The following is a 56598-nucleotide window of genomic DNA, read 5'->3' on the forward strand; positions in this document are numbered from 1 at the left end:
GCCGTCTTCCATCCAGCGCGCCAGGTCCCCTGTACGGTACAGCCGCTCTCCCGGGACGAACGGGCTGTCGACAAATTTCTCTTCGTTCAGCTCCGGTCGGTTCAGGTACCCCCGGGCTACGCCGACGCCGCCAATGCACAGCTCGCCCAGCACACCTACCGGCACCGGGTTCAGGTGAGCATCCACAATGTAGAACCGGGCGTTCAGCCACGCCTTGCCGATCGGCACATTCCCCGCCTCCGGCAGCTTGCTCAACGGCTCGTCGTAGAAGCTCGAATCGATCGCCGCTTCCGTTACCCCGTACGCGTTGATGATTCTAAACTGCGAGCCGTAGCGCTCCTGCAGCAGCCGGTAGTCCGTCACGCTGCAACTGTCCGAGCTTGTGATCAGCAGCTCCATCGAGCTCGTATCCAGACCCTGCTCCGCTACATATTCCATGAACGGCACGATCAGCGCAGGCGTCGATTCGAAGATCGTAATCTGCCGGTCGCGAATCCAGCCATACAGACGAGTCGGATCGATCCGGTCGTCCTTCGGGCAAATGACCATCGTTCCGCCGTTGTACAGCGTCCGCGCGATATCCCCGACGAATACGTCGAAGGAGAAGCTCGCCAATTGCAGCAGCCGTACCGGGAACTGATCCAGCCGGTACTCCCGGCGATAGGCCGCGGCCGTATTCACCAGGCTGCGGTGCTCGATCATAACGCCTTTCGGCCGTCCCGTCGTGCCTGACGTGTAAATCACGTACGCCAGATCGTGCGGCTCGCTCACGTCAGGCCCGTTTGCTCCGTCACCACCGTACGACTGCTCGTCGTCAAGGCAGAGGCAGCGCACGCTTTGCAGCGCCGCATCTTCCGCCAGCCACGCTTGGGCTTGGTCCTGCAGATGAGTTTGCGTCAGCAGCACCGTAGCCCCACTGTCCTCCAGCATGAACCGGATGCGCTCCGACGGATACTCCGGATCGAGCGGCACATACGCGCCCCCTGCTTTCCAGACCGCCATGACGCCGACCAGCAGGTCCACCGAACGGTCGGCTAAAATGCCGACGATCGACTCTCTGCCGATGCCGCCCTCGCGCAGCGTGTAAGCCAGCCGGTTCGCTTGCTCGTTCAGCTCCCCGTACGTCAACTGCTTGTCCTCGTACACGACCGCCGTCGCTTCCGGAGTACGCGCCGCCTGCTCTTCGAACAGTCGGTGGAACGTTTTCTCCGGCGGCAGCTCAGGCAGCGCCGGGTTGAAGCCTTCGATAATCTGCTCGCTCTCCGAATCGGTGAGCAGCCCCAGCTCGTTCACGCCGATGTTCGGGTTGGCCGCAACTTGCTCCATCATTCGGGCGAAATGACCGAAGATTCGCCGGACGCCCGATTCGTTGAATGTCACCGCATTATAGCTGAACCGGAGGAGGATACGTTCGTCCGGGATGACGGTCACGTCAAAGTCATAGTTCGTTTGCTCCGGCGCTTCGATGTTGGATATGGCCAGCGCTTTTTTGCCACCGCCGACCATTTGTTCGATCCGCTGCTCGGCCGGATAATTTTCGAACACCATGATGTGGCTGATCAATTCCCGTTTCTGCTCACTCAGCGCCTGAATCTCATACAGCGGATAAGTATCGTAGGCGCCCGAAGCCAGCGCTTGCTCCTGCGTTCTTCGCATCACATCTGCGAACGATTCCCCTGCCGTGCTTTGAATGCGCACCGGAATCGTATTGATGAACAGACCGATCATGCTTTCCACGCCCGGGATGTCTGCCGGACGGCCCGACACGACGCAGCCGAACACGACATCCTTGCTATTGTTGTACGTTTGCAGCATGAGGCCCCATACCGTTTGAACAAGCGTACTGACCGTTACCTGGTTTTGTCTGGCCACCCGTTCGACCCGCTCGCTCAGCTCCTTGCTGAGCTCAAAGTCCATTTCGATCGGAACATAGCCTTCCTGCTTGTGCCGCGATTTCTCTTGGGGCAGCAGCGTCTGTTGATCGTAGCCGGCCAAGTAATCGCTCCAATAGCTCGACGCCGCATTCATGTCCTGCTTATCCAGCCACTCGATATACTGGGCAAAAGGCGTCACCGGGGCCAGCTCGGGCTGCCTTTGCTCGTGGAACGCAAAGTAGCCGTCGAACACTTCCTTAATCATGGAGAACATGCACCAGCCGTCCATCAGAATATGATGATGGCTCCAGATGAAATGATGGGCTTGCTCTCCGGTACGCAGAATTGCCACGCGCATCAGCGAGTCTTGCACAAGATCAAATCCTTTGGCCTTGTCCAAGGCCGCAAAATCGGCGGCATATTTCTCGCGTTCCGACTCCGGCAGTCCGCTCACATCTTCGTAATGAAGCTCGCAGCTCCGCTGGCGGAATACGACCTGTACCGGCTCGTCCTTCCAGCCGCTTATAAAATTGGTCCGCAGCGCTTCATGCCGCTGTACCAGCAAGTCCAGGCTTCTGGAGAAAGCCCCAACATCGAGGCTTCCCTGCAGATCGAACGTCACCTGCTCGAAATAGGCACCTGATTCGGAGTCCATCAGGTTGTGGAACAGCATCCCTTTCTGCATCGGGGTCAACGTATACACATTTTCCAGTTCGCCCATCGTCCCGATGCGCTCCGCCAGCTGTTCGAGCTCTTCCACGGTCAGTCCTTTCAACAGGACGTCGCTTGGCGTCAGCTCCGGCCGTTCTTTCCCCAGGCAGTGCGCAATCACTTCCCGCAAGCTCGACTGAAGCAGCTCGCCGAACCGCTCCACCGTTTCCCGGCGGTACTGGGTTGTGCCGTACCGGATGGTCAATTCCAAAGCACCTTCCGTAACCATGCCGTTCATGTCCAGCGCAAAATCCATCGTCGCGTTCCTGCTGACGTCCGAACCGGTGGAATATGGAGAAGGCTTCATTCCGTTGCTGTCATAGTCCTGATCGAACTGCCCCAAGTAGTTAAAGCTGATTTCCGGCTCCAGGACAAAGCGCTCGCCCTCTTGCGGAGCGGACAAATATCTCAGGATTCCGTAGCCGATTCCCTTGTTCGGAATACGGCGCAGCCCTTCCTTGACCTGCTTGATCTGCTGGGAAACGGTATGGCCCTGGCCTGTCTCCAGCACGATCGGAAACTGGCTCGTGAACCAACCTACTGTGCGCGTAATGTCGACATCCTTCACGATGTCTTCCCGCCCGTGGCCTTCCAGATTCACAAGCACCCGGTTGAGCCCGGTCCACTGGCGCACGGCCATGCCCAGCGCGGCAAGCAGCAGATCGTTCATCTCCGTATTGTAGGCGCGGTGCGCCTGCTTCAAGAGCTGTTCCGTTTCCTGTGCCGTCCATCTTACGGTCACTACATCGCTGTCTTGGAGCAGCGACTTGCCTTGCTCGTAATCTTTAGGTAGCGGGACATTCCCGGCTTGCTCGATCCCCTGCCAGTACGCCCGTTCGGACTGCATCGCCGGACTATTGGCATGGAGGGACAATTGCTCGGCCCACGTCCGGAACGAATCCGTTTTGTGCGGAAACCGGATCGCTTGACCGCTTAAAGTCTGTTCATAGCCCGTAGCCAGATCTTCGAACAAAATGCGCCAGGACACGCCGTCCACGACCAGATGATGAATGGCGATCAGCAGATGGTCGCCATCCGCGCAGCGGAACAGACCCAGCTTTACGAGAGGCCCGTTTTCAAGGTCGATGCCGCCTTGAATTTCGTTTGCCTTCGCTTCAATCGCTGCATCGCAGTCCTCGGTGCCGGTCAAGTCCACGACTTCCAAGCTGTACAGCTCGCCTTCGTCGATTCCCCGGTTCCAGGCCGCGTAGACGCCGTTTTCGGTGTTCCGGTATACCGTACGCAACGCGTCGTGATGCTCGACGATCTTCTTCATCGTCTGGCGCAGCGCCGCTTCGTCGAAGCCTTGCTGACGGTACTGCATAAAGGACTGGTTGCTGTGATGCAGATCGGCCGGATTTTGCTCGAAGAACCACCGCTGAATCGGCGTGAGCGCCACGTCGCCCGTTACTTCTTCCTGGCTCGCGATTTTGCCGGCCGTTTGAAGATGCGGACTGAGCGCCGCTATGGTCGGATGATGAAACAAATCGCGCATCACCATCTTATAGCCGGTCTGAAGCAGTCTCGAAGACACCTGCAGCGCTTTAATCGAGTCGCCGCCGAGCGCAAAGAAGTTATCCAGTATCCCGACCCTGTCTACCCCCAGCACGGCTTGCCATACCGAAGCAAGTGCCAGCTCCGCCGCCGTACGGGGCGCCGCATATTTCGCTCCGGCTTGAACGTTTCCTTCCGGTTCGGGCAGTGCTTTGCGGTCCACCTTGCCGTTAGGCGTAAGCGGCAGCTGCTCCAGACGCACCAGACGCGCCGGAACCATATGCGACGGCAGCGTTTGATCCAAATACGATTGCAGCTCGTCCAGATCGAGCTCTTGCTCCGCAACCGCGTAACCGCACAAATATTTTTGACCCCGCTCATCGGTCCAATCCGTCACAACGGCTTGACGAACCCCGGCGAAACGGAGCATCGCCGACTCAATCTCGCCCAGTTCGATCCGGTAGCCGCGAATCTTCACCTGATAGTCGATCCGGCCGATAAAGTCCACGTTGCCGTCTTCCATCCAGCGCGCCAAATCGCCTGTGCGGTACAACCGCTCTCCGGGGACGAACGGGCTGTCGACAAACTTCTCTTCGTTCAGTTCCGGTCGGTTCAAATATCCTCGGGCCACGCCCGGACCGCCGATGCACAGCTCGCCCAATACCCCCACCGGTACCGGATTCAACTTCGCATCCACGATGTAGAACCGGGCGTTCAGCCAAGCCTTGCCGATCGGCACATTCCCCGCCTCCGGCAGCTTGTCCAGGGACTCGTCGTAGAAGCTTGAATCGATCGCCGCTTCCGTTACCCCGTACGCGTTGATGATTCTGAACTGCGAACCGAAGCGCTCCTGCAGCAGCCGATAGTCAGCCACACTGCAGCTGTCCGAGCTTGTGATCAGCAGCTCCATCGAGCTCATATCCAAGCCCTGCTCCGCTACATATTCCATGAACGGCACGATCAGCGCAGGCGTCGATTCAAACGCGGTAATCCGCCAATCGCGAATCCAGCCGTATAAACGGGTCGGATCGATGCGGTCGTCCTTCGGACAAATGACCATCGTTCCGCCGTTGTACATCGTCCGGGCAATATCCCCGACGAATACGTCGAAGGAGAAGCTCGCCAATTGCAGCAGCCGCACCGGGAACTGATCCAGCCGGTATTCCCGGCGGTAAGCCGCTGCCGTATTCACCAGACTGCGGTGCTCGATCATAACGCCTTTCGGCCGTCCCGTCGTGCCCGACGTGTAGATGACGTACGCCAGATCGTGCGGCTCGCTTGTGTCAGGCCCGTTCGCACCATCTCCGCCGAACGAATGTTCGTCATCGAGGCAGAGGCAGCGCATGCTTTGCAGCGCAGCATCTTCCGCCAGCCACGCTTGGGCGCGCTCCTGCAGATGGGTTTGTGTCAGCAATACCGCTGCACCGCTATCCTCCAGCATGAACCGGATGCGGTCGGACGGATAGTCCGGATCGAGCGGCACATACGCGCCTCCCGCTTTCCATACCGCCATGACGCCGACCAACAGGTCCACCGAACGGTCGGCTAGAATGCCGACGATCGATTCCCGGCCGATGCCACCCTCGCGCAGCGTGCCGGCCAACCGATTCGCCCGTTCGTTCAACTCCCCGTAGGTCAACTGCTTATCCTCGTACACGACCGCTACCGCTTCCGGGTTGCGCGCCGCCTGTTCCTCAAACAACCGGTGGAACGGCTTATTGTGCGGAACCTCGGGTAATACCGGGTTAAACTGGGTCAATATCTTGCTTTTCTCTTCTTCGCTCAGCATGGACAGCTCGCGCACCGTCTGCTGAGGGTTCTGTATAATTTGTTCGATAATCGCAATCATCTGTTCGGCAATGCGCAGGATTTCATGTTCCTCGAACAACTGAATGCGGTAATCGAAATTCAATTCAATCCGCCCGTCATCGATCATGTCCACGACGTGAATGGCAAAATCCCCCACTTCGTGTCCGCAAAAACGGCTGTTTTGCAGAACGCTGAGGTCATCGTAGTGGGACCAGGTAAGCGGCAAATATTCAATATCCACCCGAAACAATTCCGGAATGTCGTGTTGCTTGTTTTCTTTTCTCAAATCCTGGATGAGCTGATTGTACGGATATTTCTGATGGCGGAGGTTCGACTTCTGTTCTTTGGATACATGATGCAGAAAAGTTGCTGCACTCTGATCCGGGTCCAGCAGCATACGCGTCGCAACGGTGCTTACAAACATCCCGATCGTCTCTTTTTCTTGCTTCGACGTCCGGTTTGCATAAATCGTGCCTACCGTAATATCTTGATTTCCGGTTACTTTATGAAGAAGGATATACAAGGATGCCAAAAACAAAGTAAATATACTGACGTTATTCTGCTCGCTGAATTGCTTCAATTGTTCATAACGTTTATGGGTAAGGGGAACGCTTGCTCTTCTGGCCTCCGTGCTTATAGCGTAAGGCGTATTTGGTTTGATGGCGGTAATTTCTGAGAACGATTTGAATTTGTCCAACCAGTAGGCCTTATCTTTTTGGTAACGTTCCGACCTCTCGTATTCCTGTTCGGCATAAATATAATCGAGATAAGAGCTTTTGGCTTTCTGATCCGGCACGGTTCCATTCAGCAAATCCATATAGTTTTGCATGACCGTGTTGACGATGATGTGCGATGCTACGCCGTCGGCAATAATGTGGTTGATTTTCAGGTTAAACCAGTGTTCTTCATTGTTAATGTTAAAAACACAAAAGTGATACAACTTCTCATCAAAAATGCTTATCGGTATTCTATTAAAACGCTCCTGCCATTCCTTCGCTTCCTCGACGCTCCCCATTTCCAGATAATCGCACTCGGGGATGATGTTCGATTCCTCTTCGAACCATTGCATCGGTTCGGCTTCGGAAGGAGCGATCCGGATACGGAAAGCATCGTACTCTCTTATCAATTTATAAACCGACTGCATCAAAACGTCGGTTTGGACGTGTCCCCTTATGAATAAAGTTCCTCCAATAGCTCCGACGGTCGTATTCGGATACATCATTTCCATATTCCAAATTCTTCGCTGCGCTTGGGTTAAAGCATACAATTTATTTTTATTCTCGCTCACATCGACACTCTCCTGGCATAGGGATTCGTAAGGTAGGCCCGCAACCCAAGGTACTGGAAAATCATTGTTCAAGAGCAAGCGGGCTTATTCAGCCCGCAGAGCTCATCATATTATGGCCCGTCTACGAAACGGGCTGTACAGATACTAGCGATTTCAAGAACGTGTCGAACGGCAGGACGGTCAGCTCTTCGGCAAAATCGCGTTCCTGCCCGCATACGGCCAGCTTGTACGGACCGTCTACAGGATACTGCTTAAACCAGTACTCCTTCAAATCCGGGCTATGCAGCAGGACGGGATTGCCCTCCGACGTTACCCGCACCGCGAAGCGGTCCAAAGGAAGAGAAAGCCCGACCCCTCTTTGCTTAATAAAGCTTTCCTTCAAAGTCCACAGATCGTAAAAATAAGGCAACCTCTCCGCAAACGGGCGCTGCTGCAAATCGTATGCTTCTTCGGAAGCGAAATAATGATAGGACCATGAAAAATCGATGTACTGCTGTCGTTCGATATCGATGCCTACCGGCTGCTCCGAGATGGCGCACACAACCCATTCGCCGGAATGGGACACGTTGAAATGAATATTCGGAAAACCGTCTAAAGACGGCTTTCCGTAAGCATTATGGATATACCGGATATCCGAGGGGCGAAGTCCCCATTTTTGCCCGATGAGCCACCGCGCTAGCGCTTCCCCGACCAATGTTCTGCACTGGTCCTCAGGCTGCTTCAAGCTTGCGGCTTTCGCTTGCTTTTCTTCCGATACGCAATCGTATAGCTGCTGCATAATGCCGGCCTCGGGCTCCCCGGATAACCGGACCGCGTAAACTTCGATCGTCATAGGCGTCGGTTAGTGCCTTCCCCCCTGTTTATCGACATAGACCGAGCGGAGCAGGGATCTTTCAAACGGAGCGCCTTGCGCCGTCACACCCTGAACCTCGACGGACGTTTGGTAGACGCCCGGTTCTTGGGCTGCCGTCAGATCCAATTCGTTATTCGCGCCTGCCACCGCTTGTTTTTTCAACGATTGAACTTGCTTTTTGCCCGGATTGCCTTGCTCAGGGATAAAGCTCACATTGTAACGAATGTTGAGCTTGTTGGAGGACAATCCGCTGCCGTCGGCTTCGACACGGAATTTTTGCTTGTCATGTGTCGTCATCTTGAGCGAATCGGAAAGTGCCGAATCGTATTGAACCGTCAGCAGATGCGCGCCGGGCTTTTTGGATTGCGCCTGCAGCGTCCACTCGCCCTGTTCCGGCTTAGCAACGACCGCCGTATGGTGCCAGCCGTTTTTGAACAGCTCCTGATCCTGCTCTACCTTGACATCAACCGTTCTTTTCTCGCCGTTCGGCGCAATCAATTCCAGGCGGTCGGCCGGTTGATCGGCAATCCAGTCGAAGGTGATGCTCCGCACATCGTTCTCCACGGGAAAACGCTCGACGGCGATGCTTTCATGCTTGCCTCCACGGATCAGCGTGCTGCCGGGTTGAACCCGGTCCAACGGATTCGTTTCCCGAGCCGCACTTTGTCCGGCGCTGCCGCCTTCCGCCTCCGCTGCCAATCCGGCTGAAGCCGCCAAATAAGGCTTGATCAGCGGGAACATCGGCGTGCCGTTGTGAACCACCTTGTGGTCCCACGGTCCGATCTTCACCATAGTGCCCTTGGGATTGTGGGCGCTGCTGACCGTTACGACACCGTCGTTCGGACCGAATTTCGATAAATACAGCCCTCCAGCAAGGTAAATCAGACTAGAATCGTGCCAGCCGTCGCCGGCGAACGTATAAATCTTGTTCTTCGAAACGTTGGCGTGCGAATCGGTAATCGAACGGAAATAGTTCATGTAAGACGTTTGCATGGAGTAGGTGCCCTCAGTCTTATAACCGATCAGGTCCGCCAGCCATCCCGCCCAGTCGGAGTACGCCAAATCGGCGAGCTGCGATCCATGGTGAGGGCTTCCTAAAGTGATGACGTGCGAAACGTACGGATACGCGCCGTAATGCACGAGAGCCGTTTGCGAGTCTACCCCGCCTTTGCTGTGGGCGACGATCACGAGCTTTTTGCCCGGGAATGCCTTGGAAATTTCCACGATTTTATCGGCAAGCAGCTTGCCGTTATCCCACATGTTTTTCGACGGGCCTCCGGAATCGTACAGCTCGACAAAAGCGGTTTGATACCCGTTATTGTAAGCCGTTTGGTACATATCGTTCGTTTCGTACCAAGTTCCGGCGTTTGCTGTTAAGCCTTGTACGAACAGAATGACCGGGTAGTTCGGATTCAGGTTGCTCGGTGTAGCGCCGGGCGCCCAAGTTCCGGGAACGCCAGATAAGTTCGGGTCGGGTGCGGCAGCGGAAGCAGGCGCTGCAACGGCAGCCCAAAGCAGCAGGCATGACAACAGCAACGTCAGAACTCTTTTATTCATCAATAACATTCACTCCCCCAATAAAATGGTGAACCGAATATGATTTCTCCACTCCATCACCCGCCGGCCGGACCTCAGACCAATTCCGGTTGAAGCAAGTTCGACGCGCAGCATTCCGTTACGGCCTGCTTCAAAATCTCGCAGCCCTTGGCAAGCTCCTCCATCGGAATCGTGAGCGCAGGCATCAGCTTGACGACCGCATCGTTACGTCCCGCCCGCTCGATGACAACCCCGAGCTCATAGCAGCGCGAGGCAATCGCTTTGGAGAGCGTTTCATCCCCGCTGCCCGACGTGTCGATTCCCCACATGAGCCCTCTGCCCCTTACCGTGAGACGCGGATCGATCGGCAAAATTTGCTCCTTCAAGAATTGCTCGACGAATTTCGCTTTGCGCTCCGTTTCCGCCTCCAATCCGGTCTGTTCGCGGAATTCGAGAGCAGCCGTGGCGCCGACGAAAGCAAGCTGGTTCCCCCGGAATGTGCCGTTGTGCTCCGCCGGCTTCCAGACGTCGAGCTCCGGCTTCAGCAGCAGCAAGGACATCGGCAGCCCGTAACCGCTGATCGATTTGGAAAGCACGGCCAGATCGGGAACGATGCCTGCGCGCTCGAAGGAGAAGAACGGGCCCGTCCGTCCGCATCCGACTTGGATTTCGTCGCAAATGAGCAGAATGTCGTGACGGTCGCACAAGTCGCGCAGCTGGCGGAGCCATTCGATCGGTGCTTCGTTCAGACCGCCTTCCGCCTGGATCGTTTCGAGGATGATCGCTGCCGGTTTGGCGATACCCGAATGGTCGTCCGTCAGAATCGCCTCCATGTATCCGATCGTGTCCAATCCGTCGATAAAGCCTGCCGGGAAAGGCATGAAGGTCACGTCGTGCAGCGGAACCCCGCCCGCTTCGCGGTGATACAGGCTGCTGGTGGCAGCCAAGCTGCCGAGCGACATGCCGTGAAACGCGCCAATGAAGGCAAATATGCCGGTCCGGCCTTTGACTTTTCTCGCCAGCTTGAAAGCCGCCTCTACCGCATTGGTCCCCGTCGGACCGCAAAATTGAACCTTGTGGTTCAGACCGCGTGGCTTCAGAATTTTGTCCGAGAACGTCTGCAGAAACGTTTCCTTGGCTGAAGTGTACATGTCCAGCCCGTGGCTGATGCCGTCCGATTGCAAATAACTGATGAGTCGCTCTTTGATATAGTCGTTATTGTGTCCGTAGTTCAAAGCGCCCGCACCGGCGAAAAAATCGATATACGACTTTCCGGACTGTGCATATAGGACGGAGCCTTTGGCACGTACGAAAACGTCCGGGAACGAACGGCAATAAGATCTAACATTGGATTCCAAGGCTTCGAATGTGTTCACTGTCATATCATAATCTCTCCTCAGGTATGATGTATTCTGTTATTAAAATTAGTTAAGGGCTAACCTCCGCGATGTTGTTCTTAATGTTCGTACCCTCTTTTTTAAAGCGCCTGGCATACGGTAATATCGCCTGCAACAAGGGCGGAACCTAGATCGTTTATTCGATTCGTCATGCTGCAAACTTCCCTCAGGTATTCCCTGTAGGATTCGAGGCTTGTTCTGAAAACTGGTCATGCGGTAGACTAAGGAGTAAAGTTTTGTGTGTAGGAATGATGCAGATGCGGTTTCATGATGCGATGAAATGAACAGAACGTGGGTTGAACAAGATGTTTGAGTTGGATCAGGCTTGCTTTAAGCAGCCGTTCTCCCATTTTTATGGAGCTTTTTTCTGCCCGGAGCTTACGAAGGGCAAATGCTTTGCAGCGTCTTCCGTTTTGTGCGAGAGCTTGCATCGGCATTCAAAATCCAAGAAGGCCTTCGTGAGAACATCCGGTCGTCACCCCCTTCTATGCGATTACAAAATAACCAACACCTGCTAATTATATACAATTATTAGGCAAAGATAACATGGTAGTAAAGTCCTATTTTGTAATCAATTATAAACTTTTGTTCAAAAATTAGACATTTTTACAAACACTTAATAAAAACGATTCAGAAGATTCGACTTCTATGTTCCACGATTTTGTCGATTGTTGACGAAATATGTAGAAAATCTGGTTCTCTACAGCTAATAAAGAAAAAGCGGTCCGTTGACCATCCGTTTTTTTCGTATACAGCTTACAGGCTCGGTGAGCAATTTTTTCAAATACTTAATATTTTTTAACGCAAAAAAAGCTGCCGAAGGGATAGCGCGCTATCCTTTTGGCAGCTTTTTGCATTGTTGCCGGATATCATCCGAAGGTTTAATATGCCTTCGGCACCTCGACCTTCCGGGTTACCCCGTTCTCCGTAAAATACAGGTGGACACCGTGGTCCTGATCGTCCAGAAAATGCGAGACGTACTTCGGTTCGCCGTGCTTGACGGGCACCAGCAGGGTCACGAGCCGATGGCTGCGCGCCTCCTTCGTCGCCGCTTTCAAGTGCCAATGGACCGGCAGCCCTTCGTACTCGGACGGATCGACGTCCGTAAATTCGTTGTGCTGCGTCAGCTCCAGCTCGCCGGACGAACAATAGACGAACCGTCCGTCCATATCCGCCTTGCGGCCCTGCACCTTAAACGATTGTCCGGACAGCTTCATCTCGTACAGCGTATGGAACAGCCACTCGACGCGGCCGGGCTGTTTCAGATCGATGAGATCGACGACGACGACGAACGACTTCCCGAAAAAGTAAAGTTCGCGCACATAACGTTCCAAGTAAGGGACGTGCTGCCGGTAGGCCGCCGTCGCATTGCAGCGCGAATAACCGTAACCGTCCCGCTGCTCTGCCGCCTCGACAATGCCGGAGGCTTCCATCGCCAGCACTTTATCCGTTCCGGCGTATTGGCCGAGCCCATCCACGAGAATATTGTTGGTGGAACGCGTCTGCCTCCTCCAGTTCCGGTGCATCGTGCTGCCGAAAGCAACGTAATGGCCGCTCTCAATGGCAAGCGGCTCGCTGTAGGCATGCAGCAGGAAGCCGTTCTGATCACCGTGGCTGTGGCTGACGGAACCGTACTTGCTGCTTTTCGTCAGCAGCATGATATGACGCTCGGGATCCGCCATGTTCCCATGGAAAGCGACCCAGCCGATATCCCGGAACCATTTGACCGGCTCGATTGACGCTTCCGTCGGCGGCACCGGCTCGATCGCCGGGTAATCGTGGCGGTACGTCATTTCGTCGAACCGGAAATCCCACCAGCCGTAATTGTAAAATTTCATTTCCGAGTCCTTATCGATCTCCTTGACCCGCTCGAAATACCATTGATACAGCCCATTCCCGGTCACTCCGGCAAACTGCCGGATGTTGAAAGCTGTCTTCAAGCTGACGGGATCGCCGAGCGTGGACTGGTCGCCGAAGCTGGCGCGCAACGTATCCGGACTGAAGCAGTACAGCGGAAAATCGCCGGTTCTGGAAAAAAACGGACGGCGGTAAAAATCGATGCCGGTATAGTTCTTGAGCAGATTGAACGCTTCCGTCACAAACGCCATGCCAGTCGTCCAATACATCGGACCTTCCGCCCAGCCCCCGTCCGCGCCCCCCCATGGCGTGTACAGGTTTGCGTAATACTCAAGCGTATAATCGAGCCATTCCTGCGCCTTCGGCTCCTCCCCCAGCAAGGCGATGCTGCAGGGTACCATTACGCTGGACAACGAGCGTACCGCGTGGCTGTCGAACGGCACGTGATGGATTTTTGATCGCTCCATCACATGATACGCCACGAGCCTCGTTCGCGTAAGCAGCGAACCGCGAACAAGCTCGCGCTCCGCTTCGCTCAATGCGTCATACAGCCAATCATAGCCCCAGGCGAGCGCCCCCGCTACCCGAAACGACGCTTCGTCGTTGTAATCGCGCGAGGTCGTTCCTTCGGGATTCCAGCCGGCGACATGCAACAGCCACAGCTTCGCGCGTCCGATAAGCGACTCGTCCTCCAGCACAATACCGGCTACGGCCAAATGCCGGATCGCGTACAGCGCTTCCTGACAGTCCAGATACATGTTCCGCCACAGGCTTGCGACCCTTTTGTGGTCCGGATACGGCTGCGGCTCCGCAATAAGCTCGCGCCCAATCCATGGTCGGACGGAGTGCTCGTAGAACGTCTCCCAGCCGCAATAGGAAGGGTCTTCCTTGACCCTGCGGCGGAAGTCCGGCAGCTTGGAAGCCTGAAGCCACAGCCGCGGATGTGCCGCCGAAGCTTGCGCATAGCGGCTCTCCGGCGACGGTAGCGGCGTCTCGGGCAGCCCTTCGGGCACGGCAAAGCGCCGCACCCGGCTCCAGGCCGTGCGGCCCGCTTCGTCGTCCGTCAGCAGCGCATACCGCCAGTAATACGTGCCAGGCTCCAGCGGACGGTCCGGCGTATACAAATTATACGGAACCGGCGCAACCGTCCCCGTTTCCTCCTCCGCAAACGATGCGCTGCGGGAAATTTGCAGCACGTACCGGTCATGTTCCAATTGTGCCGGAATCCAAGTGAACCGGGGCGGATTTTCGGTAAGGACGGTCTGTTCGTCCGGTGCATACTGAACGGTCAACACCCCGCTTTGCGGCTCGTATAACGGTGCCAGGTTACTCATGGTGCCCTCCTCCTATGACGGTTAGTCCTTGTTCCGTAAGCTCATAGGTGCAAATCTCCCCCGCCGATTCGACTTGAACCACACCAGGGGATATCTCCTTCAAGGCCGTCCGTTCACCGGCGCTGTACACGTGAACAAAGCGTGCGCTTCTGCCATGCCGGCGATGAAGCAAAGCGGTTAACGGCCGACTCGGGTCGACGCTGGTGCCCGGAGTCCGCACGGCATAGGCTTCGTCTCCCGGTTGAAGCAGCGCCGCATGATAAATTCGCCCGCCGCCCGGCACCTTGTACGACAGCTTCAGCGCCCCCGCTGCTGAGCCAGCGGGGGCCGCAACCTTATAACGCTTAGCGACGGGCAGACGCTGCCACTCGCCTTGGATTGCCAGCTCGTAGACGCCGCCTTCACCCGGCGATTGTCCTAGGCCGGTCTCAACGCCGGTACGGTCCTCTTCTTCCTCAGCCGGCACGACCGGGTGCATCCACCATTCGATCGACGCCTCTTCCCCTGCCGTTACCTCGAACCAGTCCAGCAGCCATTGATCGGTCAGCAGCAGGTGCCGGTCCATCCGGCAGTCCGGATACGCTCCTTCCGACCGCAGCCATACGTACGTATAGGCCGCTGTTTCTTCGAAGCGGAGGCAGCTTCCGGTATGGGCCGCCTGCGATGCTCCGCCGAGCGATACGGTGTTATGGCTTGCCGTTTCGGCGAACCACTGCTTGCGGAGCTCCGAGCCGTAAGGCACCATGCCGAAGTCCGGCGTAAATGCCGTGTCCTGGTGCATCATCGTCAGATGAAGCTTGTCGTAATGACCATGAGAGCCTCCGTGAGGGCCGAAGTCCGCCAAAAACGACAACGAATTCGACGCCCTCCGGCCCACGACGAAACCGGAATCGCGGAGCAATCTGGAGCCCCGCCGCAGCCCTGCTTCTTCGCCGTCCATCCCGCTTCCCGCTGCGGCCTTTCCGCCGAACCTCCGTGCGGCAGGCTCTTCGCCTTCGCCGTACAGCAGCGCCTCAAGCTGGCAGCGCGCGCCGTCCGGCCCGCCCATCTGCCGATACGCTTCGCGCAGGATCGGCACGATCCCCGGTTGACGGTACCGGCTCAGGCCGATCTCCATAATCTCGGCGATTTCTCTGGCATAGGGCAGCCGCTCCATCGGGCCGTCATGCAGGGCGGGCAGCCCGCCCCGGTCGTCGGCGAGCGCAGCCAGCACGTCGAACATCCCCCGCATCGATTGACCCGCCGTCCCTTCGGCGTCGTACAGATCGATGCCGAAACGTTCCGCCATTTCCGCCGATATCAAGTATGCCCGCAGAACGAACACGTGATAGTACGTGCTACCTTCGAACTCCAGTTGATCCGGCTTGACGCCGATGGACAGGTGATGCTTCCAGCCCCCTTCGCCCGCGATCAGGGCAAGCAATCCGCTACGATCATCCTTCACCGCGTAGATGCACGAAAGCGAAGCGTTAAGCCAAGCCGTGTAATTGTTCTCCGCATTGCCCCGTTCGTGAATCAAAATACGGCGGTACTCCGTCATACTTGCCTCCAGCAACCGCAAATAACCGTCGAGCGCCTCACGCTCGGGCTCCGTCCAAGTCACGCCTTCGTCACTTAACAGCAAGCAGGCGCGAAGCAGCGTCGTCGACCAGATCGCTTCCGTCAGCGCCTGATGAAACGCCCGGCCTTTCAGCATCCACGGCTGGGCGTCCGGATGCACCGGGTAATCGGGAAACTGACGTGCATACCCGGCAATGATCCGCTTCGCCAGCAGCGCGTAGGCCGTTTCGCGCGAAGCCGCATAGACCGCAGCTGCTTGAAGCGCGGTACGCGCCAAGGATTGGTGCTTGAACGCCAGCCAAGCCCCGCGGTACGCTTCGCCTTCGATCAGGCAGCCGTGCGGGCAGCGGAACGACTGCGCATCCCGTTCGGCGGGATCGAACAGGAGCTCCGCATGGTGGCGGGGGCACACGTATTGGTGCCACCAGCCGCCTGGCTCTAAGGGAATATGCAAGCTGCCCGCCGCTTCCAGCCGGTTCAGCTCCTCCTTGAGCTCGGCCAGCACCCGCCGCCCCCAGGCGTGCTTTTCCGTTTTATGCCGGATTCCCGTGCTCATCGCATCATCATCCCGCCGTTGATCTCGATTGTTTCACCGGTCAAATAAGAGGCCAGATCGGAGGCCAGATACAGAACGGCGCCTGCCACATCGTCCGGTGTCCCTTCCCGCTGCAGCGGAATTCCGTTTATCGTCGCTTTGCGCGCTTCGTCCGTCGTAAAGGTCGCATGAAACATCGTGCTGCCGATAAAGCCAGGAGACACGAGATTGACCGTGATGCCGCTGGGCGCCGCTTCCTTGGCGAGTCCTTTGGAATAGGCGGATACGGCCGCCTTGCTTGCGGCATAAATGCTTGAACCCGGTCCGCCTCCGTTATGGGCGGCAACGGACGACATGTTAATAATGCGGCCCGCCCCTTTCGCCTTCATGCCCGGGAGGACGCGCTTGCACATGAATACCGTGCTTTTCAGATTCACATCCATGATTTGCTGATACAATTGTTCGGTCATGTCGACGTTCGGCTGGCGCTTCACCAGATGGCCGGCGTTGTTGACCAAAATATCCACCGTTCCGCCGAACGCCCGCTCGACTTCCGATACGAGACGGTCGATCTCCGCAGCGTCCGTCACATCGGCCTGAACGAGCACCGCTTCGCCCCCGGCTGCCCGAATGGCGGCAACCGTCTCTTCCCCCTGCGCCACGTTGCGCAAGCAGTTGACGCCCACCTTGGCGCCGTTCGCAGCAAGCGCGATCGCAATCGCGCGGCCGATCCCTGCGTTCGAGCCCGTTACCAAAGCCACTTTTCCCGTTAAATCAATTTTCATATGAATCTCCTCCGCGTCTATGAAATGAAAGGTTGAGGTCAGGCAGAATCTTTAATGGAGCGCAGCGCCGGTGCCGACGTTTCCGGCATCGTCATCGTAATGCGGCTGCCGCAGCCCCATTCGCTTTCAATCGACAGGCCATATTGCTCCCCGAACACCATCTGGATGCGCCGGTGAACGTTCATCAGTCCGATCCCCCCGCGCTGCCGCCCGCCCTCGTGCTCGTCGGCAAGCCGGTTTTGCTTGAGTCGTCTGCGCAGCTCTTCCAGCCGGTCTGGCTCGATGCCCGCTCCATTGTCTTCCACGGACACTTGGAACAGCCCGCCCTGCTTTCGCGCATCGATGCGAATGTAATGGCGCGGCTCGAAGCCGCCGGGAAACGCATGCTGAAAAATATTTTCGATCAGCGGCTGCAGCGTCAAACGCACCATGTTTTCCAGCAGCAGCGATGGCGGAATGACAACGTCAATCTCGAATTCCCGGCCAATCCGGTGCCGCAGCACGATCATGTAATTGCGCACGTGGTTCAGTTCGTTAGCCACCGTGATTTCTTCCAGATTGGTTTGAATCGAATAGCGCAGCATGAAAGCCATCGCTTCCACCATCTCGGTAATTTCGTACGAATCCTGCACGATGGCGTAGCAGTTGATCGTTTCCAGCGTGTTGTACAGAAAATGCGGATTAATCTGCAGCTGAAGCGATTGAAATTCCGCACGCTGCCGCTCCAGCTCCGCCCGGCCAAGCTCAAGCGCGTTTTTTTGCTGCTGCAGCTCGGCTTCGTATACTTTCTCGATCATCTCCGAAAGCCGCGTCACCATCAGGTTGTAGCTGTGAATCAATCCGCCGATCTCGTCCGTCCGGCCGATCTCGTCGATGTGCTGCCAGTTCCCTTTCTCCGTTTGCCGCATACTTTCTTTCAACTCGCGAATCGGTGCAACGATGGAACGGCCGAAGCGGTAGGCGAGCCACAGAGCGGCAATCAGCGTCAGCAGCCCGACGCCGAGCGTCGTGGTGCGGATCGTAGACGCCGGACGCCGGAGCTCCTGTACCGGAATCGAGGCGACGAGCCTCCAATCCGAATAGCTCGAACCTCTGGAGACAAACAGCCGGTCCTGCCCCTCATAGCGGTCGATGACCGATTTCCCCGCGCTCTGCTCCATATGCCGGAACAGCTCCGGTTCCAGCTTCGCATCCTTCAGCGGCAAAGCCGGATGGTAAATAAATTCTCCTTTTCCATTTATAATAAAGAAATATCCATCCTTCCCAACGTTTGCGCGCTGCCATATTTTTGCCAGCTCCGCAAGCTTGAACTCGATGGCGACGACCCCGCGGTTCGCATCGTTATAAGCGGCATCGCGCACTTTTCGCGCCATCGTGACGACGGTCCCCCGGTCTTCCGACCGCAGGCTCACGTTCAGCAGAACCATCTGCCCGTTGTCCGGGGTATTTTCCATAATGTATTCGAACTTGCTCTTATACTCCGCCGGGTCCAGAAAAATCAAGTTCTGGTTATCGTAGATGACGGAACGCCGGTGCTGCCCGACGACATAAATCATGTTCAACTGCTTGTACAGCGCTGCGATCGATTGCACGGAATTCGACGCGAACTTCTTGATCTGCGTGGAGTAGTAGTAATACCCGTACCCATCGTCGGACGCAATTTCCATAAACGACCGGACGTCGGGATTCGAAGTGAACGAATTGCTCAACAGCTCGTACGTCTGCAAATATATATCCGTCTGGTAGGTCGCACTGTCGACGATCTGCTCCATGTACTGCTCGGCCTGACGGTCCAGCTCTTTGGAAGACTGTACGTAGGATACGACGCCGACGGTAATCAACGAAACGGCAATCACAATGAGAAAGTAGACGTAAATTTGGCCGGACAGCGTTTTGCGCTTCATTATTCGATGCCCATCTTGTGCCGGTACTCGGACGGAAGGCACCCGGCGTATTTCTTGAACGTCTTCGTAAAATGCGGATGGTCGGCGTACCCGACCTCGCCCGAGATGTCCGTGATCCGGTAATGCGGCTGCTGAAGCAGCTTCTTCGCTTTTTCCATCCGCCTGCGAGTCCGGTATTGGACGAACGTTTCCTGCGTCGATTGCTTGAACAGCTGGCTGAAATACGAGGCGTTCAAGCCGATACGATCCGCCACCTCCTCTAGCGAAACCTCCTCGGCCAAATGATCCTCGATGTACTGCTTCGCTTCCTCGACCGGGTCCTTGCGCCTGCCCCGGCGCTTATGCCTGAGCTCCTCGCACAAGCTGCGGACGCTGCCGTCAAACCGCCGCCACGCCTCCTCCTTCTCCGAAACGTCCGCCAGTTCCAAGCCGACGCGCAGCGTGAATACGTCCCGGTGGTTGATCCGGCTCACCAGCAGAACGTGCAGCTCGTCAAGCACATCGCACAGCCGGGTCGGTTTCAGGCCGAAGCCGTCCAGCTCGCAGCGCATCTCCGCCAATACGGCCCGCAGCTCCTGTTCTTGCAGCAGCCACACGGCTTCATCCAGCCTGGCCGCCCATGTTTCCAGCCGGGTCACGGGAACGAACGTCGCGGAACGCTGCTTCGCGCTGAAGCGTACGAGCTTCTCCAGTACCTCCTGAAATCCTTTGATGGTGACCGGCTTCAGCAAATATTCCTTCACGCCGTAAGATACGCTTTTCTGCGCGTATTCAAAATCGTTATAGCCGGAAACGACGACAATCTGGATATCCGCATCCATCTCGGCCACGTGACGGCACAGCTCCAGCCCGTCCAGCTTCGGCATCCGGATGTCCGTAAACAAAAAATCGGGGCGTTCTTCGCGAATCCGCTGCAGCGCATCCGTGCCGTTCTCGGCCGTACGGATGCTCGTTATGGGCAGACCGGATTGCTCCACCAGCTTTTGCAGGCCTTTGCGAATCATCGGCTCGTCATCTGCGATCAAGATTCGGTACATGCGAACGCTCCTTTCAGAAGGGGGGAGAGAAACGGGCGTTGTTCGATGTAACTTCGCAGCCGGGCATGTGTCGTTTCGCTTTAGCTCAGACACGTTTTGTTCCGATCCCCGGATTGGATAAAACATTTCAGATGAAGGGACCGGAACAAAAAACTCGCCGCGAAACGATACATGCCCTCCGGCAGGACACCGCACCTCGACCACTCACGAACCGCCTTTTCTCTCTGCGAAAAGGGAATTAAAAAAACGTTTACATTTCAACCGTGCATTTTTATAGAAGAGACGCAATTAACGGCGCGGCATCGAGATCGTCACGTTCGGATCTTTGCTTTTGAACTTCTCGGTCGCTTCCTTGACGACGTCGTTGCCACCCTTCGATTTCCACTCCTCGATGACCTTCGGCCAATTGGAGATCGGCTCCTTACCATAGACCATTTTGACCATATGCTGGAGCAGCACCGGAGCGGCAAAATCGGATTCCGGCGAAATGTCCGGATTTTTGATATACGCTTCCAAACGAGGCTCGAATTGGATGCCGTCGCGTCCTTCGTTTGCCAACATTGTATCATAGATGCCCATCAATTTCTGCCCTTCCGGGGTCAGGCTAAGCGTGCCTTTGTTGTACTTCGTATCCTGCACCATCCACAGGAACGCTTGGCGGTAGCGCTCTTCATCCACCCCTTGCGGGTCCGTCGGCGATTTGTACTCGATCTTGCCGTCCACCGTCTTGTAGGTCTCGCCCTCGATGCCGAACGTAAAGAACTTCTCCGCTTCGTCCGACAGCATCCAATCGAAAAATTTAATGATCGCCTCCGGATTTTTTACCTTTTTGTTGATGAACCAGGCGCGGGTGACGGAATTGTACAAGTAGTAGCCGCCCTTGCCGTCCGGACCGACCGGGGACGGAATCAGCTCGATCTTGGCGGTCGGCACGTTCGCCTGCAGCTGCTTCTCCCACTGCAGCACCTCGTTGGCGTTCATTGCCCACATGCCCGCTTTGCCCGCCAAAATATTGTTTTTGTAAACGGTCGGGTTAATCGTCGCAAACTCCTTGGAGATCAAACCTTCGTCGAACATCGTTTTGTACGTTTGCAGCGCCTTCGTCATATTGTCGACGTTGAAAAACTTCGGCACGATTTGATCGCCCTGCTGCATGTGCATAGAGAGGTAAGGGAACGCGTCGAAGGCGCCGAAGAACGTATCCGCATATTTGAAATTTTCGCGGCCCTGATACGGCTGTTCGACTCCCAGCTCCTTAAACTTCCGCAGCACGTTCAAGTATTCTTCGACCGTCTTCGGCACCGGCAGGCCCGCTTTGTCGAGCAGATCCTTGCGGATCGCGGTCGTGCGACGCGAAGGGTTAGAGAGAAACTCGGGGATCGCGTAAATTTTGCCTTGGTACGTCTCTTTTTGCCAAGCGTCCTTCGGAATTTTCTTCAGCAGGTTTTGCCCGTGCTTTTGCAGCAGATCGTCCAGCGGCAGAAAGACGCCCGCCTGAACGGAGCCGGCCATCTCCTTGCCCGCCACGCCGCCGCTGCCCTGCACGACATCGGGAATGTCGTTGGTAGCGAACATCTGGATCATCTTTTGCTCGAATTCCTTGTGCGGCACGAGCACGATGTTCAGGTCCGTGTTGGTCAGCTCCTCCAGCTTTTTCACCCATTTGTCTTCGTTGATGTTGGGCGACTTCTCCACGTGATTGAAGGCGAGCGTCCTCATCGAGATGGAGAATTTCGCTTTTTCATTTGGATTGCCGGTTCCTTCCGCCGCTTGTGGCTCCGGCGTCTTGGCGCAGGCGGTCAGCATGCTCACAGCTGCGGCCGAAGCAAGCCCGACCTTCATCCATTTCTTCATACGTACCCCTCTTTTCTGAGAAATGATATGGAGCGATTGCATCTAGTGTAAAAGGACGCCTTCTTCCGGGCATCGCCGATCGCCTGCCCAGGTTGCGCTTTTTTGGAATAACGTCCTGGTTTACCGGTCTAAGAGCTTTCGATATCGGATGCCGGAAGCTACGATTTCACGGAGCCGACCATCATGCCTTTGACAAAATGCTTTTGCAGGAACGGATAGATGAGCACGATCGGCAGCGTCGCAATGATGATCGTCGCCATCTTGATGCCCTCCGGGTCCATATGCGCCAGCGAACTGAACTGAGAGGCCGACGGATCGATGTTGATCTCGTTCGCATCGATCAGCTGGCGAAGCTTCACCTGGAGCGGCCTTAAGACCGGGTTATTGACATAGTACAGCGCATTCATGTACGTATTCCAGTGGCCTACAGCGTAAAAGATGCCTAAGGACGCCATCACGGGCTTGGAGAGCGGCATCACGATGCTCCAAATCATCCGTAGCTCGGTACAGCCGTCGATCCGGCCGGAGTCGATAATCTCCGAAGGAATCTGCATAAAGAACGAGCGCATGATGAAAAAGTTAAATGCGCTGATTGCGCCGGGAAGCAGAAGTGCCCACAACGTATTCGTCAACCCGAGACTTTTCATCAAGATGAAATTCGGAATAAGTGGAGCGCTGAATACCATCGTGATGAGCACCATGACGACAACGAGCTTCCGCCCCACATATTCTTGCCGCGATACCGGATAGGCGAGCGAAGCGGTCGCAATCAGATTGATAAGCGTACCGACCACCGTAATGTACACCGTAATCCCGAAGGAACGCCAGATCGAGGCGTCGCTGAACACATATTGATAGTTGATCCAGGTGAAATCAACGGGCCAAAACAATACTTTTCCGGCAATGACGGCCTCGGAGCTGCTGAACGATTGCGCCAGCACGCCGAGGAACGGCAGAAACATCGCCAGCCCGAGCAAGGTCAGAAAAATAAGATTCGCCGCGTTAAAAACTTGCCAGCTTGCGCTTGCTTTTTTCATAGCTTTTACACCTCCCGCTTCCCGCAGCCGTTAATACAAGCTTTCCCCGGTTGTTTTCTTGCTGAGCGTATTGCCGATGACGATCAACAACAGACCGACGACCGATTTGAACAAGCCGATGGCCGTCGTATAGCTGAACTGCTGCCCGAGCAGACCGACCTGATAAATGTACGTGTCCAAAATTTCGCCGTTGTTTTTGTTAAGCGGGTTCAGGAACACGTAGACGCGCTCGAAGCCGAAATCCAGAAACTTGCCGATGTGAAGCAAAAACATGATCATGATCGTCGGCAGCAGCGCCGGAATCGTAATGGATAGCGTCTGGCGCCAACGGCTCGCGCCGTCCACCTCGGCCGCCTCGTACAAGTCCGGGTTGACGCCCGCCAGCGCCGCGAGAAAAATGATCGTCCCGTACCCCGAATCGCGCCAGATGCCGGAGCCGATAAGCACCGTGCGAATCCACGATTCTTCGCCGAGGAAGTAGACCGGCTCGAAGCCGAGCCAGCTGATGAACTGGTTTACCGCTCCGGTCGACGGCGACAGGATGCCGATGGCGATGCCGCTGACGATGACCCAGGACAAAAAGTGCGGCATATAGACGACTGTCTGCAGCACCCGCTTGTACAGCACCAGACGCAGCTCGTTGAGCAGCAGCGCCAGGACGATCGGCGCCGGGAACGCGATGAGCAGGTCGTACAATCCGATCAGCAGCGTATTGTTGAGAATGTTCAAAAAATCGTAATGGGCGAACATCCGTTTAAAATGCGCGAGGCCGACCCATTTGCTGCCCAAAATGCCTTGAAAAATATTATAGTCCTGAAAGGCGATCACCGAGCCGAGCAGCGGAACGTACTTGAAAACGAAAAAATAGACGATCCCCGGAACCGAGATCAAATAAAGCGTTTTGTATTTCCACATGAACCGCAGTACGTTTTTACGGGTCCCGGATTTATAGCCGACCGTTTTCACCGCCTGCATTTTTACCGCCATGCGTGCCCCCTCCTTTATCCGTCTTGTAATGTAGCTTCATCCTACTCTGTAAAAACGCTTTCAACAATGGAATGCCTTTTCTCGCACTTGTGTTTTTTTTGGCTCCGGACGAAAAAATGTCGTTAGTCGTCGAACGCGTGCCCGGACGTCCCATTTTATGCTATATTGTTGTCATCGATAAAAAAAGGAGTTTTCAGTCATGCAGTTTACCGGCTTTACCGAAACGGATTTCGAAACCTTTGCGATAGAAGGTCTGGAAGGACGAATGGAAGCGATTCGCTCGCGCATTCAGCCCAAGTTCGGCGCCATCAGCAGCGAGCTGCTGGATGAGATTGCCGTGCAGGCCGGAGAAGAGATGTATTTGCACATTGCCAAGCATGCGCGCCGCAAGGTAAACCCGCCCGTCGACACGTGGATGTCGCTGTCAAGCAGCAAGCGAGGCTACAAGCAGCTTCCCCATTTTCAGATCGGCATGTTCGACGACCGGGTGTTCATTTGGCTCGCCCTGATCTACGAGCTGCCGAATAAGCAGGCGATTGCCCAAACGTATTTGGATCGCCTGTCGGAGGTCCGCTCCGCATTGCCCGAAGATTTCGTGCTTTCGTTCGATCATATGCAAAAAGACGCAGTAGCGGTGCGGGATTTGGATGACAGCCAGTTCGAGCAAGCGCTCCGTCGTTTTCGCGACGTGAAAAAGGTCGAGCTGCTGGTCGGCCGCAACATTCCTGCCGATGATCCGGTGCTGGCAGACGGACAAGCCTTCCTCCGGCTGGCTAAAGAAACAATGATCTCCGCCCTGCCTTTATACAAGATGGCCAAGGTATAAGCAAGGACAAGGCCTCCCTCCGGCTTAAGCCGATGATGGGGGCCTTTTTCTATGTTTCGCGGTGCCACATGTTTCCCAGCCCCTGAACCTCCCACACCACTCACATTTTTTACAATAATTAGCGGAAATTTAGCACCTTTTGAAATCGGTTGCATATAATTAACATCGAACGGCCATCCATTTTCAGGGAGGGGTAGGCATGAAGAAAACTGCGGTTCGCAACCTGCTGGCTGCGCTCATTGGTCTTTGGTTCATAGGCGCTCCGTGGATTCTCGGTTATTCCGGCCATTCCGGAGCTTTGTGGAGCAGCATGGTCGCGGGCTTCGCTGAACTCGCCTTCTCGCTGCTGGCATTGGGCAAAACAGGCTGGGACTCGTGGCAGCATTGGATAGCGTTTTTGGCAGGCGTTTGGTTTATGATGCTGCCCTTCGTCTTCTCGTTCGGTCTGGGGATGACCCTCTTCATGCTGGTGCTCGGCGTAGTGACGATCCTCTTGAACTTTTATAATATGAACGAGGTGCTTTAAAATATTGTTTTTAATTTTCTGAATTTTCCGTCAGGTAAGCGGTTGTTTGTGGTATAATAAAATCGTAACCCACTAAACCGCAAATGAGGTGAGGATGATGTTATTTTCTAAAATCCTTGTTGCCTATGACGGTTCGAATTTATCGAAGAAAGCCTTAAAACGTGCGGTCGAATTGGTTCAGGAACAATCTCACAGCCTACATCCTCCGCGGCTCGAAATTATTCATGTGTACGCCCTACCTACTTATATCGGCAGCGAATATGCGGTTAACAGCAATTACATCGAAGCTGCCGAAGCGACGATCGAGGAAGCCAAGTCGCTCATCCCGTCGACGCTAAACGTGAAATTTACGCTGACCCGGGGGCAGCCGGCCTACAGCATCCTGGAGCATGCGGAAGAGATCGGGTGCGACCTGATTGTCATGGGAAGCCGGGGACTCGGGAAAATCCGCGAGTTCTTTCTCGGAAGCGTCAGCCATAACGTCGTGCAGCAGGCTAAGGTACCCGTGCTGATTGTGAAATAAACCGGATTCCATATCATCCGACCAGACCGCCCGACCGGCGGTCTATTCGTCGTTGCTCAAAATTTTATTTTAGCCTAAGCTTGCTTTAAAGTGAGGTTAAGCCTGGTTGCCTATCCTAATCATGGTTGCAAAACCAATCCAACATCAGGAAGGTGAACCTGCATGAAGCAAACGCATGCGAAACGGGTAATCGTCTCCACGCTGGCTCTTGCTCTTCTGCTCGGAGGCGGAGTCCTGTATGGAACCGGACAATCGGCGCACGCCGAAGATGCGGCCGCGCAGCAGCCGTCCGAGACGAAAGCGAAAGCCGGCCCATTCCAAGAGTGGTTCGGCGAGCGAAGCGAGCGCAACGGCTCCAAGGACTCCGACGCTTCCGCCAAAGGCATGCCGATCTTTGAAGAAGCCGCTGCGATTCTCGGCATGGACAAAGCCTCGCTGATCGCCTCGCTTAAAGCCAAGACGCTCGTACAGCTGGCCGCGGAGAAAAACATGAGCGAAGCCGACTTCGTCGCCAAACTGCAGGCAGCGCGCAGCAAAACGATCGACGAAGCCGCAGCTTCCGGGAAACTGACCGCCGAGCAAGCGGAGAAGCTCAAAAGCCGCATGGCGGAGCACCTGAAAAAGATGGCGAACCGTACCTTTGACGGCAACGGCCGCTTCGGCATGCATACGAGCAAAAAACATCTGAGCATTGCGCCGGACAAGCTTGCCTCCATTCTCGGAATGACCGAGGACCAGTTGAAAATCGAACTGAAATCGGGCAAATCGCTGACCGACATCGCGCAAAGCAAAGGAATCTCCAAAGCGCAGCTGGTCGGCAAAATCAAGGACGAAATGACCCCGTGGATTGAGAACATGGTCGACCGCAGGCTTTCGCAGGACAGGAAGAAGTCTGAAACGAATAACGCTCCAACCGCCCCATAGCACTTACAATTCAATAGTAGTGCTTATATCCTATACCGTCCCGACAGGGACGGTTTTTGGCTTTTCAACCTTTGCGAAAATGGCAGTGAGTGTCACTTCATGCCTAGACTTCGTTTATACGCGAAGATCTCCTCGACGGCCCGATGATACCCGCCAGCAGCTCGGAACGAATCGCCAAGCTCAACGCACACCTTTCGGATTGAAGCATCCATGAGTACTCGTTCCGCCGCCTCTCTGAGCTCTCCGGCTGTTAAGCCTTCTTGCTTCAGGTGGGTACCCGCACCGATTTCGGCCACGCGCCGCGCCACAACAGGCTGGTCGGCGCTTTGGGGAAATACAATCAGCGGCACACCATAATAAAGGCCTTCACTGGTGCTGTTCATCCCGCCGTGTGTGATAAACAATTTGGCGCGTTGTAGCACTTCGAGTTGCGGCACGTAGTCGCGAACGATAAAATTCGCTGGAATGTCTTCCAATTCCGCAATCTGGGTTTGTCTGCCGACGGATAGAATCACAGTGTACTTCGTTTCGGCGAACGCCGCAAAACAGAGTTTGTAAAAATCCACGGCTTGATTGAAAACGGTGCCCAGCGATATGTAAATCAGATGCTCCGTGTCCATAGCAGAGAAATCAAATTGACCCTGTGTGCGCGGTACGATAGACGGTCCAACAAACTTGTAGGTCTCGTCGAAGCTTTCTCCATCCGGTTGGAAGCGTTTCGACGTGTAGACGATAGTCATTGGCGCGGGATTGCAGAAAACCTCGTAGGCGGAGCCGATTTGCACATTGTATTTTGCTTCCATCGTACTGACCAGTTGGTGATACTCCTGTTGTGCACGTTCATTCACGTCTGCCGGAAAATGGTGCGAGAGGCGATCTTGCAGACGGTCAAAGCTGTTTTGTTGAAATGCAAAACTTGTGCAAGAGTTGATTGCCGGCAGGTCGAGTATTTGCGCAAGCAAACGCCCGCAGCCGAACATCGAGTCATGAATGATGTAATCAAAGCGCTCTCCTTTTGTTTGCTCCAGGACACTGGGAATGACGATGTCGGCCGTGCGCAATAGTCCTCCCACTCGTGCCCAAGGCGTTCTTCCTCCGGCAAGGAACGCCTCCAGAAATTTGCCTTCATCAAATGTGATCACCTTCGCCCCCGTCGGCTCGACGCGATCACGAAATTGTTCCGCTACAAAGTAAACCACCTCTTCGCCGCGACGGATAAGTTCTTGAACCACACCGAGGGTTGGATTGATATGTCCTTCAGAGCCTCCGTTGATCAGCAAAACGCGTGCCATAGTTCATCACCTTTCATGAAGAAATATACCGCTTCGAACGCCTGCCAGCTGATTTTTCGCGCAGGTCCGATAATCCCGTTCAAAGACTGATTTTATTATATCGTAAAGCTATATCAAAATACCTAGCCTGAATCACCTTCCAAATCAACGCTTTCGAACGCTCGTTCACACTTCAGGACAATTTTGGTGTATAATATATGAGGCTCCCGAACTATGCATCAAAGAGGTGTGAGTCATGTTATCCGAATCGAACGAAGATTGGATCGAGCAGCTGCTTAAGCTAAGCGACGAAGAACCGAAAATGACGGAAAAACAAACGAAAATCCTGCATGCGGCCATCGAAATTTTTGCCGAGAAAGGTTACGCCGCAGCTTCTACCAGTGAAATCGCGCAAAAAGCAGGCGTTGCGGAAGGCACGATCTTCCGTCATTACAAAACCAAAAAAGACTTGCTGCTGTCCATCGTCCGTCCGATCATGGCTAAGCTCGTCGCCCCGTTCGTCCTCCGTAACTTCACGCCGGTGCTGGAGGCGAAGTATACCCGGTACGAGGACTTTCTGCGATCACTTATCCGCAACCGTCTGGAGTTCGCCCGCCAGCATTTGCCCATGATCAAAATTTTGATGCAGGAAATTCCGTTTCACCCCGACCTCCAGGAGCAGTTCAAGACAGACGTCATGAACGAAGTATTAATGCGAATCAAGAAAGTGATTGTTTTTTTTCAACAAGAAGGGCAGATCATCCCCCTTCCTGCCGCCACCGTAGTCCGGCTGACCGCCTCGGTCATCATCGGCTTCCTAATTACCCGTTTCCTGCTCGTACCGGAACAAGAATGGGACGAGGAAGAAGAAGCGGAGACGTGCATCCGCTTTATTATGCACGGACTCGCCACTCGGTAAGCTGTGGAGACATACGCTTCATACTCGGGTTCCAAAGGAGACAGCTTCATGATTGTACACGGAGACCGGATTTATATCCGACCTCTTGAATTACCGGATGTCCCGGCGCTTCATCTGCTGCGGGCGGAAAATGAAACGTTCTTCCGTCCATTCGAGCCTCTGCAGGACAGTAACGCTTTTACCCTTGACGCCGTACGAGAATCCCTGGTGAAGACGATCGCCGAACGCGAGCAGGACAGCGCCTACGCCTTCGGTATTTTCCTGAACGGCACGGACGAGCTTATCGGCCGGGTCAGGCTATCATCTATCGTTCGAGGGCCATGGCAAAACGCCAATCTTGGGTATTACATATCCGAACGCTTGAACGGGCAGGGCTACATGTCCGAGGCGGTCGGACTTGTGCTCCGGTTCGCATTCGAGAACTGCGGACTCCACCGGGTTCAAGCGGCCATCATGCCTCGTAACAGAGGATCGATACGCGTGGTCGAAAAAAACGCCATGCGGCTGGAAGGCCTGGCCCGTAACTATTTGCAGATCCACGGCGTATGGGAAGATCATGCGATCTATGCCATGACGCGGGAGGAATGGCCCCCGGCCCCCGGCGATCGGACGGATTCGGCGCTGAGCCATCTGGTGTGAATAAGAAAGAAAAGCCGTCGCAGCGAACAATCGCATGCGGCGGCTTCTTTGCGTTCCTCTTGATTTCGTTATACGGGCTGCCCGGCTGCCCGGGTATCTGCGCGATCTGCGACGATAAAACGGTACAGCAAGTACAAGGCCGCAATACAAAGGACCGCTCCAGTCACGAACGGCACACTGTGGTTGTAATCGTAAATGCCAGCCCCGAGCAGCGGCCCGGTAATACGGCCCAAGCTGTCCATTGAGGAGCTTAAACCGGAAGCTACCCCTTGCCCGACCTTGGTCTTCTGCGTAATCAGCGAGGTGACGCAAGGACGAATCAGCGCGTTCCCTGCGGCGAAGACGCTCAAGTAAATCGACGCGGTAAGCAGGCTGCTGGAGAACAGGATCAGAACGAAGCCGAGTGCCGACAGCAGCAGGCCGATGCCGATCACACGGGCTTCCTGACCTTTTTTGATCAGCCGCCGGACCACGCCGCCTTGAATCAAGGCGCCGACGACGCCGCTTACCGCGAACATGATGCCGAGCTGTGTCGGCGTTGCGCCGATCTGATCCCGTTCGAACAGCAGTAGCGTCGCCTCCAGCCCCGCCAGCGTGAACGAGACGAAGAACGAAAGCACGTACAAGTATTTGAGCGAACCGACGAATGCGCTCCAGCGGGAAGCTTTCGCTTCTCTTGGTTTGCTCCGCATTTCCGGGGTCAGCGACTCCGGCAGCATGAAGAAGGCGAACGCGAAGGTGGCCAGCGCCAGCGCGGAAGACGCGAAGAACGGCACCTGCAGCCCGAAGTGGCTCAGCAAACCTCCGAACGCCGGGCCGAAGATGAAGCCCAGACCGATCGACATGCCGACAAGCCCCATGCCCTTGGTGCGGTTCTCTTCAGTCGTAATGTCCGCGACATAAGCGACGGCGCACGCGGTTGTTGCTCCCGAGAACAAGCCTCCCAATATCCGCGACACGTACATCAGCACAAGGTTATCCCCGGCCATGCCGAACAAAAAGAAGCTGACACTGAAGCCGAGCGCCCCCGTCATGATAAGCGGGCGGCGTCCGATCCGGTCCGATAGTCCACCCCATACAGGAGACATCAGAAACGACGCCAAAGAATAGACCGACAACAGCATGCCGAGATGAAAGCTGTCGGCCCCCGATCCGGTGACAGCGTCGGGAAGCACCGGGATGATAATACCGAAGCCGATAAATATCGTCATCAGCAGTACCATAATAATAGCTAGCTGTTTTTTCATATGCGTAACTGTTCCTCCCGATTTGTTGGTTGATCCTAAGACGGCCTGAGCCGCGGGTTCGGCCGAAGCCATTGGCAGAAATTATTCTTATCGTACCATAACTTTTTTGACGATGGAAACGAAAGCTTTTTAAGATTAACAAAATCGACAAACCTGCGCGCGGAAGCCTTTGAAATGCGCGTCCGGCAAGGCTTTTTCCGTCTCCGTTCGCCTCCGCGGTTAATTATTCGGCCAGGTCAACAAACTATTTACCAAAAACCGCTTGCATCCGCGTCGCTTTTTGCTATACTCATTTTGTTTGCTTTTTTCCGGCGAACACTGGCATAGCCAACAATACTCGTACACACGAAGGGTAGGGATGACCGTGGATCAAACGAAAACTCCTCTGTTTACCGCACTTAAGGAGCATGCCGGGCGCAATCCGGTACAGTTTCACATTCCAGGACATAAGAAAGGTGTCGGCATGGACCCCGAGTTCCGGGAGTTTATCGGTGATAACGCGCTCTCCATCGACCTGATAAATATAGCTCCGCTCGATGACCTGCACCAGCCGACCGGCGTCATCGAAGAGTCCCAGAAGCTGGCCGCAGCCGCGTTCGGGGCCGATCATACGTTTTTTTCCGTGCAGGGCACCAGCGGCGCCATCATGACGATGATCCTTACCGTCTGCTCCCAAGGCGACAAAATCATCGTTCCGCGCAACATTCACAAATCGATCATGGCCGCGATCATTTTCGCCGGCGCGAAGCCGATCTTCTTAAAGCCGGTTCGCGACGAAAATCTCGGGATCGATCACGGCGTGACGACCAGCTCCGTCAAACGCGCGTTGGAGCGCCATCCGGACGCCAAAGCGCTGCTGGTCATCAATCCGACCTATTACGGCGTATGCGCGAACCTGAAGGAAATCGTAGATATCGTGCACAGTTACAATATTCCGGTGCTGGTGGACGAGGCTCATGGCGTGCTGATTCATTTCCACGACAAGCTGCCGATGGCCGCCATGGAGGCCGGCGCCGACATGGCCGCTACGAGCGTGCATAAGCTCGGCGGCTCGATGACGCAAAGCTCCGTGCTGAACATTCGCGAAGGACGCGTGAACGTGCGCCGTGCGAAGACGATCATCAGTATGCTGACGACGACTTCGACGTCCTATATTTTGCTCGGGTCGCTGGACTGCGCGCGGCGGAATCTGGCGCTGAACGGCCACATGATGGCGGAACAGACGCTGGAACTGGCGAACTACGCCCGCGAGGAAATCAACCGTATCCCGGGACTGGAATGCTTCGGAGAAGAAATTTTGGGTACGGAAGCGACCTACGATTACGATCCGACAAAGGTCAATATCCACGTGCGCCATCTCGGCATTACGGGCTACGATGCGGAAAATTGGCTGCGCGAGCACTATAATATCGAAGTCGAGCTCAGCGACATGTACAACGTGTTGTGCCTCATAACGCCGGGCGATACGCGCGAAAACGTCGACACCCTGCTTGACGCGCTGCGCCGGATGTCCGAGGAGAACTACAACATTCGCCAGGCGAACGAACTGGTCATCAAAATCCCTAAAATTCCGCAGCTCGCCCTGGCTCCGCGCGACGCGTTCTACGGAGACACAGAGCTGATTCCGTTCAAAGAATCGGCTGACCGCATTATCGCCGAATTTATCTACGTCTACCCGCCAGGCATTCCGATTCTGCTCCCGGGCGAAGTCATCTCGCAGGATCTCATCGACTACATTACCGAGCATATCGACGTCGGGCTGCCGGTCAAGGGACCGGAAGACCGCAGCATCGAATACGTTAAGGTCATCGTCGAAGCTCCCGCGATTTTCTAGAAAAATTCAAAGCTTCTCCTCTGGGGAAGCTTTTTTATTTTACGCTAGCGTCCCCTGCCGGACTTGTTCTTCCAGCCATTCGATCGCGTCGGCAATCGCATGCTCGTTATGGTGCTTGCCGTGGCGCTTGGCGGCGTCCAGAAGCTCAGGATGCGCATTGGCGACGGCGATACCGATACCTGCCCGGCGTATCATCTCCAAATCGTTCAGATGATCTCCAAGCGCGATGCAGCGCTCCATCGGGATGCCCAGCTCCGCCGCCAACTGTTCCAGTGCATGCCCCTTCGTCGCTTCCGGAGGCAGCATCTCGAAATATTTGTCGTCCGAACGAACCCAGACGACCTCCGTCCCTGCCGTCAACCGCTCGATCTCGGATACGGCTTCATCGAGCAGCGACGGCTCCCAGGCGAACAGCAGCTTAATCCACGGCTCGGATACGTCGTCGAACGAATTCAGCCGCAGCAGCGGAAATTTCTCCACGGCCCGGTGACGCTCCGTCGCTGCATTCTCCTGCAGCACATAGGGCGCCGTTCCTCCGCGCACATACAATTCCGCACCGATGCCGGGAAAGCGCTCAAGAACGCGCCCCACCGCTTCCTTGGCCGAGGCAGACAGCGTCCGTTCCCAGACGGCCTCTCCGCGGCTGAAATCGTGAATGACCGCTCCGTTGTATAAAATGGCCGGGGCATTCACGGGCAGCTGCTCCACGAAAGGCCGGACCGAGCCGGCGATCCGCCCCGTCGCGAGCGTGAACCGGCCGCCCAAGCCCGTAAACCGTTCGATGGCGGCTCGATTTTCGCCGCTTATTTGTTTGGCGCTATCAAGCAGCGTCCCATCCATATCCGTCACCAGTAAATACCCTTCAAACCTTCTGTCTTTCATCGCTCTCTCCCTCTTCCCTGCCCGTCTACCGTTGCCGGAACAAGTATTGTAATTGATTTTTCTTAATGCTATGATGTTCATGGTACTTCAAACAAGAAAATCGTTCCAGTCCATATGTATAGGCAGGTGCATTCATCATGGCGCAAAGCGCTTATATCAAGTTCGTCGAAGGGTCCGCCGTTTCCTCCCTGACGTTAGATGAATTGAAGGCCCAGCTGGAGCATTACCGCGAGCAGCTTGCGCTGACCGGCAAACAGCTCAATTGGGAATACGACGAAGCCGGATTTCCGTATGAGATTCAAACAAAACCCGAAGGGGAAGGCAAGTGGTTTTATTTAAAAGCAACAAGTCCGCGCTACAAATATATTGTGGCAGGCGTCGGATCGGAGACATCGGGCGAAACGCAAAGGCATTACGTCCAGTTTGTCCTTCCCGAGGACGCCACGCATGGCGACAAAGCCAAGGGTAACGAGTTTTGCAAATATCTCGCCAAGCTGTGGAAAGCGGAGCTGCATTTATTCAACGGACGAACCATGTACTTCAATCCGCGTAAATAAACGTCCCAAAAGACCGTTGCCCGCCTTAGCGGAAACGGTCTTTTTCGACTCTTCCCCCTGCCTATCGCAGCCGCTTAAAAAGCGAAAACCTTTCTTGCAAGCAAGAAAGGTTTTTTACGGTATTCGTTATTGCTGCTCTTGTTCTTCCACAATTTCATTGTAGATTTGAACAACGCGATCCCACTCTTCTTCGTCTTCAATGCTCGCAAGAAAAGCTTCGCCGTCCTCTTCGTCTATCCGAAAAATAACGCCATCTGCCTCCATATCGTTACGATCGAGAAGTACAGCATAGGCCCGGTCGTTAGCTTCGAAAGTGTATACCATCACCATCTCATGCTCGACTCCGTCTTGGTCGGTCACGATAAAGATATCGTCCTCATGATCGTGATCGTGATCGCAGGAAGCGTCATGAATGTGATCGCTCATGGGAAAACCTCATTTCATCTTAATTTAATGTTCTCCCGTATCGTACCACGCACGACAAGACGAAGTCAATGAACCGGGTTATGCCTACCGTCCGCCGGCCTTATTCGGATGCGATCACCTTTTCCGAAACGACCGTATAGTCGCTGCGCTCGTCCGGTTTGATCGAGAACTTCACGACATAGTTCCCGGATTCGGCAAAGGTGACGTTAAACGGCCACGGGTACCAGAAGCTTTCCTTCTGGCCGTTGACGGCTTTTTCATGAACCGCCACTTGCTCCCCGTTCGGAGCGTGGATCGAGATTTTGAAAGAAGAAATCGGCGTCGTCAGACTGTCTACTTGCGCAAACACGGCAAAGTCGAGACGGTCGCCCTTCTTCACGCCGCCGAACGGCTGTTTGATCGAATAGTCGTCATTGACCTTCTTCGCAACAAACATATGTACGTTCGGCTTGGTAATGGAAACGGTCTTCGCAGCGTCGTCCCACTTCACGAGCGCCTGCAAAGATTCAGACAACACGCGAACGGGGAATACGGCGCTTCCCTTCGCGACAAAAGCGGGTGTCTCACCGTCTTTGAACGGCTTTTCCGCATTATTGATCATCAACTTTACTTTCGGAAAACCTTCGAAATCGCCCCACATGGAGCTGGCGTACGCTCCCGCTGTTCCGAACAAGGAAAGCGACAGCACCAGCGTCAGCAATCGCGGCACCTTCATTTCCAGCAACCTCCATCATGTTTCTTCGTTCTGCTATCTTATACTCCATAGCGCGGTAAGAGTTGCGCGCTTCGTCCAGAAAACTTTCAGCTTTTTTTAAGCGCCCCTCTAGATGTTGTGTGTGAAGAAGATTTTTTCCTTTTTCTATACAAAATATGCCAACAAAGTCGTCATTGTCGAACGGTGCTTCCGCAAGGCGAGCCGTGGCGATTCGTGCGCTTGCCCGGGAAATTTCAGCTCACGCCCCCAAGGAGCTCCTGCAGCTTTTCTTCGCATTTGCCCTTCAGCACGATAGGCATCATGGAGCAATGAAACTCGTAGCCTTGAAATACATACATGACATGGTAGTGACGCTCCGGGGTCACTTCCTCCAGAACGATGCGGCATCCGCTCTGGCGCAGCCGCTGCTTCACATGGTTATGCTCCCGCTCGGCCAATCGCAGCAGCCGTTCAAAAAGCCCTTCCCATATTCTAGATAACTTCATCGCTTCGGCATGCTTCCGGTCCCGCTCAAGTGCCTTAAGCAAATAAAGCGTGACGACATACTGATGCACCCACGGTTCCACTGTCGTATTTCGCATGTTTCCTCACCTGCTGGATTTAAATAAAGATGTGTTTTAATTATACAGAACATTTGTTCCTATTACAAGAAGGACAAGATGTATTAAATTTACCCAAAATGTGACAAACCCATCTTGAATCGTGTAAGATAACCATGGTAAATTTAAAATCATATCCGGCTGGAAGCCTTAACGAGCGGAGGAACCAAGTGAGTCTGCAAATTCAAATGATCGGTACGGGAAGCGCATTTGCGAAAACGTACTATAATAATAATGCCTTGGTTTACGCCGGCGGCTTCACGCTGTTAATCGACTGCGGTTATACCGCGCCAAGAGCTCTGCACGAGCTCGGCGTCTCTCTGGATCAGATCGATGCGGTGCTTATCTCCCACATTCACGCGGACCATGTCGGGGGACTCGAAGAGCTTGCCTTTCGTTATATGTACACATTTAAAAGAAAAATACCGTTAATCGTATCCTCCAAACTGGAAACGATCCTATGGGAGCAATCGCTGCGCGGCGGACTGGAGAATCTGGCGGAAAACGTTACATCCCTTAACGATTACTTCAATGTCGTCGCACTTGGCGAGCATACGCCGACAACCCTCCATCCCGGTCTGACGGTCGAACTCCTCCCGGCCAATCACATCCCGGGCAAGCCGTGCTATTCGGTCCTGCTGAACGGCAAAATCTTCTTCAGTGCCGATACCCGGTTCAACGGTCCGCTGCTGCACGAGCTTCATAATAAGGGCTGCGCCGTATTTTTGCATGATTGCCAACTCCACTCCCCCGGCATTGTTCACGCCACTTTGGACGAGCTGATGACGCTGCCGAAGCTGATTCAGCAAAAGACGCTGCTGATGCACTATGGCGACGATATGCCCCAGTTCATCGGCAAAACCGGGGATATGACGTTTATCGAGCAGTTCAAAACCTACACGTTCGAAGCATAAAATGCCTCCATCCGGCGCATGATATCCATGGAGGCGATACCGCATGGAACAAAACAAACAGCAAGTCGTAGCCGTACGCAAAAACGGCGACGGCGACATCGTCGAATTGAAGCTATCTTCCGGCCAGGTGGTCGATTACTTGGAAGCGCAGCAGCTGGCCAAAAACGGGCAGCTCGAGAACGTGAACGTATTCCGCGGAAGAGACGGAGACGAGCACTTGCGCTCCAACGCTGACGGAGATCCAAGCAACAATCTCGATAATCTGCCCGGATTTTAAACCCGGAGAACCAAGCGCAGCCCGACAGGCGTTCCGCTTGGTTCTCTTTTTTGCACCCCAAAAAAGTTTTTACTGAATTTGGGAGTTCAAGCAGGAATTCCACCTCCCCGTACAGAATTTCTCTTAGTACTAATAAATCTACGGATCAGTCGGGAGTTGGAGTTCCAATATGAAAGGTAGCTGGATCTTCCTCATTTATACCGGTTTGGTTTGCGCTTCCTCCCTCTATCACGATCAGGCCTCAAGTCCGCTGCTGCTCGTTCTCGCATCCCTTGGCTACACACTCACGCATATCCGTTCCGCTCACACGTTCATACCGGCGCAGCTTGTCGTCCAACTCAGTCTTCTTGTTGCGCTTCATGCCGCAAGCTTAAGCGATTGGTGCTTCCCGCTTTACTTGCTGCATATGTGCAAGCTATTCTACGGAACAGCTCCTTTTCGCTATGCGGTTAGCGCCAATGCGGCCCTGATGCTGGCTTATGCCCTCATTTCAATGGCCGGCCGGCCCTTCAGCTGGAGCACGCTGATCGAAGTTGTGTTTACGGCAGGAACCTGCTTGCTGCTTGCTTTTATGTTCCGCAAATACATTTACGATATCGAGCAGCAAAAACAGCTGCTTACCAAGGAGAAGAAGCATCTGAGTACTCACGATTCGCTAACAGGCCTATATAATTTCCAGGAATTTCATAAACAAATGGAGCAGCTCGTCAAGCAAAAAGAACCCGTTATCCTCGTGCTCATCGACTGCAAAGATCTCAAATCGCTGAATACGACAAACGGTTTTCAGGGCGTGAACAAAATTTTGAGACAAGCGGCCGAGCTGCTGCGTATCATGTTCCCCGACGCTTTATTGATATGCCGCTATGGCGGAGACGAATTTGCGATCGTGCTCCGATCGGACGATATGCAGGAGACGGTCAATGCCGTCACACAGCTGCTTGCTTCCGAATTCCCTAAGCTGACCGGCATCGAAATCAATTTCGGTATGGCCTGCTATTCCCGGGACGGGGTGACCAAGGACGATCTCATCGTTGTTGCCGAGCACGGATTGTATATGATGAAGCGGGAAAGCTGGCTAAAGCGCGAGGAGCATATGCTGCGGTCGGAGAAGCTTCGCGTCGTCGGCGAGCTGGCTTCGGGCATGGCGCACGAAATCCGCAATCCGCTGACGACGATCAAGGGGTTTCTGCAGTTGTCCAAAGCCGGGGAATACAACATTGAGCCTTGGTATGAGCTGATTATGGACGAAATTAACCGGATGAGCATGCTGACCGCCGAATTTTTGCAATTTTCCAAGCCGCATGTCACCCAGTATAAAATTCAATCGATTCAAGGCTGTATTTACCGGGTTCTCTCGCTGCTGGATTCGGAGACGACGAGACTCGGACACCAAGTAAGATTCGAACACGACGACCGGGATATTCAAATGCTGATGGATCAAGATAAGATGCTTCAATTGCTGCTAAATCTGGTCAAAAATGCTTTTGAAGCGATGCCCGGACAAGGCGTCGTCCGAATCCGGCTGTTTGCCGCGGGACCCTATGCCGTGATTGAAATTTCAGATACCGGCAAAGGCATTCCGGAGTCGGAGCTGGATAAAATTTTTATCCCGTTCTATACGACCAAAGATTCCGGAACGGGTCTGGGCTTATCCATCTGTCATAAAATCGTGCAGGATCACGAAGGGACCATTGAGGTAGAGAGCGTGCCGGACGAAGGCACCAAATTTACGATTACTTTGCCGACGTCCGGGACAAACGATCTTATTGAACCATACGAGAGCTCAGCGTGTACAACGATTTCCGTATAAAAGATGCCCATGCTGTCGCCGGGCGATGCTGGGGAAACTCCGTCATATAGCTGAGCCAACCGATTGCCGCCCCGATGGCTGCCCCTCCCAACACTTCTTCCGGCAAATGGCCTAACCGTTCTTCCAGCTCTTTGTCTTTGCGATGCACATGAGGAGGATGCTGCTCCGTTAATTTAACGAGCACATCCTCCAGCTGGTTTACCTCCGATGCGATCATGCCGGCATGACGGCGAATCCCCATGGCGTCGTACATCACGATCAGACTCAATACGACCGCAAGCGAGAATGAGATGGAGGAAGCCCCTTTCTTAAGCCCGACATAAGTCGCGAGCGACACGACTCCGGCCGAATGCGAGCTTGGCATGCCGCCGGTCCGAAACAGGTCCGCCCACTCAAAACGGCCGCTCTCACGGATCCGGTCGGGTATTTTCAGCGCTTGTGCCGTACCTATAGCGGCAAGGGACGTCCATAACGCCCGATTCATCAGCCATCACCTCAAGCATAGCATCGTAATCCGCCGCTGTTTCTATACTTGGCTTTTCACTTCCATAGCTTCCAGCACGAACCGGGAAAATAAAAAGGCGGAAAAGCTCCGCCCTTGTTTACCGGAATACGCTTCGGACCTGCGCCTGCGCCCGCGAAACCGCTTCCGAATACTGCTTTTCTGTTTTAATCCGAAATGTAAAGGCATCCCCCAAATTTTGCTTGCGAAGCATATCCGCTTCAACGCAGCCCCAACGAAGCTTGCGTAGAAACGACATCCAGCCTGGCTGTACGTCGTTTCCCGATTCCAGCAGAGGCATCAATGCCGTGAGACAGCTTTGGCGGTATATGCCATGCAAAGGCTCGGGCCGTCCCGATACCTCCGGCAGCACGGCATCGTAGCCGAAGACGCTCCGGTGCTCCGCCAGAAAGGAGGCTGCTCTTGCCGAAATGAACGGCATGGCCCCGCCGGTGACCCATAGCTCCGGGTATCTGGACAAGGTAAGCGCCGCATGAAGCCCGCCGAGAGGTCCGCGGCCCGGGTAAAAATCCGTAATGATACGTACGGACCGGGGGACATGTTCAAGAAAAATTTTGGGCTCGTTCGTTACGATAATGACTTCTCCGCAGATCGTAAGCATTTCGCGGATTTGTTTCGCTACGACCGTTTCACCAGCCAACACCAACAGTTCCGCGGGACGGCCTTCAATTCGCCGCGGGTGACCGCCCGCCAATAGCACTCCGGTCATCATAACGTTTTCACTTCCCCCATATAATGTGATTCTAATCTTCACTATACACGTCGGGCGAAGTGCTGCATGTTACAAAGATCACAAAAAAATGTGAAGATTTAAGGAAGTGTGATGTAAATCACATCACAAATCCTGCGGAATAAGGTATGTTAGATACAACAAAACCTACAGAGGTCTTTACCAGACCGACGCCGGAGGTATGTACCATGACGGATATGCTGCAACGAAAACCGGTCAGCCAAGTGGCCAATTCGGATTGTTTTACAGAAGAAAGCTTGACGAAGCTTAAGGAAATTATGTATGAAATGAGAGCCGAAGCCGGAAATCATTTGTTCTGGGAAGGCGATACGGCCGATAAACTGTACTTTTTGAAGCGCGGTCAAGTGAAGATTACGAAAGCCAGCGATGAAGGGAAAAGCTTCATCCTTTATGTCTATAATACCGGAGACTTGTTCGGACAGGTCGATCCTTTTCAAAACTCCGTTCACAGCTTTAATGCCGAAGTCACGGAAAACTCTATCATCGGGGTCATCCAGCAAAAAGATTTAGAGGTTCTGCTGTGGCAGCATGGGGATCTTGCCGTCGAGTTCATGAAGTGGATGGGACTTATGCATCGGATGACTCAAACGAAATTCCGCGATCTCATGATGTTCGGCAAGCCCGGCGCTCTCTGCTCGACGCTGATCCGGCTATGCAACACATACGGCAAAAATCACGGATCGGAAATCGTCATCACCAAAAAGCTTACGAACAGCGAGCTTGCCGACATGATCGGCGCAACCCGGGAGAGCGTCAACCGGATGCTCGGCGATCTGAAGCGCGCCAATATTATTGCCATGGAAAACAATTACATCGTCGTTAAAGATTTGCCTTATCTCCGCGACATCTGCCAATGCGAGAATTGTCCGGTTGATATGTGCCGCATCTAGAGCCGGGTCAGCATCGATATCGGGAAGCTGGCATCCGGCTCTTCCCCTAATGTCCCCCAAGCCATAATACCGTTCACATAGCTTAAAATAAACGGTAGCTGCACATGCTCCACCTTATACACCCCTGGCGGAAAATCGGACGGATCGAGCGTATAAGCTTGCGCCGTATAATATTTGCGCTCGATCACGGAGCGCTGGCTTGGAAATTCCGCCCGGTCCATCTCCTCCCGCAGGCTCTTCATTTCCTGCTCCAATTCGGCCATGGTCATTTGGCTGTATAATTTTTTCATCCGCGATTCTCCGTTCCCATATATTGTTCTGCAAGTTTAATCATGTTAACAAGTGTAACAAAGTTTTAATGTTCTTTTTCCGACAATATTGTATAATAGATTTATCCGAATTTGGAAGAGAGGACCACTTCGAATGAAAGCCCTCCCTCTCCCAACGGCTCGCCGATACTCAGCGAGATCGACCGGATTGAAATATCGGAAACAGCGCCGTTCTGCACAGCAAGAATCACAACCTTAGCATTCAACCGCCGCTCTATTCCTGAGCGGCTTTTTACTGGAAAGCGGTTGCTTAAGCCAGACCCGCTCTGTTATAGTAAACGTTAATTTGCCTCTTCACCCTGCTGCAAAGGACTGTTGGAGATGATGAGTATGGAAAAAAACAAGCGCAGCTTTTTTCGTTTGCGCTTTCAGCAGCCGCTATGCGCGGAATTAAAACTTATCGGAATGGACGATCTTGAGCCGGAATTCAAAACGACGAAAGCCGCCATACTGGACCTTAGCGCCGGTGGGGCCCGCTTTTTTACTGCAGCCCTACTGCCGGACGAAAGCCGTTTGTTAATCGAGCTGAAGTTTACCGCTCTGGCCAAAGAATACCGGACACTGGGGATGCTTGTGCGCTCCGGGCAGACGGAAACCGGTCATCCGGAATACAGCATTCAGTTCTCGCATAACGAAAAGGAGACGGCGGCATTGACCAGCATGATCAATCAATTAGCGATCAAGCTTCGCAAAGCCACCGTCATCTCGCAATGCAGCTTTTGTACGGAAGAAGATCTAGCCGAATTCGGAATATTACGGGCGGAGCTGGCCAGATAACCCGGCGATCAAATACGTTTTGCCGGAATCGGTATACCCGACCCAGCTGCGGAACAACAATTGATCCGGCCGAAGGGAGTCGTGAAGCTCCTTGAGACCCAGCACAGCCGCTTCGATCCCGTATTGCCCGAACGCTTCGAACAAGAAGCTCGTCCTCTCCTTATCGGTTCGCCGCCGGTCCAACTCCTCGGCGATCCATTGTTTATCCTCGTCCAGCAAAATCATATCCGTCCATACCGTCACCCGGCCGTCGGGTTTTACAAGTGACAGCAGCATCCGGTTATAATCCGATATCAGGCTGTTCCGAAGGTATCCCAGCGCCTCGACAATTTGCCGGGTTTCATTTTCGTTGTAATTCTCCATGTAGCCGTAAAATTGCATGAGCGCATCCGGATAAAACAATTGCGTATGCACACCCGAGGAAACGACGAGCGAAAACGTTTTTTTCAAATGAGGCATCGCCTCCAGCCCGCGCACGCGAAACGCACAGTCCCTTAAGTAATCCGTTATTTCTCCGGCAGGCTTACCTTCCGCCAGCAGCTCCTCAAACGTTTCGTAGAAGGAAATTTGGTCCAGCCGGGTATAGTCGACCCGCGTTAAGGAACGAACCCGGTTGTTAGCGATTCCTCCGCCCGAATCGAGCCATTCTTGCAGCATATTATCTTCTGTATCCAACGCGGTCACCTGCTGAAAATGGACGGAAAGCCGAGGCAAGCCGACATCTCCGTGATTCCCCGCTCCCAGTACGACGGCTTTCTCCGGCATAGACAGCAGCGATACGGAGTCCTCTACCAGCCGGTTGACCTGGTACCGGTGCGTTCCCCATTCCTGCTCGCCCCAATCCAACGCTTCTTGCTCCGGTTCTAGCTGCTCGCTCTCTCCTCCTTCGATATGCGGCTGCAAATGCGCCCATCGAAAATCTCTCATCAAAGTCCCCTCTTTTCAAATGCATGTCGAACTTACTCTATTATACCATAACGAATGTATAGGGATAAAAGAGAGAGGCATGGCGGAATAAAGCCATATTTACAAAAACAAAAAAATTAAAGGATAACGCTTGACATTATGCGCCTATCTTGGTATTATAGAAAACGTCCCCGCAAGATATAAAATTTGACTTGTTAGCTCAGCTGGGAGAGCACCATCTTGACAGGGTGGGGGTCAGTGGTTCGAGCCCACTACAGGTCATTAAAGCAGAAAGCCGCGATCCTTTATAGGACGTGGCTTTTCTCATTGTAACAGCAAATTTAAAATTACTGATACAGATGCAAAAATAGCAATTTGGGGACAAGTTGGGGACGGCCGCCGATTTACACAAAATACACGCGAAAAAGCCCCGAAGCTATCGAGCCGGGGCTTTAGTAATTTTTCTTGGAAATTTTCATCTTGAACCGTACACCTGCCAACCGCTCCCCGGGTCCTCCCGTTCTCATGCCTGGATCAACGTGATCCGTTCAGGATTGGCCGGAGACCAAGAAATATAACCTTCCCTCGCCAGCTCCGCCAAAGTGTCCAATAGCTTTTTTTGACTCTTCCCTGTCTTTCTCCCCAGCTCGATTAAAGAAGGCATCCTTTTACGGCCGATAGGAACTTTTGTTTGCATTTATTATATGCGAACACGAAACAAAAAAGTGCAGAGCGTTATCCTTCCTCCGCCGCGAAATGGAGATAACCGTCAAATTCGTCTCGCCCCATCTTTTCGTTGATCGCTTTCAAGATGTAAGCGTTCACGCCGGAGAGCAGCGTGCATATGACCTGCACCTCCGAATGATACAAAGCAAGCTTCATCGATAAGTAACAGGAAGGGGAGGTCAGGCCCTCCTCTTCCGCCTCACTTGCTTTACTGACATCATAATCGAATCGTATTCATCAATCAAGAGGGACAAGTCCATATAAACTAAGGGGTAAAGGACATTTCCCTCGATCTTGTACTCAAGGATTTTGGGGAGCATCGCGTGTTAACCCTCCTAAAGCATTCTTTTTCCCAATACTAACATAATTCGCGGAGGTAGCCCATGGCCGAAGAGCGGAAGATCATAAGTGACTTAAAATTCCTTCAACAATTTTGGAGTGCCGAAGCATTAGAACGCACCGACAAAGCCGGGCAGAAATTTGCCAAGGGCGCCAGCTCGGTTTCGAAATCGCGGCGGCGATCCTAGAGGCACAGAAATAATTCAGGGGGCTTCGGCCCCTTCAAATAATGCCGGGCGAACGGCAAGCGGGGTGCGGTTAAAATGGACTTCACAAAAAAGAATAATTGGACGGTCGAAATGCTGGAAAAAACGGTAGTCCTTCATACAGTTTTACGTCCCGAGGAACGAGGGAATATGACTTACTTTGGATGGCAAAGCTTGATTGCGAAAAAACCGTAGGCGGGATTATTTATCCACAATCAAACTGAGGAGGACGGTGTAAGGGATGGGAAATAAGATAAAAAAAGCACCCCTAAAGGTGCTGAAGAATTATTTGAGATATCACTGTGTAACATGAATGGAAAAATCCCCAATATTCGTTTTTACAATCGTATCACCAGGGAGCAACCCCATACACATCGCAGTAGAACATGTTGAGATACGAACGGCGGATTACTAGATCGACCACGCCATACGGGCTAGAGGAAGCATTTCTAACGGCGTGTAACCTAATCTTTTCACCGACTTTTAGATTTAATTGTTTTACAGCTTGAGTATTGGCAGATTGTGTGGGAGCTGTAGGTTCTGCTGCGGCAACTCCAGTCATTAAGGATACTGCCAAAACAGCACTGGACAGAATTTTAAATGCAGTTTTCATAAAATCACCCCTTTGTATAATTTTACAAATCAATTCTATCAAACACTAAATGGATATACTACGAAATATTTATTAATATATACATATATTGAAGATTCAGTAACATTGGAGGGAAGGGAATGGCCCGCCGCGGAACGGGCCGAAACCTATCGGCACAATCTGCTTGGATGATTCCCAATATCTGCATATAGTATTATACTTCTATCAAAGCCAAAGACGAGGGCAGAACGAGGGATGATGAAATTGGAAAAGGTTTGTAGGTTGAAGGGTAACGATAAATGGGTGGAATTGCGTGTTCGAGAACATGCGGGAAAAGTAGCTTTTACGGCATTTGAAAGAAATCCAGTTAACAGAACCCGAACAAAGTATCTGGGGCAAGATATTTCTCGTGCTTGGTCCTCGGTGTGTGCAGTAATTGACGATAGAAAAAAACCGACAGAGCTTGAAAAGTACGCCCAAAGTGAATAGTACGAAACATCTTCAAAAGCAAACAAAAAGAGTCCCAGCCAGTGGTCTTAATAATCCTCTCAACTTATTAACATTTAATTCATTTCCCCTCGCGGAGTTTATCTGTGAGTTTTTTTGTTTTTTAAGGATAAAACACAGATTAACTTTTGTTAACCTCAGTAAAAGGCTTCCCACTTTCTACAAATCAATGGTCCATTAATTTAGCTCTTGATATCAAATTCGGTATCCAAATAAAAATAAATATATGCTGTTAGATGGTGTTGAAATCAGAACCCCCTCCCCAGATCAGAAATCAGGGGTTTAAATGGACATCTAATGCTTATTAATGTTACTGCACCATCTTGACAGGGTGGGGGTTGCAGGTTCGAGCCCTGCACAGGCATTAAAGCAGAAAGCCGCGATCCTCTATAGGATGCGGCTTTTCTCATTTGTCACACCACATTAAAAATACTTCGCTTATTCCGTCACCGTAACGTAATATTTCTCTATCGCACCGCTAAGACACCCTTTTTTTCAACGATTGCGTTCCCCGGTTGTTTTCCATAAAAATAAATTTCTCGTATCCATCTCCCGATACCCAATTTGGCATGAACTTATTTAGCAATTAAATTACCATATAAAGATATTATATTCCTATATTTTCAAATCCAGAAACCTACTATAATTAAATTGTTAATTGAAGAAGGCGCCGATCTTCTTTTAATAGATGAATCGAAGAAAAGAGGTATGGAGATGTTCAAGAAATCTCTCATCTTAGCGCTTGTCTTCCTGTTGGCTCTTGCTGTGCCTGTCAATGCGGCAGCCAATTACACGTATTCCAAAGTAACGGCTTCCAACGGTGTCGTATTGCATGCAATGAAAGCTTCACCCAACGATATCAAATTGAAAGCGATTAGCAGCAATTTAAAAAATCAAAGCAGCTACGGCATCAACGGTGGATTTTTCGGTTCTGGCGGAACTCTACTGTCGATTGCCGTAAATAACCATGTGCCCGCTGGCGGCGGGTCCATCGGCGAGCTTTATAAAGGCGCGGTGAACGTTGGTTATGAGCGTGGAACTCTAGTATGGGACACTAAAGCAAGCAAATATTCGGTACAGGTCGTCAAATGGGCCAGCGAGTTGAACGTATCGGATAAATCCAACTATTGGGCGCAAGGCGGAATCAGCATGCGCTTGAGCAGCGACTCGACCTGGAAAAGCCAAGCCACCGCTGAAAACATTCCTGGAGGCGTTAACGGCACGGCCTCCGGCCGATCGGCGCTGGTGTTCAACTCCGGAGGAAACGTTTGGCTCGTCGTCACCAATACGACCTGCACCCCCGAACAATTCCGTACCGCGATCAAAGAGAAAATCGGCTCCGGTACTTTGGTTGACGGCATATTTTTGGACGGAAGCGGCTCATCCCAGATGAAAGCCCAGACGTCCACAGGGCAAACGATTGAAGTTACCGGCGACGGACGAACCGTATACCAGATGGTCACTTTCAAATGATCTCCCCCGCCCGCAAAGCATCTATGCTTCGCGGGCATTTTTTTCATTCATTCCTCTTGACTTCTTCCTTCATATGCTGTATATTATTTTTTGCAACAACAAATACAACATGACTTGTTAGCTCAGCTGGGAGAGCACCATCTTGACAGGGTGGGGGTCAGTGGTTCGAGCCCACTACAGGTCATAACGAAACAAGTCCGTGAATCCTTGATTCTACGGGCTTTTTCTATGTTTCCAATTCCCTAGCAGTTTCTTTTAGGATGAAACCCCCTTGATGAATCAAAGCAATTCATCGATCTTAAGTGCGGATGAGGGGCAAATGGAGAATGAGCCACATTCCTAGCTATATGATTAGAAATTGGATATACGTCACTTCGCCTATATGAGCGTCTAGTCATTACATTATACTGCTTTATGATTTCCAACCACGTTTTCTGATCAATGACTCCATTCTGTTCATTTAGGGGCAAGTGCATGGTGACCTTTTGAAATAATTTTACTGCCTCGAATGTTTTGCTACCGAATCTTCCGTGCTCTTCAACTGCTTCTTTAAAAGCGTCTATTCCCCATTTTTCACCCAACACTCCGAGATATTGCTGCATCAATTCGACACTCGATCCTACATCACCTTGCTGCAGTATTTTAATAATCGGAATAATTCTGCCTCCTTCGATCATAACGCGAGCTTGAATAATATTTTTGTCGTCACCATAGTAGTGCTTCAATATTTCTCTGTAGTTCATTCCCCTTCTTGCTAATTCTGCAGAGCCTATTTGTTCAAGCCATTGCTTATAAGCACATGTGACTTCCTTACCGTTACAGTACTGTGCGAAAAATGGTTGAATTTTTTGCCCGGGATAAGCGATAAATTCATTAAAATATTTATCGACGCCTCGAACAAGCGGTTCTTGTGGTGTATATTCCAGGGCATAGGCGTGGTCTCGATCTGTTCCGGTGGTGATGTCGTAGTCTTTTCCCAATAATCTATACCATTGGGTATATATCCGGTTCAATGTATATGAAACTGCGGCAATTACATTGGCTGCAATGGCTTCTTGTTCCGTAAAATCCAATATTTCAATATGAAGCACTCTTTTTATGTACTCGACAAACGGAACATCGATATTTCTTGCCGTATCGTCACTAAACAATCCAAGATGCACTCTAATATTTTCGGGAATAATAAAATTGAATGGTAAAGGGGCTGTCGCACCGGCACATGCACATGCACAAGCTGCCGGGAAGGGCGAAGACGTTGGCGTGTGCAATAGATATGGCGATAAATGAGGCGGCGGCTCGGGAATATGATAAGGATCTTCGGTAATCTTAGGTAAAGCCGTTCCTGAATATAAAGGATGCTCATCCATGACAATGGTATGTATTCTTCGATCTTCGTTATACCTTTGTAAAGAAGGAAGTTTAATGGTTGGTATGGCTTTAGAACCTTCAAATATTTGAACTCCTATCCATTGGACTGGCGCATAGTTTGGATGCTGCGCTGTTACAATATATTGGCTGTAGGGCTTTACTCCTGGCTTTTTTAAAACATGTTGTTTAGACGGGGCATGCAAATCAATCGTTTTTGTGTTTCCATATTGATCTGTTTGTAATTTTTGAATCACGTTTCCCATCATATCTTTTATGACCACAGTTGCTCCGGGCAAAAGGGACTGCGATTCGGAAACAACTTTAACCACGAGTTTCCCCTTCGCCCCTTGATTTATTTCCGACATGCTAACCCACTTCCTTTTTGTGAAAATAATCTCTGCAATTACCTTATGTTGACAATAAAATTATATGCAGCATTTAAGTGATTCTCGGGATCAACAACCGTATCCGAAAATATATGACGTTAAATGATATTGAGATTAGAAAAACCCCTGATTCGGGGTTTTCATCGTTTGATAAGACATTATAGGGCAGGAACCAACTTCAGCCCCGCATCATCGCTCTTAAATGAAGCTGATCGTAATACCGGACAAACAGTTTCGTTGTGTTGATCGCATCGACCAAGGCGGAGTGAAGTCTGCCTTCTTTCTCGATACCGGCCAGTTCAATCGCATCCTTCAGCTTCATTTGATTGCGCTTGACCAGTAGCTGCGAGATCGGCCTCTGAATGTCATGGTAATGGTCCAGCCAGCTTTGAGACAGATCGAACCGCTTGCAGTGCTCCAGCAAAATTTTGCGGTCATCGACCCCCCAACTGCAGAAGTAAACCAACTCGGAGCCGATCCATTCCATGAATCGGTCATACCCTTCGCGAAACGGGACTACCTTGTCCAGATCCTCTTCCTTCAAGCCGATAAATTTCAACGTCTTTTTGCCGAAGCGTCCTTTGATTTCAGGAAACGTATAGCATTGAAAACAATCCGTGGCGGCTTCCCCCGGGTCATACGGATTCAGATTCACTTTGCATGCGCCGATCTCCACGATTTCCGGGATGTCGCCTTTTACGGTTACATATGTAGTCTCTACATCAAAGATGACTGCGAGCATTCTTCTCTCCTGCATGAGAAATTTTTTCTAGTTTGTCCACCTTCTGCGCATCGTTATACTTTAGCGAAAAATTGGGGCGGCTCAATTCACCGGGCCGGAATCGAATCGCTTCAATAATTTCTCCTGATGAGCCTTGGCGGCATCTTCCAATGTAAAACCATACTTATCGGCCAAAATCGCCAGATTCGCCAAAATGTCCCCGAGCTCTCCCATCAGCTCCTCCTTCAAAACCGGCTCGGGCTTTACCGCTTCATCCGGACGATCCCGGCCGATTTCATAGGTACGCACGGCTTGTGCCAGCTCACCCGTTTCTTCCATCAAAAAACCCATACGTTCGAAGACGCCGTATTGCGTCCAATTTCGTTGTCCGTAAAATTGCATGACCCATTCCTCAAAATGCTTCATTCAGCACTCCACCTTTTTCCGAATAATGTAAAAAGTTCTCTATTTTCAGTTCTTTCGGACAACTACAGGGTACCACAACTTCACAACCGGATGGAAGGCCTATGCAAAATAAAGAAGATAGCCCTCTGGTATCCTATCGGATAAAGGGCGCCGTACAAATTTAGGGATTGACAGTAGCCGAATCTCTTGATATTATCCAATTAATCACATCGGATTTATATATTATGTACTAATCGACCTTGCCCCCCTTCCTTTGCCAAATCCTGATAGACAAGCTCGATCCCCGATTCACAGCCCCTTCTCGCCCTTTCCTCATCACGCGAAAAACCGTGTGGCTAAACGCCGCGCGGTTTTTCGTTCCTTTCTTTCGTCACATGCAGACCGCTTGCACTGTCTAATTCTTTAATTTTGATATCTGTCTTTTTTGCGTTTAAGTTGTTTCGATGTGATGGATAATGAAATTGGACAATCTTTAGTAAAACTTAATACCATTGTGAGTGATATTTCACAATTTTAAGCATATAATGTGTCTATAATTGTCATATCGTGACTTGAAAAGGAGAAAACTTATGTACTATTGCCTCGCTTGCCAAAAGCTCCACAAGCCGAACCCGCTCAAGAAATACGTCGTTTTCAAGACAGGCTTCCACTTCATCAATTCGATGAAATACAACGCAGGAATTTGTCAAGTTGTCTCCGATTCGAAAGAAAACGTCAGCATTAGCCCGGTATCCGCTTAATGTCCTACACATGCCGGGCTTTTCTTTTTCTACGCCCCCGCGGTTTTCGGGAACTTGTTTATGCCGGTTAGTCCCAAGCTTTCGGCTTCGTATTCGGACGTTTCGTACGAAGTCTATCCAGCAGAGGGCGCTTTTTTTTCGCTTCCATCAGCAGACGAATCTCTTCCATCAACTTTCTTAGTCGCTCCTGATCTCCGTGGCGGTGCTCTTTTAACTCATCGTACAGATTACTTCTCACATGCATCCCTCTCCTTAAGCCAATTCCCGCTGTCTCGCTGACGCTGACGACGCTCGTTTCGCGGATGGGACCGGCTGTACGGCCAATATGCGATCGATAGCAAAGCACCGGACCTCTCCGCGCTCCATGCAATAAGCCCGAATGAAAGCAGGCTGTACGAACCGTATGACGATCCTCCGCTTGCTGAATTGCCCGGAACGGTCCCCGTAAATGATCTCAACCATACGCCCTGTGTACTTTTGCCATGGAAGCACGATTTCCCCTCCTCAAAACAGGAACATTTGTTCTTTTATATTCATTATATCCAAACATGCGTTCGTAATTCAAGTGGCGGAATTTTCTTTTTACATATTCGGAAGAGGTCCGGACGAGGAGATCGGGTTGGACGAGCAATTTCTGTTAACGGAGGAGTAAGCATTGACCTTGGGGTTGATTCGCAAATAAAAGGCACCCCGCGAGGGGTGCCTTTTTGATCGACCGGCCTAGCGGCGTTTGCCGCCTTTTCTACTCCAATCGATGACATTATCTTTAGGCTCTGCATTGATTTCTTCGTTGCGAAGCATCTGCGACAAGTCCTCGATCGTTTTGTCGAGCAGCTCGCCCTTATGCCTGGAAAATAGGCGCCTGCGCTCCTTGAGCAAAACGTCAAGGATCAGCTTCTTTTGACGGTTACTGAACAGCATCTCGCTTCCCCTGCCGTTTACTTAATTTTTTCTTCGTAGGACAAGCAAGGCTTGCCCGAGGAACGCAGCACCAATGCGGAAGGCATGTCCGCAGATTTGAAGCCGTAAGCGCGACAGCCCCTGGGAAAACCCGGGTCCCAAGTTACATAAAAGTGCTTGCACTTTAAACAATTTATTTTCGTATCGGGCTTTGCTTTTCCGGAATTCATACGCGCCTTATCTCGTCGATTGGAAAAACTCGACCCATTCGCCATCCGGGCCATAGAAAAAGAAATAACGCGAGCCATTCGGCAGCGTCGTAATCTCTTGATCGATCAAACGCACGTCGAGTTCTTTGATGCGGGCGAATTCTTCTTCAATGTCGTCCACCGTAAAAGCGACATGATGCACCTTGCCTTCCGCCGGAAGCCCGTCGTTATAGCCTTGGATCAACTCCAGCTCCGTTTCACCCGACTCGTTGAACCCGAGAAAAGCCAGCGTGACGACGCCGTTCGTATGTACGAGCTTATCCTTCAGCTCAAGGCCTACGACATCTTTATAAAACCGCACCGACATATCGATATCTCGAACCATAATGCCAACGTGCTCTATTTTTTTGCGCGCCATTGTGTTCTCTCCCTTATCCCGTTCGTTTCCAGTATAACAACATGATTATATCACAGAACGGAGTCGGAAGCCCATCACAGCCAGCTCGATCGAAGCTACTTCCATCTCATTTCGGAGGAAGTCCGCGAAGCAACTGACGGATGTTTTTCACCCTGGTATCCGCACGAATCGATCGGACCGATCCGAACTGCACCATGGATGCCGAAGAAATGGCGATGACCCGAACATCCCCGGCACAGATGAACGGACATGTGTTGGTCACGACCATCTGCACTGCCGGCTCCTGCCGGCCTATCGGAAGCGGGGCCGAATAAATTGGATAAGCGCTCAAATGTCCTTCATCCCCATAAAAAACTGGAACTTCCCGCTGAACAGCAAAAACATAAGTCACCGGAGAAAAATCGACCAAGTCCCCTATAAAAACAGCGGAGGCATAACCGGTATCGTTCACCTTCAAGCTTCTGACAACGGATGTACGCGGAATGCAAGCCATCACACACGTCCGGACGCAAGCGGCACGAGAGGCCCGATAATGAGCGATTCCGGCGGTGTATCGAACACGCTGGACAAGCTAATGACCTCAGTGTCGCCGATCAGGAAAACCGACGAGCTGGCAACGCCCTCAACTTGAATGTTGCCGACACAAATCTGTTTATTCTCCACCTGCAGATTCATTCGGAGCTCCTCCTCCGGTTTTTCGTTTTAAGAAATATTGTTCGAGCCCGAGCCGAATATCCCGGATGACTTTGTCTGTGATACTTTGTTCCTGCTCTGCCGTCAAGACGACTACGTCCGGATCGAGCCCGTGTTTTAAATAATAATCGATCCGCTGCCCGATCTGCCCCTGAAGATCGCCAATGATCGATTCGGTCGCATCCTCATCCAGCTTCACTTGGTATTTCTCTTCCAGTTGCATCAATTCGGCTGGGCACGATTGCTGCAAATAATCCGTTACCCGTTGTTGGATACGTGCAAACGACTCCGATCTGGCCGTATTGGTTCGAATCGTTTCGCCGCCGACCTCCATATCCTCGACCGATTGTTCGCCGAGTCCCGCGGGCGAAAGTCCGACATTGAGCGTCCCATCGAGCTTCTCTACTTTCAATTGATCGAATTTATACTCAATTCGCTCGATCGTCACTCCCCGCTGCTTTTTTATCGATTCCAGCTCTTGGGAAAGCGATTCGACCTTATTTTCCAAGGAACGGATGCGGCTCGTCTGCCATTTTAAATAATCGTTCAGCTTTTGAAAGTAAGATTCCGGGTAAGATGAATACATCCGTCATTCCTCCGTTTACCTGGAAGGTGTAGGCAGTGGTACCAAGGATATCGGGCTGGGTTGCGCTACCACACCCTGCGGCGTCGCCTGCGGAGTCGTTGCAGGAGCGGTGAACTGAGGGGCAGGACCGGTAAACCCCCCGGTATTATATAGATTGGCCAACGCGCGAATCGTACCCGCGGTCCCGATCTGAAGCACGGAAGAATTCGATACGGAGCCGATCTTAAAATTTTGAATGACAATGCTTTGATGTATGATTAGCTGCATGGCGGTTATACGACACCTGCCTTATCGGCGGAAACCACATTGGAGTCAGCGATATCGTTGTCGTAGGTATTGGTGGTGCTGACCATATTGCAGACCCGCAAATTATCCCCCGTATTAAAAGAACCCGCTCCGGCAAACGTTTTTGCTGTTACGCTCGGAGCCAGCTGGATCGAATCTCCCACGTGCACGATGGAGCCTGTACCGACGTTCACAATTTTGATGGCGCCCACGATAGCCGGCATGAGGCAGCACCCTAACTCAATGGTTTTGTATTGTAGTATATGATCCATCAATAAGAAGTATGTTCTAGGCAGCTAGCGTGGGGACTCATGGTTTGCGCTTCGTGCTCATATACTGAAATCAGTAAGGAGTGGATAAACATGAGCGATTCCAAAAATAACAACTCGTTTTTCGATATGAATTGGAAACAATTCGAGCAGTTTTTTAACGGGAAGCTGCCGTTCCCTGCTCCTTCCCTTAGCGGGGACAACGGAGACCCCGTAACCTGGGTTGAAGGGTATATCAAAGACGTTCTGAACCGGGCATTGCCCAACGTCGAAGTTCAGGCGCTCAAGCATCATTTTCATTCGGAAATCTTCGACACTCATAACAATATCATCGCCAAAATCCATATCCCCGACAAAGCGCAAGCACGCAAAATCCGGTTGATGCTCAATCCTTACCAAATCCGTTTGGAAGGACTCCCGGACGACAAAACGCAAACGATCCGGCTCGCTAGCCAAATCGTGCCAAGCAGTTGCAAAGCGGTTTTTAAGAACGGCATTCTCCAGCTACACATGCGCAAGCAACCCATTGACCACCCCTATACCGATGTCAATATCCGTTTTATGTAGCCGACTTTTCTTCCCCAACAAAAACGTCCCAAAACAGCGCGAAACGGCCGTCTGAGACGTACGGAATGGGGCGAGATCTGTCAGGGTGTTCCCTGGTATCTATGTATCTAATTATTTGCCGCGTTAGTGGAATCGGCAATATCCGCATCAAACGTATTCGTTGAGCTGATCAGCGAAATATTGCCCATCCAATCACCTGTGTTTCCGCCGCCTGACCCCGAATACGACTTGGATGTACTTTTCGGATTAATCTGCAATACATCGCCGAACACAACTTCCCCGTCGGCGCCGGTAATTTTGATCGGAGCCAAAATAATCGAAGGCATAGGAGCCCCCCTTCCTAATCGTGTTCTAAAGTATATGAGGCTCCGCAGCAAAAATCTCCTCCTAAAACGAAAAAGAGTTTTGCTCTGACGGATCAAAGCAAAACTCTTTATGTATGATACTACTACTGGAACTGCCGAAGACCGGACTCGAACCGGTACGGTAGTCACCTACCGCAGGATTTTAAGTCCTGTGCGTCTGCCAATTCCGCCACTCCGGCGCAGTTCTGTTTGGTGGGCCCTGAGGGACTCGAACCCCCGACCAATCGGTTATGAGCCGACCGCTCTAACCAACTGAGCTAAGGGCCCTTGGAAGCTTTGGTTGCGGGGGCAGGATTTGAACCTGCGGCCTTCGGGTTATGAGCCCGACGAGCTACCGGGCTGCTCCACCCCGCGTTAGAAGATCCACACTGTATAATGACAGCGACAAAGATAACTATACACCAACTAAAACGTTGGAGTCAAGTAAAAAAATTAGACAGTGTAGCGAACGCCAAAACGGCCTTTTTTGGAACGGAATACTTGGACTTCGCTGGGGCATTCGTAACCGTAAATCCACCAGTCTTCCTCCATCCGCTTGGCCAGGCACCCGGCTTGAAACTTGCTGTCGTACAATTTCACCCAATAGACCCAGTTCATTTTATGTTCACTCCGCTTATCGAATGAAGATGAAGTTTTGTTAGTATCTTAACCCAAAAAAAGCTCCCTTATTTGCATAAGGAAGCTCCTCCAATATATAACAAATTCTACTTCAGCCCGCGTTTTCTTCCGACGCGGCAATATAAGCGACGACATTGTCCCGTTCATCCGCATCCCGCTGCCGATGGGCCAGACGGCTTGATGCCGATGCCGCAATGCTGGCAACTAGATCATCCAGGAAGGTGTGTACGCCGTTGCCGTTCTTGGTATCCAGACGTTTAATAATTCCGACTTTTTGTTTATCCAAATGGCCGAACGTCGTAAGCGCGATGCTGCCGTATCCGAACACCGACCCGAGAGCAAGTGTTTCATCGCAGCCGAACAGTCCTTCATCGCTTTCGATAATCGATTGCAGCGGCTCGGACAACAAACCTTTTTCAGCCAATACGTCTAGCTCGATACCGACAAGAATCGCATGCTGAAGCTCCCGCTTCTGCAAAACTGCATGGACCGATTCGAGACAAGTCTCCAGCGTCAAATCGGGATGATAAGGAAGCTGCATTTCTCTGACGATCAGGGAAATATCTTCCATCTTTACGCCGCGTTCCTCCAGCTTTTGATATACCGCGGCTTTTATTTCTTTGCTGTGAACCTGACGCTTCATGAGAATCGCTCCTTTAATGGAAGTGCTATCATTATACCATGATCCATATGCGTGTACTATGGGACAACTGGTGATAATTAGGGAAAAGCCGACCCAAAGGCCGGCTTTCGTTTACTTCAAATGACTATGAATTAAGATTGCTTAAGCTCTTTAAGCAGACGCTTGGACTTCTGTCCGCCCGTAGTCGTAAACTGTTCATAAATCCGAACCGTCAGACGGTTGTCGAATTGCTCCGTGCTGCCGTCAAAGGTAATATTGTTCTCGCCGGTAGTCAGACGGTTAGCTCCGACAAACGATCCATTGCCTGTTCCGATCAACCGGTCTGCGGAATCGTACAGCTCGAACAGCAGTCCCGAGAAACTCGGATCCACTTGGACTTGATCGTGGCGGCTGACTTCCATAAAGAACTTCGCTTTGTACTGATAGTTCTTCGCTCCCATGCCATTGAAGTTTGTACCGATTTGCCAGTCGTTCACTTTAATCTCAAACGGATATAGCTCAAACGTATCCTTGCTTTCCTCGGTTTGAAGCGCAATGCTGTAAGCGCCAATCGTCGACTTGTATGGAGCGGCCGTCTTCGTATCTTGGATCTTCAAAGACAAGCCCTTTCCGGTTTCAGACACCGGGATCGTATAGAAATAGTT

58 protein-coding genes and 5 tRNA genes (1 of these 63 only partly in view) are annotated in these 56598 nt (G+C 52.5%); 19 read left to right on the forward strand and 44 right to left on the reverse strand.

The window, feature by feature from the left end; genetic code table 11:
* The 12 genes from QMG93_RS29670 to QMG93_RS29725 form a co-directional block, all read right to left on the reverse strand.
* The coding region (locus QMG93_RS29670; RefSeq protein WP_281942975.1) for a non-ribosomal peptide synthetase at positions 1-7176 on the reverse strand (7176 nt) is incomplete at its 3' end.
* Positions 7177-7297: 121 nt separating this feature from the next.
* The gene (locus QMG93_RS29675; RefSeq protein WP_281942977.1) at positions 7298-8008 is read right to left on the reverse strand and encodes a 4'-phosphopantetheinyl transferase family protein; all 711 of its coding nucleotides are present in this window, start codon (positions 8006-8008) and stop codon (positions 7298-7300) included.
* A gap of 9 nt (positions 8009-8017) precedes the next feature.
* Complete coding sequence (locus QMG93_RS29680) at positions 8018-9586, reverse strand: esterase/lipase family protein (protein ID WP_281942979.1); 1569 nt, start codon at positions 9584-9586, stop codon at positions 8018-8020.
* Between the two features lie 74 nt (positions 9587-9660).
* Positions 9661-10941 (reverse strand): diaminobutyrate--2-oxoglutarate transaminase, encoded by a 1281-nt coding sequence (ectB, locus tag QMG93_RS29685; RefSeq protein WP_281943106.1) that lies wholly within the window; start codon positions 10939-10941, stop codon positions 9661-9663.
* A 902-nt stretch (positions 10942-11843) separates the two neighbouring features.
* Positions 11844-14153, reverse strand: a complete 2310-nt coding sequence (locus QMG93_RS29690; protein ID WP_281942981.1) for a DUF4962 domain-containing protein — start codon at positions 14151-14153, stop codon at positions 11844-11846.
* Positions 14146-16269 carry a heparinase II/III family protein gene (locus QMG93_RS29695; protein ID WP_281942983.1) on the reverse strand — a complete coding sequence of 708 codons (2124 nt, stop codon included), beginning with the start codon at positions 16267-16269 and terminating at the stop codon, positions 14146-14148. The genes QMG93_RS29690 and QMG93_RS29695 overlap by 8 nt, the downstream gene beginning before the upstream one ends.
* Positions 16266-17033 (reverse strand): SDR family NAD(P)-dependent oxidoreductase, encoded by a 768-nt coding sequence (locus QMG93_RS29700; protein ID WP_281942985.1) that lies wholly within the window; start codon positions 17031-17033, stop codon positions 16266-16268. Before QMG93_RS29700 ends, QMG93_RS29695 begins: the two co-directional genes overlap by 4 nt.
* A gap of 38 nt (positions 17034-17071) precedes the next feature.
* Positions 17072-18937 (reverse strand): sensor histidine kinase, encoded by a 1866-nt coding sequence (locus QMG93_RS29705; protein ID WP_281942987.1) that lies wholly within the window; start codon positions 18935-18937, stop codon positions 17072-17074.
* Positions 18937-19974 carry a response regulator transcription factor gene (locus tag QMG93_RS29710; RefSeq protein WP_281942989.1) on the reverse strand — a complete coding sequence of 346 codons (1038 nt, stop codon included), beginning with the start codon at positions 19972-19974 and terminating at the stop codon, positions 18937-18939. Before QMG93_RS29710 ends, QMG93_RS29705 begins: the two co-directional genes overlap by 1 nt.
* 288 nt (positions 19975-20262) lie before the next feature.
* Complete coding sequence (locus tag QMG93_RS29715) at positions 20263-21828, reverse strand: extracellular solute-binding protein (RefSeq protein ID WP_281942991.1); 1566 nt, start codon at positions 21826-21828, stop codon at positions 20263-20265.
* A 158-nt stretch (positions 21829-21986) separates the two neighbouring features.
* A complete protein-coding gene (locus QMG93_RS29720) occupies positions 21987-22865 on the reverse strand; it encodes a carbohydrate ABC transporter permease (protein ID WP_281942993.1) in 879 nt (292 codons plus the stop codon).
* A 30-nt stretch (positions 22866-22895) separates the two neighbouring features.
* Complete coding sequence (locus QMG93_RS29725; RefSeq protein ID WP_281942996.1) at positions 22896-23852, reverse strand: ABC transporter permease; 957 nt, start codon at positions 23850-23852, stop codon at positions 22896-22898.
* Positions 23853-24051: 199 nt separating this feature from the next.
* Here QMG93_RS29725 and QMG93_RS29730 point away from each other — a divergent pair, with 199 nt between their 5' ends.
* The 4 genes from QMG93_RS29730 to QMG93_RS29745 all read left to right on the forward strand — a co-directional run bounded on the left by QMG93_RS29730 (position 24052) and on the right by QMG93_RS29745 (position 26651).
* Entirely contained in the window at positions 24052-24678 is a 627-nt protein-coding gene (locus QMG93_RS29730) for a DUF1054 domain-containing protein (RefSeq protein ID WP_281942997.1), read from the forward strand.
* A gap of 199 nt (positions 24679-24877) precedes the next feature.
* A complete protein-coding gene (locus tag QMG93_RS29735; protein ID WP_281942999.1) occupies positions 24878-25204 on the forward strand; it encodes an SPW repeat protein in 327 nt (108 codons plus the stop codon).
* Positions 25205-25301: 97 nt separating this feature from the next.
* The gene (locus tag QMG93_RS29740; protein WP_281943107.1) at positions 25302-25727 is read left to right on the forward strand and encodes a universal stress protein; all 426 of its coding nucleotides are present in this window, start codon (positions 25302-25304) and stop codon (positions 25725-25727) included.
* Positions 25728-25889: 162 nt separating this feature from the next.
* On the forward strand, positions 25890-26651 hold the full coding sequence (locus QMG93_RS29745; RefSeq protein ID WP_281943001.1) for a hypothetical protein: 762 nt from the start codon (positions 25890-25892) through the stop codon (positions 26649-26651).
* A gap of 92 nt (positions 26652-26743) precedes the next feature.
* Here QMG93_RS29745 and QMG93_RS29750 read toward each other — a convergent pair whose 3' ends face one another.
* A complete protein-coding gene (locus tag QMG93_RS29750; protein WP_281943003.1) occupies positions 26744-27943 on the reverse strand; it encodes a macrolide family glycosyltransferase in 1200 nt (399 codons plus the stop codon).
* 235 nt (positions 27944-28178) lie between these two features.
* Between QMG93_RS29750 and QMG93_RS29755 the strand changes: the two genes are divergently transcribed.
* Together QMG93_RS29755 and QMG93_RS29760 are read left to right on the forward strand one after the other, a co-directional pair.
* Entirely contained in the window at positions 28179-28841 is a 663-nt protein-coding gene (locus tag QMG93_RS29755; protein WP_281943005.1) for a TetR/AcrR family transcriptional regulator, read from the forward strand.
* 48 nt (positions 28842-28889) lie between these two features.
* Positions 28890-29480, forward strand: a complete 591-nt coding sequence (locus QMG93_RS29760) for a GNAT family N-acetyltransferase (RefSeq protein ID WP_281943007.1) — start codon at positions 28890-28892, stop codon at positions 29478-29480.
* Positions 29481-29548: 68 nt separating this feature from the next.
* On the opposite strand, the gene QMG93_RS29765 is transcribed toward QMG93_RS29760, so the two are convergent.
* On the reverse strand, positions 29549-30727 hold the full coding sequence (locus tag QMG93_RS29765) for an MFS transporter (RefSeq protein WP_253407357.1): 1179 nt from the start codon (positions 30725-30727) through the stop codon (positions 29549-29551).
* Between the two features lie 358 nt (positions 30728-31085).
* Here QMG93_RS29765 and QMG93_RS29770 point away from each other — a divergent pair, with 358 nt between their 5' ends.
* Positions 31086-32561 (forward strand): aminotransferase class I/II-fold pyridoxal phosphate-dependent enzyme, encoded by a 1476-nt coding sequence (locus QMG93_RS29770; RefSeq protein ID WP_281943009.1) that lies wholly within the window; start codon positions 31086-31088, stop codon positions 32559-32561.
* Between the two features lie 39 nt (positions 32562-32600).
* On the opposite strand, the gene QMG93_RS29775 is transcribed toward QMG93_RS29770, so the two are convergent.
* Positions 32601-33443, reverse strand: a complete 843-nt coding sequence (locus tag QMG93_RS29775) for a Cof-type HAD-IIB family hydrolase (protein WP_281943011.1) — start codon at positions 33441-33443, stop codon at positions 32601-32603.
* A gap of 137 nt (positions 33444-33580) precedes the next feature.
* On the opposite strand from QMG93_RS29775, the gene QMG93_RS29780 reads away from it, so the two are divergent.
* Complete coding sequence (locus QMG93_RS29780; RefSeq protein WP_025853302.1) at positions 33581-34000, forward strand: DUF1885 family protein; 420 nt, start codon at positions 33581-33583, stop codon at positions 33998-34000.
* Between the two features lie 126 nt (positions 34001-34126).
* On the opposite strand, the gene QMG93_RS29785 is transcribed toward QMG93_RS29780, so the two are convergent.
* The 3 genes from QMG93_RS29785 to QMG93_RS29795 all read right to left on the reverse strand — a co-directional run bounded on the left by QMG93_RS29785 (position 34127) and on the right by QMG93_RS29795 (position 35722).
* Positions 34127-34426 (reverse strand): DUF1292 domain-containing protein, encoded by a 300-nt coding sequence (locus tag QMG93_RS29785; protein WP_054972059.1) that lies wholly within the window; start codon positions 34424-34426, stop codon positions 34127-34129.
* A 100-nt stretch (positions 34427-34526) separates the two neighbouring features.
* Positions 34527-35141 (reverse strand): stalk domain-containing protein, encoded by a 615-nt coding sequence (locus QMG93_RS29790; protein ID WP_088833004.1) that lies wholly within the window; start codon positions 35139-35141, stop codon positions 34527-34529.
* A 233-nt stretch (positions 35142-35374) separates the two neighbouring features.
* Entirely contained in the window at positions 35375-35722 is a 348-nt protein-coding gene (locus QMG93_RS29795) for a hypothetical protein (RefSeq protein WP_281943018.1), read from the reverse strand.
* 188 nt (positions 35723-35910) lie between these two features.
* On the opposite strand from QMG93_RS29795, the gene QMG93_RS29800 reads away from it, so the two are divergent.
* The 3 genes from QMG93_RS29800 (at position 35911) to QMG93_RS29810 (ending at position 38741) form a co-directional block, all read left to right on the forward strand.
* On the forward strand, positions 35911-36654 hold the full coding sequence (locus QMG93_RS29800) for an MBL fold metallo-hydrolase (RefSeq protein ID WP_281943019.1): 744 nt from the start codon (positions 35911-35913) through the stop codon (positions 36652-36654).
* A gap of 43 nt (positions 36655-36697) precedes the next feature.
* Positions 36698-36931, forward strand: a complete 234-nt coding sequence (locus QMG93_RS29805; protein ID WP_036677520.1) for a DUF3892 domain-containing protein — start codon at positions 36698-36700, stop codon at positions 36929-36931.
* Positions 36932-37100: 169 nt separating this feature from the next.
* Positions 37101-38741 carry an ATP-binding protein gene (locus tag QMG93_RS29810; RefSeq protein ID WP_281943023.1) on the forward strand — a complete coding sequence of 547 codons (1641 nt, stop codon included), beginning with the start codon at positions 37101-37103 and terminating at the stop codon, positions 38739-38741.
* Here QMG93_RS29810 and QMG93_RS29815 read toward each other — a convergent pair.
* Together QMG93_RS29815 and QMG93_RS29820 are read right to left on the reverse strand one after the other, a co-directional pair.
* Positions 38695-39225, reverse strand: a complete 531-nt coding sequence (locus tag QMG93_RS29815) for a divergent PAP2 family protein (protein WP_281943025.1) — start codon at positions 39223-39225, stop codon at positions 38695-38697. The two genes, QMG93_RS29810 and QMG93_RS29815, sit on opposite strands and share 47 nt — an antisense overlap.
* A 118-nt stretch (positions 39226-39343) precedes the next feature.
* Positions 39344-39976, reverse strand: coding sequence for a molybdenum cofactor guanylyltransferase (locus QMG93_RS29820; RefSeq protein WP_216795852.1), 633 nt, complete (start codon positions 39974-39976; stop codon positions 39344-39346).
* A 206-nt stretch (positions 39977-40182) separates the two neighbouring features.
* Between QMG93_RS29820 and QMG93_RS29825 the strand changes: the two genes are divergently transcribed.
* Positions 40183-40905, forward strand: a complete 723-nt coding sequence (locus tag QMG93_RS29825) for a Crp/Fnr family transcriptional regulator (protein WP_281943028.1) — start codon at positions 40183-40185, stop codon at positions 40903-40905.
* Here the strand turns inward: QMG93_RS29825 and QMG93_RS29830 are convergent.
* Positions 40902-41195 (reverse strand): DUF1811 family protein, encoded by a 294-nt coding sequence (locus tag QMG93_RS29830; RefSeq protein WP_281943030.1) that lies wholly within the window; start codon positions 41193-41195, stop codon positions 40902-40904. The two genes, QMG93_RS29825 and QMG93_RS29830, sit on opposite strands and share 4 nt — an antisense overlap.
* A 369-nt stretch (positions 41196-41564) precedes the next feature.
* Here QMG93_RS29830 and QMG93_RS29835 point away from each other — a divergent pair, with 369 nt between their 5' ends.
* The gene (locus QMG93_RS29835) at positions 41565-42011 is read left to right on the forward strand and encodes a PilZ domain-containing protein (protein WP_281943031.1); all 447 of its coding nucleotides are present in this window, start codon (positions 41565-41567) and stop codon (positions 42009-42011) included.
* On the opposite strand, the gene QMG93_RS29840 is transcribed toward QMG93_RS29835, so the two are convergent.
* Positions 41988-42938 (reverse strand): hypothetical protein, encoded by a 951-nt coding sequence (locus QMG93_RS29840; RefSeq protein ID WP_281943033.1) that lies wholly within the window; start codon positions 42936-42938, stop codon positions 41988-41990. The genes QMG93_RS29835 and QMG93_RS29840 overlap by 24 nt on opposite strands.
* Before the next feature lie 188 nt (positions 42939-43126).
* Between QMG93_RS29840 and QMG93_RS29845 the strand changes: the two genes are divergently transcribed.
* Positions 43127-43199 (forward strand) — tRNA-Val (locus tag QMG93_RS29845).
* 453 nt (positions 43200-43652) lie between these two features.
* On the opposite strand, the gene QMG93_RS29850 is transcribed toward QMG93_RS29845, so the two are convergent.
* The 3 genes from QMG93_RS29850 to QMG93_RS29860 form a co-directional block, all read right to left on the reverse strand.
* Complete coding sequence (locus tag QMG93_RS29850) at positions 43653-43799, reverse strand: hypothetical protein (RefSeq protein ID WP_281943035.1); 147 nt, start codon at positions 43797-43799, stop codon at positions 43653-43655.
* Between the two features lie 386 nt (positions 43800-44185).
* A complete protein-coding gene (locus QMG93_RS29855; protein WP_281943037.1) occupies positions 44186-44308 on the reverse strand; it encodes a hypothetical protein in 123 nt (40 codons plus the stop codon).
* 229 nt (positions 44309-44537) lie between these two features.
* Positions 44538-44801, reverse strand: a complete 264-nt coding sequence (locus tag QMG93_RS29860) for a hypothetical protein (RefSeq protein WP_281943039.1) — start codon at positions 44799-44801, stop codon at positions 44538-44540.
* A gap of 234 nt (positions 44802-45035) precedes the next feature.
* Between QMG93_RS29860 and QMG93_RS29865 the strand changes: the two genes are divergently transcribed.
* The 3 genes from QMG93_RS29865 to QMG93_RS29875 all read left to right on the forward strand — a co-directional run bounded on the left by QMG93_RS29865 (position 45036) and on the right by QMG93_RS29875 (position 46944).
* Entirely contained in the window at positions 45036-45269 is a 234-nt protein-coding gene (locus QMG93_RS29865) for a hypothetical protein (RefSeq protein ID WP_281943040.1), read from the forward strand.
* A gap of 732 nt (positions 45270-46001) precedes the next feature.
* Positions 46002-46760: a hypothetical protein gene (locus tag QMG93_RS29870; RefSeq protein WP_281943042.1), complete on the forward strand. Its 759-nt coding sequence runs from the start codon at positions 46002-46004 to the stop codon at positions 46758-46760.
* A gap of 111 nt (positions 46761-46871) precedes the next feature.
* A tRNA-Val gene (locus QMG93_RS29875) sits at positions 46872-46944 on the forward strand.
* Between the two features lie 58 nt (positions 46945-47002).
* Here the strand turns inward: QMG93_RS29875 and QMG93_RS29880 are convergent.
* The 3 genes from QMG93_RS29880 to QMG93_RS29890 all read right to left on the reverse strand — a co-directional run bounded on the left by QMG93_RS29880 (position 47003) and on the right by QMG93_RS29890 (position 49661).
* Complete coding sequence (locus tag QMG93_RS29880; protein ID WP_281943044.1) at positions 47003-48493, reverse strand: peptidoglycan-binding domain-containing protein; 1491 nt, start codon at positions 48491-48493, stop codon at positions 47003-47005.
* Between the two features lie 199 nt (positions 48494-48692).
* Positions 48693-49256 carry a 3'-5' exonuclease gene (locus tag QMG93_RS29885; protein ID WP_281943046.1) on the reverse strand — a complete coding sequence of 188 codons (564 nt, stop codon included), beginning with the start codon at positions 49254-49256 and terminating at the stop codon, positions 48693-48695.
* 81 nt (positions 49257-49337) lie between these two features.
* Entirely contained in the window at positions 49338-49661 is a 324-nt protein-coding gene (locus QMG93_RS29890; protein WP_281943048.1) for a MazG-like family protein, read from the reverse strand.
* A 569-nt stretch (positions 49662-50230) separates the two neighbouring features.
* Between QMG93_RS29890 and QMG93_RS35485 the strand changes: the two genes are divergently transcribed.
* Positions 50231-50401 (forward strand): DUF3973 domain-containing protein, encoded by a 171-nt coding sequence (locus tag QMG93_RS35485; RefSeq protein ID WP_010492049.1) that lies wholly within the window; start codon positions 50231-50233, stop codon positions 50399-50401.
* Between the two features lie 67 nt (positions 50402-50468).
* Here QMG93_RS35485 and QMG93_RS29895 read toward each other — a convergent pair whose 3' ends face one another.
* The 9 genes from QMG93_RS29895 to QMG93_RS29940 form a co-directional block, all read right to left on the reverse strand.
* Complete coding sequence (locus tag QMG93_RS29895; RefSeq protein WP_216795941.1) at positions 50469-50639, reverse strand: hypothetical protein; 171 nt, start codon at positions 50637-50639, stop codon at positions 50469-50471.
* A 14-nt stretch (positions 50640-50653) separates the two neighbouring features.
* On the reverse strand, positions 50654-50893 hold the full coding sequence (locus tag QMG93_RS29900) for a hypothetical protein (protein ID WP_281943050.1): 240 nt from the start codon (positions 50891-50893) through the stop codon (positions 50654-50656).
* Between the two features lie 228 nt (positions 50894-51121).
* Positions 51122-51322, reverse strand: coding sequence for a hypothetical protein (locus QMG93_RS29905; protein ID WP_281943052.1), 201 nt, complete (start codon positions 51320-51322; stop codon positions 51122-51124).
* 216 nt (positions 51323-51538) lie between these two features.
* Positions 51539-51928 carry a VOC family protein gene (locus tag QMG93_RS29915; protein WP_281943056.1) on the reverse strand — a complete coding sequence of 130 codons (390 nt, stop codon included), beginning with the start codon at positions 51926-51928 and terminating at the stop codon, positions 51539-51541.
* Positions 51929-52034: 106 nt separating this feature from the next.
* On the reverse strand, positions 52035-52421 hold the full coding sequence (locus QMG93_RS29920; protein WP_281943058.1) for a spore germination protein GerPE: 387 nt from the start codon (positions 52419-52421) through the stop codon (positions 52035-52037).
* Positions 52421-52603, reverse strand: a complete 183-nt coding sequence (locus QMG93_RS29925; RefSeq protein ID WP_281943060.1) for a spore gernimation protein GerPD — start codon at positions 52601-52603, stop codon at positions 52421-52423. Before QMG93_RS29925 ends, QMG93_RS29920 begins: the two co-directional genes overlap by 1 nt.
* The gene (gene gerPC, locus QMG93_RS29930; protein WP_281943062.1) at positions 52581-53207 is read right to left on the reverse strand and encodes a spore germination protein GerPC; all 627 of its coding nucleotides are present in this window, start codon (positions 53205-53207) and stop codon (positions 52581-52583) included. The genes QMG93_RS29925 and gerPC overlap by 23 nt, the downstream gene beginning before the upstream one ends.
* 15 nt (positions 53208-53222) lie before the next feature.
* Positions 53223-53474 (reverse strand): spore germination protein GerPB, encoded by a 252-nt coding sequence (locus QMG93_RS29935; protein WP_281943064.1) that lies wholly within the window; start codon positions 53472-53474, stop codon positions 53223-53225.
* A 5-nt stretch (positions 53475-53479) separates the two neighbouring features.
* On the reverse strand, positions 53480-53716 hold the full coding sequence (locus QMG93_RS29940; protein ID WP_010492031.1) for a spore germination protein: 237 nt from the start codon (positions 53714-53716) through the stop codon (positions 53480-53482).
* Between the two features lie 138 nt (positions 53717-53854).
* Here QMG93_RS29940 and QMG93_RS29945 point away from each other — a divergent pair, with 138 nt between their 5' ends.
* Positions 53855-54328 (forward strand): Hsp20/alpha crystallin family protein, encoded by a 474-nt coding sequence (locus QMG93_RS29945; protein WP_281943067.1) that lies wholly within the window; start codon positions 53855-53857, stop codon positions 54326-54328.
* Between the two features lie 107 nt (positions 54329-54435).
* Here the strand turns inward: QMG93_RS29945 and QMG93_RS29950 are convergent, their stop codons facing one another.
* From QMG93_RS29950 to QMG93_RS29980, 7 genes are all read right to left on the reverse strand, one after another.
* Entirely contained in the window at positions 54436-54654 is a 219-nt protein-coding gene (locus tag QMG93_RS29950; RefSeq protein WP_281943069.1) for a spore germination protein, read from the reverse strand.
* A gap of 132 nt (positions 54655-54786) precedes the next feature.
* Positions 54787-54872, reverse strand: a tRNA-Leu gene (locus QMG93_RS29955).
* A gap of 11 nt (positions 54873-54883) precedes the next feature.
* Positions 54884-54960 (reverse strand) — tRNA-Ile (locus QMG93_RS29960).
* A 10-nt stretch (positions 54961-54970) separates the two neighbouring features.
* Positions 54971-55047: transfer RNA gene (locus QMG93_RS29965), tRNA-Met, on the reverse strand.
* Between the two features lie 78 nt (positions 55048-55125).
* Positions 55126-55290, reverse strand: a complete 165-nt coding sequence (locus QMG93_RS29970; RefSeq protein ID WP_010492025.1) for a hypothetical protein — start codon at positions 55288-55290, stop codon at positions 55126-55128.
* 112 nt (positions 55291-55402) lie between these two features.
* Positions 55403-55954 (reverse strand): phosphatidylglycerophosphatase A, encoded by a 552-nt coding sequence (locus QMG93_RS29975; RefSeq protein ID WP_281943071.1) that lies wholly within the window; start codon positions 55952-55954, stop codon positions 55403-55405.
* Positions 55955-56085: 131 nt separating this feature from the next.
* A protein-coding gene (locus tag QMG93_RS29980) for a hypothetical protein (protein WP_281943073.1) crosses the window boundary here: on the reverse strand, positions 56086-56598 show its end. The gene runs 1305 nt beyond the window's last position; only the last 513 of its 1818 coding nucleotides appear in the window; the start codon falls outside the window, past its right edge; its stop codon occupies positions 56086-56088.

It is taken from the genome of Paenibacillus tyrphae, from assembly GCF_027925525.1.
Taxonomy (GTDB): domain Bacteria; phylum Bacillota; class Bacilli; order Paenibacillales; family NBRC-103111; genus Paenibacillus_G; species Paenibacillus_G tyrfis_B.

Coding starts and splice junctions, on each gene's coding strand:
- QMG93_RS29785 (WP_054972059.1), bottom strand. CDS start 34,426: ATGAGCGATCACATTCATGACGCTTCCTGCGATCACGATCACGATCAT.
- QMG93_RS29970 (WP_010492025.1), bottom strand. CDS start 55,290: ATGAACTGGGTCTATTGGGTGAAATTGTACGACAGCAAGTTTCAAGCC.
- QMG93_RS29905 (WP_281943052.1), bottom strand. CDS start 51,322: ATGCTGTTCAGTAACCGTCAAAAGAAGCTGATCCTTGACGTTTTGCTC.
- QMG93_RS29745 (WP_281943001.1), top strand. CDS start 25,890: ATGAAGCAAACGCATGCGAAACGGGTAATCGTCTCCACGCTGGCTCTT.
- QMG93_RS29935 (WP_281943064.1), bottom strand. CDS start 53,474: ATGCAGCTAATCATACATCAAAGCATTGTCATTCAAAATTTTAAGATC.
- QMG93_RS29795 (WP_281943018.1), bottom strand. CDS start 35,722: ATGCGAAATACGACAGTGGAACCGTGGGTGCATCAGTATGTCGTCACG.
- QMG93_RS29690 (WP_281942981.1), bottom strand. CDS start 14,153: ATGAGTAACCTGGCACCGTTATACGAGCCGCAAAGCGGGGTGTTGACC.
- QMG93_RS29880 (WP_281943044.1), bottom strand. CDS start 48,493: ATGTCGGAAATAAATCAAGGGGCGAAGGGGAAACTCGTGGTTAAAGTT.
- QMG93_RS29920 (WP_281943058.1), bottom strand. CDS start 52,421: ATGGCTTGCATTCCGCGTACATCCGTTGTCAGAAGCTTGAAGGTGAAC.
- QMG93_RS29805 (WP_036677520.1), top strand. CDS start 36,698: ATGGAACAAAACAAACAGCAAGTCGTAGCCGTACGCAAAAACGGCGAC.
- QMG93_RS29770 (WP_281943009.1), top strand. CDS start 31,086: ATGACCGTGGATCAAACGAAAACTCCTCTGTTTACCGCACTTAAGGAG.
- QMG93_RS29940 (WP_010492031.1), bottom strand. CDS start 53,716: ATGCCGGCTATCGTGGGCGCCATCAAAATTGTGAACGTCGGTACAGGC.
- QMG93_RS29715 (WP_281942991.1), bottom strand. CDS start 21,828: ATGAAGAAATGGATGAAGGTCGGGCTTGCTTCGGCCGCAGCTGTGAGC.
- QMG93_RS29865 (WP_281943040.1), top strand. CDS start 45,036: ATGATGAAATTGGAAAAGGTTTGTAGGTTGAAGGGTAACGATAAATGG.
- QMG93_RS29925 (WP_281943060.1), bottom strand. CDS start 52,603: ATGAATCTGCAGGTGGAGAATAAACAGATTTGTGTCGGCAACATTCAA.
- QMG93_RS29850 (WP_281943035.1), bottom strand. CDS start 43,799: ATGAAGCTTGCTTTGTATCATTCGGAGGTGCAGGTCATATGCACGCTG.
- QMG93_RS35485 (WP_010492049.1), top strand. CDS start 50,231: ATGTACTATTGCCTCGCTTGCCAAAAGCTCCACAAGCCGAACCCGCTC.
- QMG93_RS29950 (WP_281943069.1), bottom strand. CDS start 54,654: ATGCCTTCGATTATTTTGGCTCCGATCAAAATTACCGGCGCCGACGGG.
- QMG93_RS29915 (WP_281943056.1), bottom strand. CDS start 51,928: ATGGCGCGCAAAAAAATAGAGCACGTTGGCATTATGGTTCGAGATATC.
- QMG93_RS29945 (WP_281943067.1), top strand. CDS start 53,855: ATGAGCGATTCCAAAAATAACAACTCGTTTTTCGATATGAATTGGAAA.
- QMG93_RS29790 (WP_088833004.1), bottom strand. CDS start 35,141: ATGAAGGTGCCGCGATTGCTGACGCTGGTGCTGTCGCTTTCCTTGTTC.
- QMG93_RS29815 (WP_281943025.1), bottom strand. CDS start 39,225: ATGAATCGGGCGTTATGGACGTCCCTTGCCGCTATAGGTACGGCACAA.
- QMG93_RS29710 (WP_281942989.1), bottom strand. CDS start 19,974: ATGTACCGAATCTTGATCGCAGATGACGAGCCGATGATTCGCAAAGGC.
- QMG93_RS29820 (WP_216795852.1), bottom strand. CDS start 39,976: ATGATGACCGGAGTGCTATTGGCGGGCGGTCACCCGCGGCGAATTGAA.
- QMG93_RS29705 (WP_281942987.1), bottom strand. CDS start 18,937: ATGAAGCGCAAAACGCTGTCCGGCCAAATTTACGTCTACTTTCTCATT.
- QMG93_RS29675 (WP_281942977.1), bottom strand. CDS start 8,008: ATGACGATCGAAGTTTACGCGGTCCGGTTATCCGGGGAGCCCGAGGCC.
- QMG93_RS29750 (WP_281943003.1), bottom strand. CDS start 27,943: ATGGCACGCGTTTTGCTGATCAACGGAGGCTCTGAAGGACATATCAAT.
- QMG93_RS29720 (WP_281942993.1), bottom strand. CDS start 22,865: ATGAAAAAAGCAAGCGCAAGCTGGCAAGTTTTTAACGCGGCGAATCTT.
- QMG93_RS29725 (WP_281942996.1), bottom strand. CDS start 23,852: ATGGCGGTAAAAATGCAGGCGGTGAAAACGGTCGGCTATAAATCCGGG.
- QMG93_RS29825 (WP_281943028.1), top strand. CDS start 40,183: ATGACGGATATGCTGCAACGAAAACCGGTCAGCCAAGTGGCCAATTCG.
- QMG93_RS29840 (WP_281943033.1), bottom strand. CDS start 42,938: ATGAGAGATTTTCGATGGGCGCATTTGCAGCCGCATATCGAAGGAGGA.
- QMG93_RS29855 (WP_281943037.1), bottom strand. CDS start 44,308: ATGAAGGACTACCGTTTTTTCCAGCATTTCGACCGTCCAATTATTCTT.
- QMG93_RS29780 (WP_025853302.1), top strand. CDS start 33,581: ATGGCGCAAAGCGCTTATATCAAGTTCGTCGAAGGGTCCGCCGTTTCC.
- QMG93_RS29835 (WP_281943031.1), top strand. CDS start 41,565: ATGGAAAAAAACAAGCGCAGCTTTTTTCGTTTGCGCTTTCAGCAGCCG.
- QMG93_RS29680 (WP_281942979.1), bottom strand. CDS start 9,586: ATGAATAAAAGAGTTCTGACGTTGCTGTTGTCATGCCTGCTGCTTTGG.
- QMG93_RS29700 (WP_281942985.1), bottom strand. CDS start 17,033: ATGAAAATTGATTTAACGGGAAAAGTGGCTTTGGTAACGGGCTCGAAC.
- QMG93_RS29810 (WP_281943023.1), top strand. CDS start 37,101: ATGAAAGGTAGCTGGATCTTCCTCATTTATACCGGTTTGGTTTGCGCT.
- QMG93_RS29760 (WP_281943007.1), top strand. CDS start 28,890: ATGATTGTACACGGAGACCGGATTTATATCCGACCTCTTGAATTACCG.
- QMG93_RS29870 (WP_281943042.1), top strand. CDS start 46,002: ATGTTCAAGAAATCTCTCATCTTAGCGCTTGTCTTCCTGTTGGCTCTT.
- QMG93_RS29775 (WP_281943011.1), bottom strand. CDS start 33,443: ATGAAAGACAGAAGGTTTGAAGGGTATTTACTGGTGACGGATATGGAT.
- gerPC (WP_281943062.1), bottom strand. CDS start 53,207: ATGTATTCATCTTACCCGGAATCTTACTTTCAAAAGCTGAACGATTAT.
- QMG93_RS29765 (WP_253407357.1), bottom strand. CDS start 30,727: ATGAAAAAACAGCTAGCTATTATTATGGTACTGCTGATGACGATATTT.
- QMG93_RS29890 (WP_281943048.1), bottom strand. CDS start 49,661: ATGAAGCATTTTGAGGAATGGGTCATGCAATTTTACGGACAACGAAAT.
- QMG93_RS29975 (WP_281943071.1), bottom strand. CDS start 55,954: ATGAAGCGTCAGGTTCACAGCAAAGAAATAAAAGCCGCGGTATATCAA.
- QMG93_RS29755 (WP_281943005.1), top strand. CDS start 28,179: ATGTTATCCGAATCGAACGAAGATTGGATCGAGCAGCTGCTTAAGCTA.
- QMG93_RS29735 (WP_281942999.1), top strand. CDS start 24,878: ATGAAGAAAACTGCGGTTCGCAACCTGCTGGCTGCGCTCATTGGTCTT.
- QMG93_RS29860 (WP_281943039.1), bottom strand. CDS start 44,801: ATGAAAACTGCATTTAAAATTCTGTCCAGTGCTGTTTTGGCAGTATCC.
- QMG93_RS29695 (WP_281942983.1), bottom strand. CDS start 16,269: ATGAGCACGGGAATCCGGCATAAAACGGAAAAGCACGCCTGGGGGCGG.
- QMG93_RS29730 (WP_281942997.1), top strand. CDS start 24,052: ATGCAGTTTACCGGCTTTACCGAAACGGATTTCGAAACCTTTGCGATA.
- QMG93_RS29740 (WP_281943107.1), top strand. CDS start 25,302: ATGTTATTTTCTAAAATCCTTGTTGCCTATGACGGTTCGAATTTATCG.
- QMG93_RS29830 (WP_281943030.1), bottom strand. CDS start 41,195: ATGAAAAAATTATACAGCCAAATGACCATGGCCGAATTGGAGCAGGAA.
- QMG93_RS29885 (WP_281943046.1), bottom strand. CDS start 49,256: ATGCTCGCAGTCATCTTTGATGTAGAGACTACATATGTAACCGTAAAA.